At 40.5% G+C, this 50251-nt stretch carries 55 protein-coding genes and 1 pseudogene (1 of these 56 only partly in view); 33 read left to right on the forward strand and 23 right to left on the reverse strand.

Annotated features, from left to right (window positions below):
- The 10 genes from ACE1B6_RS24300 to ACE1B6_RS24345 form a co-directional block, all read right to left on the reverse strand.
- On the reverse strand, nt 1-901 hold the 5' portion of the coding sequence (locus tag ACE1B6_RS24300; RefSeq protein ID WP_413259858.1) for a DNA polymerase. The gene continues 1685 nt to the left of window position 1, outside the view; 901 of the gene's 2586 nt are visible here — the first part of the coding sequence; it begins with the start codon at nt 899-901; its stop codon lies beyond the left edge, outside the window.
- An 88-nt stretch (nt 902-989) separates the two neighbouring features.
- Nucleotides 990-1610, reverse strand: a complete 621-nt coding sequence (locus tag ACE1B6_RS24305; RefSeq protein WP_413259859.1) for a hypothetical protein — start codon at nt 1608-1610, stop codon at nt 990-992.
- A 138-nt stretch (nt 1611-1748) separates the two neighbouring features.
- Complete coding sequence (locus ACE1B6_RS24310) at nt 1749-3455, reverse strand: primase-helicase family protein (RefSeq protein WP_413259860.1); 1707 nt, start codon at nt 3453-3455, stop codon at nt 1749-1751.
- Between the two features lie 213 nt (nt 3456-3668).
- Nucleotides 3669-4508, reverse strand: a complete 840-nt coding sequence (locus ACE1B6_RS24315; RefSeq protein WP_413259861.1) for a hypothetical protein — start codon at nt 4506-4508, stop codon at nt 3669-3671.
- A gap of 70 nt (nt 4509-4578) precedes the next feature.
- A complete protein-coding gene (locus tag ACE1B6_RS24320; RefSeq protein ID WP_413259862.1) occupies nt 4579-5205 on the reverse strand; it encodes a deoxynucleoside kinase in 627 nt (208 codons plus the stop codon).
- Nucleotides 5199-5423, reverse strand: coding sequence for a hypothetical protein (locus ACE1B6_RS24325; protein ID WP_413259863.1), 225 nt, complete (start codon nt 5421-5423; stop codon nt 5199-5201). The genes ACE1B6_RS24320 and ACE1B6_RS24325 overlap by 7 nt, the downstream gene beginning before the upstream one ends.
- A 44-nt stretch (nt 5424-5467) precedes the next feature.
- Entirely contained in the window at nt 5468-6142 is a 675-nt protein-coding gene (locus ACE1B6_RS24330; protein WP_413259864.1) for a DNA cytosine methyltransferase, read from the reverse strand.
- A 117-nt stretch (nt 6143-6259) separates the two neighbouring features.
- The gene (locus tag ACE1B6_RS24335; protein WP_413259865.1) at nt 6260-7222 is read right to left on the reverse strand and encodes a PIN domain-containing protein; all 963 of its coding nucleotides are present in this window, start codon (nt 7220-7222) and stop codon (nt 6260-6262) included.
- A gap of 86 nt (nt 7223-7308) precedes the next feature.
- The gene (locus ACE1B6_RS24340) at nt 7309-7530 is read right to left on the reverse strand and encodes a hypothetical protein (RefSeq protein ID WP_413259866.1); all 222 of its coding nucleotides are present in this window, start codon (nt 7528-7530) and stop codon (nt 7309-7311) included.
- Between the two features lie 125 nt (nt 7531-7655).
- The gene (locus ACE1B6_RS24345; protein ID WP_413259867.1) at nt 7656-8156 is read right to left on the reverse strand and encodes a hypothetical protein; all 501 of its coding nucleotides are present in this window, start codon (nt 8154-8156) and stop codon (nt 7656-7658) included.
- Between the two features lie 710 nt (nt 8157-8866).
- On the opposite strand from ACE1B6_RS24345, the gene ACE1B6_RS24350 reads away from it, so the two are divergent.
- Nucleotides 8867-9544 carry a hypothetical protein gene (locus ACE1B6_RS24350; RefSeq protein ID WP_413259868.1) on the forward strand — a complete coding sequence of 226 codons (678 nt, stop codon included), beginning with the start codon at nt 8867-8869 and terminating at the stop codon, nt 9542-9544.
- A 6-nt stretch (nt 9545-9550) separates the two neighbouring features.
- Here the strand turns inward: ACE1B6_RS24350 and ACE1B6_RS24355 are convergent, their stop codons facing one another.
- The 4 genes from ACE1B6_RS24355 to ACE1B6_RS24370 all read right to left on the reverse strand — a co-directional run bounded on the left by ACE1B6_RS24355 (nt 9551) and on the right by ACE1B6_RS24370 (nt 11383).
- Complete coding sequence (locus ACE1B6_RS24355; RefSeq protein WP_413259869.1) at nt 9551-9886, reverse strand: hypothetical protein; 336 nt, start codon at nt 9884-9886, stop codon at nt 9551-9553.
- Nucleotides 9886-10113: a hypothetical protein gene (locus ACE1B6_RS24360; RefSeq protein WP_413259870.1), complete on the reverse strand. Its 228-nt coding sequence runs from the start codon at nt 10111-10113 to the stop codon at nt 9886-9888. Before ACE1B6_RS24360 ends, ACE1B6_RS24355 begins: the two co-directional genes overlap by 1 nt.
- Nucleotides 10114-10246: 133 nt before the next feature.
- The gene (locus ACE1B6_RS24365; protein ID WP_413259871.1) at nt 10247-10849 is read right to left on the reverse strand and encodes a hypothetical protein; all 603 of its coding nucleotides are present in this window, start codon (nt 10847-10849) and stop codon (nt 10247-10249) included.
- Nucleotides 10850-11065: 216 nt separating this feature from the next.
- A complete protein-coding gene (locus ACE1B6_RS24370) occupies nt 11066-11383 on the reverse strand; it encodes a hypothetical protein (protein ID WP_413259872.1) in 318 nt (105 codons plus the stop codon).
- 99 nt (nt 11384-11482) lie between these two features.
- Here ACE1B6_RS24370 and ACE1B6_RS24375 point away from each other — a divergent pair, with 99 nt between their 5' ends.
- The 23 genes and pseudogenes from ACE1B6_RS24375 to ACE1B6_RS24485 all read left to right on the forward strand — a co-directional run bounded on the left by ACE1B6_RS24375 (nt 11483) and on the right by ACE1B6_RS24485 (nt 28918).
- Complete coding sequence (locus ACE1B6_RS24375; RefSeq protein WP_413259873.1) at nt 11483-12079, forward strand: hypothetical protein; 597 nt, start codon at nt 11483-11485, stop codon at nt 12077-12079.
- A 476-nt stretch (nt 12080-12555) separates the two neighbouring features.
- Nucleotides 12556-12966, forward strand: a pseudogene (locus ACE1B6_RS24380) (response regulator); the annotation flags it as partial.
- A gap of 519 nt (nt 12967-13485) precedes the next feature.
- Nucleotides 13486-13794 carry an ATP-binding protein gene (locus ACE1B6_RS24385; RefSeq protein ID WP_413259916.1) on the forward strand — a complete coding sequence of 103 codons (309 nt, stop codon included), beginning with the start codon at nt 13486-13488 and terminating at the stop codon, nt 13792-13794.
- 14 nt (nt 13795-13808) lie between these two features.
- Nucleotides 13809-15431: a response regulator gene (locus tag ACE1B6_RS24390; protein WP_413259874.1), complete on the forward strand. Its 1623-nt coding sequence runs from the start codon at nt 13809-13811 to the stop codon at nt 15429-15431.
- A gap of 221 nt (nt 15432-15652) precedes the next feature.
- Nucleotides 15653-16195: a hypothetical protein gene (locus ACE1B6_RS24395; RefSeq protein WP_413259875.1), complete on the forward strand. Its 543-nt coding sequence runs from the start codon at nt 15653-15655 to the stop codon at nt 16193-16195.
- 52 nt (nt 16196-16247) lie between these two features.
- Nucleotides 16248-16631 (forward strand): hypothetical protein, encoded by a 384-nt coding sequence (locus tag ACE1B6_RS24400; RefSeq protein WP_413259876.1) that lies wholly within the window; start codon nt 16248-16250, stop codon nt 16629-16631.
- Nucleotides 16631-16963 carry a hypothetical protein gene (locus tag ACE1B6_RS24405; RefSeq protein WP_413259877.1) on the forward strand — a complete coding sequence of 111 codons (333 nt, stop codon included), beginning with the start codon at nt 16631-16633 and terminating at the stop codon, nt 16961-16963. Before ACE1B6_RS24400 ends, ACE1B6_RS24405 begins: the two co-directional genes overlap by 1 nt.
- A gap of 62 nt (nt 16964-17025) precedes the next feature.
- Nucleotides 17026-17334 (forward strand): hypothetical protein, encoded by a 309-nt coding sequence (locus ACE1B6_RS24410; protein ID WP_413259878.1) that lies wholly within the window; start codon nt 17026-17028, stop codon nt 17332-17334.
- Nucleotides 17335-17402: 68 nt separating this feature from the next.
- Complete coding sequence (locus tag ACE1B6_RS24415; protein ID WP_413259879.1) at nt 17403-17615, forward strand: hypothetical protein; 213 nt, start codon at nt 17403-17405, stop codon at nt 17613-17615.
- 13 nt (nt 17616-17628) lie between these two features.
- Entirely contained in the window at nt 17629-18102 is a 474-nt protein-coding gene (locus tag ACE1B6_RS24420; RefSeq protein ID WP_413259880.1) for a hypothetical protein, read from the forward strand.
- Between the two features lie 98 nt (nt 18103-18200).
- Complete coding sequence (locus ACE1B6_RS24425) at nt 18201-19442, forward strand: terminase large subunit domain-containing protein (protein WP_413259881.1); 1242 nt, start codon at nt 18201-18203, stop codon at nt 19440-19442.
- A gap of 176 nt (nt 19443-19618) precedes the next feature.
- Nucleotides 19619-19810, forward strand: coding sequence for a hypothetical protein (locus ACE1B6_RS24430; protein ID WP_413259882.1), 192 nt, complete (start codon nt 19619-19621; stop codon nt 19808-19810).
- Nucleotides 19811-19864: 54 nt separating this feature from the next.
- Nucleotides 19865-20245, forward strand: coding sequence for a hypothetical protein (locus ACE1B6_RS24435; RefSeq protein WP_413259883.1), 381 nt, complete (start codon nt 19865-19867; stop codon nt 20243-20245).
- Between the two features lie 140 nt (nt 20246-20385).
- The gene (locus tag ACE1B6_RS24440) at nt 20386-21384 is read left to right on the forward strand and encodes a ParM/StbA family protein (RefSeq protein WP_413259884.1); all 999 of its coding nucleotides are present in this window, start codon (nt 20386-20388) and stop codon (nt 21382-21384) included.
- Nucleotides 21385-22072: 688 nt separating this feature from the next.
- Nucleotides 22073-22660: a hypothetical protein gene (locus ACE1B6_RS24445; protein ID WP_413259885.1), complete on the forward strand. Its 588-nt coding sequence runs from the start codon at nt 22073-22075 to the stop codon at nt 22658-22660.
- Complete coding sequence (locus ACE1B6_RS24450) at nt 22644-23096, forward strand: hypothetical protein (RefSeq protein ID WP_413259886.1); 453 nt, start codon at nt 22644-22646, stop codon at nt 23094-23096. The genes ACE1B6_RS24445 and ACE1B6_RS24450 overlap by 17 nt, the downstream gene beginning before the upstream one ends.
- Before the next feature lie 28 nt (nt 23097-23124).
- Nucleotides 23125-25017, forward strand: a complete 1893-nt coding sequence (locus ACE1B6_RS24455; RefSeq protein WP_413259887.1) for a P-loop NTPase family protein — start codon at nt 23125-23127, stop codon at nt 25015-25017.
- A gap of 20 nt (nt 25018-25037) precedes the next feature.
- Nucleotides 25038-25208: a hypothetical protein gene (locus ACE1B6_RS24460; RefSeq protein ID WP_413259888.1), complete on the forward strand. Its 171-nt coding sequence runs from the start codon at nt 25038-25040 to the stop codon at nt 25206-25208.
- 309 nt (nt 25209-25517) lie between these two features.
- Entirely contained in the window at nt 25518-26195 is a 678-nt protein-coding gene (locus ACE1B6_RS24465) for a hypothetical protein (RefSeq protein WP_413259889.1), read from the forward strand.
- A gap of 194 nt (nt 26196-26389) precedes the next feature.
- Nucleotides 26390-26917 (forward strand): hypothetical protein, encoded by a 528-nt coding sequence (locus ACE1B6_RS24470; protein WP_413259890.1) that lies wholly within the window; start codon nt 26390-26392, stop codon nt 26915-26917.
- Between the two features lie 176 nt (nt 26918-27093).
- The gene (locus ACE1B6_RS24475; protein WP_413259891.1) at nt 27094-27645 is read left to right on the forward strand and encodes a hypothetical protein; all 552 of its coding nucleotides are present in this window, start codon (nt 27094-27096) and stop codon (nt 27643-27645) included.
- A gap of 371 nt (nt 27646-28016) precedes the next feature.
- Nucleotides 28017-28427: a hypothetical protein gene (locus ACE1B6_RS24480; protein ID WP_413259892.1), complete on the forward strand. Its 411-nt coding sequence runs from the start codon at nt 28017-28019 to the stop codon at nt 28425-28427.
- Between the two features lie 83 nt (nt 28428-28510).
- A complete protein-coding gene (locus tag ACE1B6_RS24485; RefSeq protein ID WP_413259893.1) occupies nt 28511-28918 on the forward strand; it encodes a hypothetical protein in 408 nt (135 codons plus the stop codon).
- Nucleotides 28919-30536: 1618 nt separating this feature from the next.
- On the opposite strand, the gene ACE1B6_RS24490 is transcribed toward ACE1B6_RS24485, so the two are convergent.
- From ACE1B6_RS24490 to ACE1B6_RS24515, 6 genes are all read right to left on the reverse strand, one after another.
- Entirely contained in the window at nt 30537-31727 is a 1191-nt protein-coding gene (locus tag ACE1B6_RS24490) for a tyrosine-type recombinase/integrase (RefSeq protein ID WP_413259894.1), read from the reverse strand.
- Nucleotides 31728-31860: 133 nt separating this feature from the next.
- The gene (locus ACE1B6_RS24495; protein ID WP_413259895.1) at nt 31861-32325 is read right to left on the reverse strand and encodes a DUF29 domain-containing protein; all 465 of its coding nucleotides are present in this window, start codon (nt 32323-32325) and stop codon (nt 31861-31863) included.
- A 16-nt stretch (nt 32326-32341) separates the two neighbouring features.
- A complete protein-coding gene (locus ACE1B6_RS24500; RefSeq protein ID WP_413259896.1) occupies nt 32342-32803 on the reverse strand; it encodes a DUF29 domain-containing protein in 462 nt (153 codons plus the stop codon).
- 59 nt (nt 32804-32862) lie between these two features.
- Nucleotides 32863-33579, reverse strand: coding sequence for an ABC transporter ATP-binding protein (locus ACE1B6_RS24505; RefSeq protein ID WP_413259897.1), 717 nt, complete (start codon nt 33577-33579; stop codon nt 32863-32865).
- Between the two features lie 216 nt (nt 33580-33795).
- Nucleotides 33796-35010, reverse strand: a complete 1215-nt coding sequence (locus ACE1B6_RS24510) for an ABC transporter permease (RefSeq protein ID WP_413259898.1) — start codon at nt 35008-35010, stop codon at nt 33796-33798.
- 113 nt (nt 35011-35123) lie between these two features.
- Nucleotides 35124-36716, reverse strand: a complete 1593-nt coding sequence (locus ACE1B6_RS24515) for an efflux RND transporter periplasmic adaptor subunit (RefSeq protein ID WP_413259899.1) — start codon at nt 36714-36716, stop codon at nt 35124-35126.
- 441 nt (nt 36717-37157) lie between these two features.
- Here ACE1B6_RS24515 and ACE1B6_RS24520 point away from each other — a divergent pair, with 441 nt between their 5' ends.
- Nucleotides 37158-38042 (forward strand): tetratricopeptide repeat protein, encoded by an 885-nt coding sequence (locus ACE1B6_RS24520; protein ID WP_413259900.1) that lies wholly within the window; start codon nt 37158-37160, stop codon nt 38040-38042.
- A gap of 372 nt (nt 38043-38414) precedes the next feature.
- Here ACE1B6_RS24520 and ACE1B6_RS24525 read toward each other — a convergent pair whose 3' ends face one another.
- Nucleotides 38415-38813 (reverse strand): response regulator, encoded by a 399-nt coding sequence (locus ACE1B6_RS24525; protein WP_413259901.1) that lies wholly within the window; start codon nt 38811-38813, stop codon nt 38415-38417.
- Between the two features lie 125 nt (nt 38814-38938).
- On the opposite strand from ACE1B6_RS24525, the gene ACE1B6_RS24530 reads away from it, so the two are divergent.
- The 8 genes from ACE1B6_RS24530 to ACE1B6_RS24565 all read left to right on the forward strand — a co-directional run bounded on the left by ACE1B6_RS24530 (nt 38939) and on the right by ACE1B6_RS24565 (nt 49203).
- Nucleotides 38939-41497 (forward strand): DNA gyrase/topoisomerase IV subunit A, encoded by a 2559-nt coding sequence (locus ACE1B6_RS24530; RefSeq protein WP_413259902.1) that lies wholly within the window; start codon nt 38939-38941, stop codon nt 41495-41497.
- A gap of 11 nt (nt 41498-41508) precedes the next feature.
- A complete protein-coding gene (locus ACE1B6_RS24535; protein WP_413259903.1) occupies nt 41509-42774 on the forward strand; it encodes an ABC transporter ATP-binding protein in 1266 nt (421 codons plus the stop codon).
- A gap of 235 nt (nt 42775-43009) precedes the next feature.
- The gene (locus tag ACE1B6_RS24540; RefSeq protein WP_413259904.1) at nt 43010-43258 is read left to right on the forward strand and encodes a FeoA family protein; all 249 of its coding nucleotides are present in this window, start codon (nt 43010-43012) and stop codon (nt 43256-43258) included.
- A gap of 57 nt (nt 43259-43315) precedes the next feature.
- Nucleotides 43316-45151, forward strand: a complete 1836-nt coding sequence (gene feoB / locus ACE1B6_RS24545; RefSeq protein WP_413259905.1) for a ferrous iron transport protein B — start codon at nt 43316-43318, stop codon at nt 45149-45151.
- 101 nt (nt 45152-45252) lie between these two features.
- Entirely contained in the window at nt 45253-46236 is a 984-nt protein-coding gene (locus ACE1B6_RS24550) for an HMA2 domain-containing protein (RefSeq protein WP_413259906.1), read from the forward strand.
- Nucleotides 46237-46256: 20 nt separating this feature from the next.
- A complete protein-coding gene (locus tag ACE1B6_RS24555; protein WP_413259907.1) occupies nt 46257-48545 on the forward strand; it encodes a heavy metal translocating P-type ATPase in 2289 nt (762 codons plus the stop codon).
- A gap of 54 nt (nt 48546-48599) precedes the next feature.
- The gene (locus ACE1B6_RS24560; RefSeq protein ID WP_413259908.1) at nt 48600-48881 is read left to right on the forward strand and encodes a DUF5132 domain-containing protein; all 282 of its coding nucleotides are present in this window, start codon (nt 48600-48602) and stop codon (nt 48879-48881) included.
- 145 nt (nt 48882-49026) lie between these two features.
- Complete coding sequence (locus ACE1B6_RS24565; protein WP_413259909.1) at nt 49027-49203, forward strand: hypothetical protein; 177 nt, start codon at nt 49027-49029, stop codon at nt 49201-49203.
- Nucleotides 49204-49206: 3 nt separating this feature from the next.
- On the opposite strand, the gene ACE1B6_RS24570 is transcribed toward ACE1B6_RS24565, so the two are convergent.
- Both ACE1B6_RS24570 and ACE1B6_RS24575 read right to left on the reverse strand, forming a co-directional pair.
- Complete coding sequence (locus ACE1B6_RS24570; protein ID WP_413259910.1) at nt 49207-49839, reverse strand: Uma2 family endonuclease; 633 nt, start codon at nt 49837-49839, stop codon at nt 49207-49209.
- A 147-nt stretch (nt 49840-49986) separates the two neighbouring features.
- Nucleotides 49987-50251, reverse strand: a 265-nt coding sequence (locus ACE1B6_RS24575; protein ID WP_413259911.1) for a zinc ribbon domain-containing protein, incomplete at its 5' end; no start/stop codon positions are given.

The following is a 50251-nucleotide window of genomic DNA, read 5'->3' on the forward strand; positions in this document are numbered from 1 at the left end:
GCTTATTTTCCGGGTAAACCGCCTGAAATACCTTAATAGTTGCTTGTACATCCTTAAGGCAGTATTTCACTACATCAGAGAGGTTTTTACGGACAAACGGTAAACCTTCAGCGACTAAGGCATCTCTAACACCTTTGTCGAGATCGTCACCAAAATAGAACTGATAAACAGCATCTAAACCATTTGTAGCGGTTTCATCGCACCAGTCAGGGCGGTAGGTTTCCTCAGTCTTCAGTAACACAGGACGTTGCTGGTTTGAAATACCCCGGCAAGCGATCCAAGCTGCCATCGTGTCAAAGAAGCGGTTGCCTGAGTCCTTGTAATAGTATTCACTTCTTAAAAACTGGCGATCGTACTGTACGTTATGGTTAATAACTGTACAACCTTTGGGAAAGTCAATGGTAGTTGTCAGGTTATCCAGATCTGCCAACCATAAAAACCAGCCACCATCTAAGGTGTAGGCTACTGCACAGACGGGACACCAAACATCTTTGTAGTCGTCAGTAGGTACATTAACCGTTTCAAAGTCTATAACCAGAGTGCTGTCATCGGCTATTTTTCCCGGTTTCCAACTGTTGCCCGTCCACTTGTACCAGCCAGAAACTTTAGAATATGGCGCTATTTCCGGTATCTCTGGGATGTCTATTTGTGCAAAAGCGTCTAAGCGTACAATATGAGGTATGCCATACTTAAAAACCGCTTTACTGAGCATATCCTGATATTTACCAAACCACTCAGGTAAAGGAAGTTCTACCACTTCGGTCAAGTCTTCTGCATCCAATAAGCCTGCTTTACGCCAGTTGTCTTCTGCTGTCTTCAATACTTTGGCTGTCCAAGGTGCGGGACTGTAGCCTAAAACTCTTTGGTGTAGCGAGTCCGAGAGTTTTTTAACTTTAGTCATGGTATTAATGTCTTGGTGATGGTCTAATACTAACACTAGTTAACCTACTATGTCAACTAGTGTTAGCGTAATAAAAAGATGTTAGTTTTTACGCAATAGCTCTTAATGGCTTAGGTCTAGCTGTTGGGTTGGGTAGCTGCCATTGCGCCACTTTCTCGACTTCTGAGATATTAAAGAAGGCGCAAATAGTATCTTTATTGCCTTGTTGTAGCAGCGTTTTAGCCGATAAACCTAAAACCCTTGCTATCTGTCCTTTTTCCAACATTTCGGCAATAGTAGACTTTCTGATCAGGTATAAAATCTCACCCTGTAGAATAAGGTACTGTTCGGCTTTACCTTTAAACCACCAAGACGGGCGGTAGGCTTTATCGTTTCGTTTCTTTATAAAATACTGTTTCAATAACTTACTCATCATTTCACTTTCTGACTCTTCCCAGCCAAAAGGCTGAAAGCGTTGTGTAGCCAGTTCCACATATATATGCCCATAACGGGTTCCGGCGTGTTCAGTCTTGATACTTGTTGGGACTCCATTGAGATAGCAGTCAATATCATTAAACTGGTCGTGTATCTCTTCTGTAGCTAATACTGCCATTCCAGGCAACCTATTTAAGAAACACAAGATCCGCGTTTCCTCATCTAGTCCCTCATTGTAAGCTTTAGCAAAATCTGTATCCCCTTTTTTGTATCCTCTGTTCTCTGTAGTCTTCATTCTGGTTAGTTGTTGATATTGTCTTGGTAACATGGTTAGGTAAACTGGTTAACTAGTGTTGATATTCAAAAGCTAACACTGGCTTACTAACCATGTCAACCAGTGCAATATATGTTTACACACAGGTTAACCAGTAGGCTATTCAGTCATTTCGGTTAACAACGATCTCATGCTATCCATTGCGTTACGCACGGCTTTAGGCAGTTTAAAGCCATTTTCTAGCAGTTTCTCGTATTCCGTAACGAGTTCTACTACTTGTCGCTTTTCAGCTTGCCATAGGTTCTGATAGTGGGATGATGCGACCGGATAACCAAAACCTTTGGTACTCTTGAAATGCTTGATGATGATAGCAAAAGCTTCTTCAAAAGTCTTAGTTATTGCCAGTTGTCTAAGGTCACTGATCTGAGCTTTGAGGTACTTCCGAACAGCTAGGCTCATCTGTGAAAGTGCTAGTCCCTTTAACTCATCTGGCATTTTAGCCTGATCGATGAACAACTCAGCAACAGTCAATAATAGCTCTGGACAATATTCCAAAGCTTTTAGACCTTGCTCTAACTCTGTGCGATCGCTCTGACGGCTATCAGCAATAACTAACGCCGCTAAATGTGCCGCTACCCTTGTCAGTTCCTCAGCATGACTAATGTTGATATCGATCCGAAACTGCTTTCTAAGCTCATTATTGACCTCTTCCAGCCTGTCTTTAGACCTATCCTTGACTAACATTGCTGATGTGACATCATAGCCAGTTACCTCAAGAAATAAGTCAAGCGATCGTCTGAGCAAGTACATCGCCAAAACTGACTCACTGACTCTCATCTCTTCTGCTTTAGCTTCCCAGAATGGCTTGATCCGGGCATCTGGCACATGAGGATATTTAGCGGCTAAGTCGGTCTTACTCAAGGTGTCAAGCTGGTTTAAGCGCGATATGCTACCGCTATCCATACCGATGTAGTGGGAGTAGTTAGAGAGGTTAGTACACCCCAAAACTACCGATGTTGCTCTTACTGATACTGCTGCGATCCCTTTCTCTTCTACTTTTAGGTAGTTGTTGGAAACTATGGACTTAATACGCACATCTCGGATCAGGCGTTTTTGTACCTCTTCTGTCAAGTCGTCTACAATAGCCAAGTCTGTAGTCGCTACCTCTCCCCAACCAAACCGCGTGTCATTGGTATTTATCCAGTTGGTAGCATAACCAAGCTGAACTAAAGCAGAACTGATGTAACCCAGAAAAGTACTCTTACCCATTCCGGCTGTGTTCCCAACGATGAGCGCCATAGACCGGAAAGTATGCTCTATCACGCCTTCTACAGCCTCAGTGCCATTAGCACCAGCCATTAAGCGACCTAAGAGCAACATTAACTGTTTTGCCTCAGCATCGGGTAAAAGCGTCAGCAAGTCCCTAGCATCATAGTTTTGTAGTTGAACTGGGAACCATTCAACTTTAGGAACGAACTTAAACCCGCCGCTAGTCCCCAATAGCGCCGATCTCTTGTTTCGATAGTAAGTAGATGCTTCAGTCCGACTGTGTATAAAGACTTTGCTGTTAACATCGGCTGGTTTATCTGCGAAACATGACCACACTTCTTTCCAGTATCGTGCTTCCTCTTTGCTTGCCTCTTCTAAATGCCCCTCGATCGCACTACGAACAGCAGCAATGAACTTTAAACGCTCTCCAGTATTGGTAGGGTCTACCCGCTTCCAGTACCAGAAGTTATCGTCTGGTTTTATACCAGGTATTGATAGTTTACTTTTTGTGTAGACTTCATAACCGCAGAACTCGCCTAAAGGTGATGCGATAAGCTGAAAGCCTTTATAATCAAGGTCTGCGATCAATATTCCCATCACCTCAGCGTAGGAATGAAGAGAAATACTTACTGTTTCTTCTTCATGCGTAGCGTTGTAGTCTTGGTTACTCATGTTGCTATACCCAGTCTTACCTTTGTCTTGTCCTGGTGATGTTTTCTTAGGCATAGTGTTGTTGACTTTGGTTAGTGTCTTGGTGAATAAAAAAGGCTCTAAGTTAACCCTAGAGCCTTCATATACTAGTCAACTAGCTTAGAAAGCGATGTTATCCACTAGGTTTTCATCTTCAGCAAAGTTATCTGTTACAAGTCCATCGCAGAAGTCAAAAACCGGGATCTCTAAGTCTTTAGCAGTGGTTAACTGGGTAGGGATAATAGGATGACCTTGGTTAGTTGTCTTGGTTGACGGAGAAATAACTAAAGTTGCTGGTTTTGTTGGGGTGATCTCAGGCTCAAAGCTCAAGCGGTTATTTAACGCTGTGTTAGCTGAGACAGCCCCGACACCTTCTAGAAATAGCGTGTATTTTACATCGCCCTCATAAATACGGGAGTCGTAACCAGTGACAGTGTAAGTACCAGGTTGAACGTCCTTGAGTTTCAGAGGTTTAACGAATGACTGAGAAAGGTACTCACCTAAGCGACCTTGCTTTAAGGCTTTACGTAACTCTGCTTTCTCAAACTTGACATCATTGCCGTCTTTGTCCTTGCGGCGTACCATCATAGTTAACTCAAGCGCGTTGCCCTCTTCATCAGCAACCTCAAGTAAAAACCGCTTGTTATCTTCAATAATGTCTAGGTCTGCTTTAATGTCGCTAATGGGGAACTTCTCATCACCCCAACACAGAACAGCCACACCGTCTTTACTGCCTACGTATGGAGCATAAATGTTTACTTCACCATCTTTATAGATGACTGTGTAAGTGAAGCGAGTACGGGATAGGAAAACATCTGTAAGACCTAAAATGCTCAAAGCGTCATTGATAACATTCTGAACTCTTGCGATCGCAGGATGGTTATTAGGGATCTCAGTTCTTTCTTTGGAAAACTTAGCGCGGTTGAACAAGCTTTTTACTTCTTCTGTTACGAACTGCATACTTATGTTCCTTAAGTGTTGTAAGTCTTTTTATGTCTTGGTTTCAGCGTTTATCAGGCTTCTCTTTGCCTCACACTCTTATCATAGCAGGTTGACCTGTGTTTGCCAACCATTTTAGAGAACTTTCTAAAACTTCCTCAGCTTCTAGTTCATCAGTATTTATTACTAGAGTATCCGTAGCCATTTTATAGGCTGCGTACTCAACCCAATGATCGTAAGCTGTTTTCAAAGCGTGCAGGTACTCAGTTGATACCTCACTCTCAAAACTTCTACCCCGGCAAGCTATTCTATATAGCATGGTGCTAACAGCAGCTTTCAAGCAAATAAGGACATCTAACCGCACTTTTGGCAAGTTATCCGCCATAAGCAGTAAACTTTCGTATTGTGCATCGTTTAACTGTCCTAACTGGTACATCGTAGGCGTAAAAACAGACTCACCCATAAAAGGCGCGTCAACGATACCACCCAAGCGCGATACTTTATAAACGTTCTGCCATCCTAAAGTTATCGCTACAGCTTGGCAGTCAAAGTTAGACTCTGATGGCTCTGGAGTGGTTAAGCTGTGGACTATCCAAGGGTTTAACTCGAAGGGTTCTACATGGTAGGTTAACCCTAACTCTCTGCTTAACTTCATTCCCAAGGTACTTTTACCAGTACCCATAACGCCAGTAATGCCGATACTTAAGGGTTTTACCAAGGGCTTAACCTCTGTACTTTGTTTGTATTAGGCATCGTGCAACAATGTGCAACGAGTACATCAGACTCTTTGAAAAATGGAACCATCACATTTTCAACGATGCGATCGGTTTCTATGCGAGTGGGATAAACTAAGACCTCGTTAGGTACTTTGCTATCCTCGATCAGCAGGTTGTAAGCAACCTCTAACTCAAGTTTGGGCTTTTCTGTGTTATTCATTTATCAAGGTTCATCGCTGTTTCATGGTTTAATATTACTCTTAGTTAACTAGCCATGTCAACTAGTGTAACTAGTTTTTTCTTAAGTTGTTCTCCGATGTATTGAGTAAACTTCGGAGGTATCGCCTGACTCAGTTCTGTTGCTGACATCCAGTTAATACCCATAGCAGTCTCTACATATTCCTTAGTAACGCCTTTTGCTGGCTGTATCCCGGCTCTATGCCCTACCACACAAACAAAACCTTTAGGCGATAGCCCTTTATTAGCCCCCGGCGATCGGTCATTGTGGGGAAAGTGTAAGGGCGCTTCGATGTCTGGGTACACCTCAAAAAGCCGATGGCGATAGACTTTTAACCCAAACATAGAACCACAAAGTAGTATCGGACTCTGTAATAGTGGTCTAGCTCCTGTGACGTTTTCCACTACATAAGGCGTGCCTAACTTTCTTAATATCTCCAAAGTCGGTGTCAGTAAGTCTGGGTGTTTTTCTTTGTGCTTACCCGATGCACTACTAAACCTCTGACAAGGCGGTGAAGCGTGAATAATGTCATATTGATGCCCGTACCGCTTTAGAAACTCGATCGCGTCGTATTGGTAAAACCTGAATGGGTATCTTGGCTGTGGCACGATATCAACGCCATGTATTTCTGAAACTAGACCAGAGCGATCGTAACCAACAGCAGCCCCACCAGCGCCGCAAAACAGATCCAAAAGTTTCATTTAGTTATCAATGTTCTGTTGTTTCCATTATTATATATGTTTACTAACTATGTCAACTAGCTAGTTGCATTCAGTTACAAATGGCTCAACCCCAGACAAAACCAGGGTTAACCGCGCTTAAGCTGTCAGTAGTTCCAACTCTGGGTAATAGCCTAACTGACTTTGTAACGCTGGTAGGCAGTCTTTACCAACGTCTAAAGGTCTGATAGCCTTTGGCATTCCAAGCTGCATTAGATAACGACTAGCTGAGTCAGTAAAGTATTTCTCACTGTGATCAGCCGGATACTGTAAAAACTGCATAGCTTTATTTCTCGTTGCAGAGAGTTCCCAAGAGCAAAACTCAGCAGGCGGTTCACACAAGTCGATCACCTCCAAGGGACTATTAGGCGGTAAGTTATCGGACTTATCCCCGAATACCGCTTTATGTCCCCATAACTTAGTAGGCATATCAAAATAAGTTCCTAGTCGTTTGTGTGACCAATGGTTTAGATCGTCCAGAGTCATCCTAACTCTGGGAAACCAGCCCTTCATACAAAACCATTCGGTGTTATTGTCCAACAGACCTAACCAGTCAGTATCGACTGTAACTAATATCAACCTGTGCTGTTTTTCTGGCGGTAACATCCTGTTACACATAACTATACAAGCTGCCATATCATCAGCTTCAAAACCTTGACCAGCCATCACTGACCATCCTTGGTTTTGAATAACCTCTAGCATCTTGTTTTTTAACTTAGTAAAAGTGTATTCAGGAAACTTTCTACCAGCTTTGTAATGTATCGGTTGAGGTTCTAACATTTTACCCTTTTTTCCATACCTCTCTACCTTTTCCCACACTTCAGGTCTTAATAAATATTCTGTTCTCCAATAAGGTTTTGAGTCTACACAAAATACTGTCTGAAACTTTTCGTTAGGCTTTAAAACACCTAAATATTCTTGCGATAAAACCTGCACTAACTGAGCTTTAATAACGCCTAAATAATGCTTTTTTGGGATATCTGCATTACCTACGATCGCGTGTAGTTGATGACAGAAAACTGAGTAGTCGAAAACTACTGTTGTATGCCTGGTTTTTTGCATAGTAAAACTGGTTAATGTCTTGGTGTTGTACCCTAACATTAACTTGTTTAACATACCATGTCAACCAGTATAATAGTTCTCCCATATCAGTTTTGTAGGCTGACAACTTCGGCTGTAATAGTTTCTACATTCGCTTCTTTTGTTAAAAAGACATGATCGGCTGACTCTGCCCAGTTTAACCTCTCACAAGCAAGTAGTAGCATCTCATCAATATCATCAGCCTCTTTCAACTTTTTATCAATACTCGCTATTTTGCCAAAAGCTCTTTTTAACCCCAGAGTAAACCAGTGGGATATAGTAGTTTGCATTTTAGTTAGCACTCGTAATATATAACGTTTGTTTCATAATAACACGGGTTAACCTGTATGTGTGACAGTTCTAACCCGTGCCACTTATAAAAATGTGACATCATAATACTACTCTGCTTTTCAAGCTATTTTTGGCTGGTAGTTGTTGCTTTTGTCGTCTTACTTTTGGTGTTTTTTCTGGAAGGAGTAGCAAGAGTCGATCGACTTTTCCAGTCTGGTATGACCTCGTTTAAAGCTTCTTGCAAAATAGGTGTTTCTTCCTGAGTAAAACCATTAGCTTTCTTGAGCCATTTACCCCGGCTATCTGGACGGGTGATCACTCTGGGAGTGCTACCAGTTTTTTCTTTGTATAGTCTGGATAGTAACAAAGCTAACTTGTGCTTTTCTGAGCGTTCCAGTTCTAAACCCTTGCTTTCTAGCCATTCAGATAGAGTTATCATATCTTTTGCGGGTGTATTTTCTTCTACAGGGCTTAAGTCGTCCGCTAAGGCTAAGGCATATTGTGCGGGTTGAGCTAAAGCCGCAACTAAAAGCTTAAGTATTTGTTTTTTAGGTATTAACTCTAAATAATGAACCTCATTACTGCTGTCCTTGCTTCGGTTTAACTGGTTTAAGACTACTTGCATTTAAAAATGTTCCCTCTCTATGAAAGTTTTAATATATTTAGATATTATTCTACTTTTATAAAACCTGTTATGTCAACCTGTACACCATACAAGGCATGAGTAAACTTTGTATCATAGAGATACGATACTAAAAATATCTTTATACAGGTTGACAAGGTAGGTCATCCCGTATAACATGGTAAATGTAAGGCAACAGAGGGACTGGTACTCCCTAGCACAGACCACCGTCGAATGAAACGCATTGGATCTGCCAACGGTAACTGACGACTAAAGCCACTGTTGCAAGAGAGCTAGGCATAAACGCGGTTTGTAACTCCTAAACCATCAACTAGCTACTACGGCATGAGTGAAAGGTGATGAGCCTGAAACTACATGAGAGCTTTCAAGCTAAAAGTCGAGTGAGACTATAAACCACACAGAACCTTGACAAAACCTGAAAGTAGCTGAGGTAAGGTCGGAAACGATGACCACGCCTCAAAGTAGACGGCTGATAACTCAGCAATGATAAGGTTTCATAGCCCAATAGGGCATCTAATAAAGTCCAAGCATGGTTAAGGCGTGGTTAGCCAAGCTGAAGACTGAACAAGATGCCCTAAGAAGGCTTAAACTTTTTGGCTTTAGAGATACCTGATAGTTGTTAAGTTGGTCTAGTAACTATCAGGAATATTTCTTTATTTTAGAACAATATTTAAGCAAATAAGAGGGATACTATGACATCAAATATTAACTGGTGGTGGAAAGGTTGCCCTAGAGAGGTTGTACAAGCAAGGAAAAACCCGGAAAAACTAGCATTTTTTGCGAAAAAGTATCAAAAACTAGCAGAAAGGTTTATACATAAAGCAGAAGTTTTCAATAGCATTGTTAGCACCATTGAAACTTTTTTAAACAGTTATAGAAATATTCAAAAAGAAATCGAGCCTGCAACAGCAAAACCTCAAAAGTCCCCTAGTGGTAGACCTTTCTACAGTAGAGGTAGTATCCGGTCATCATTCAAAGACGCTAAGGATGCTGTCAAACAACTTAAAGGGATGGCATACCGCAACAAGTCAGGTGAACTAATGTTTTATAAGGACTTAGCCAAACCAGCTAAGACAGCCAAAGAAATGTTACAGGACGCGAAAAACCGCGTACACGGGCGGGTTAAATACTGGCAACAGTATATCGAAAAGTTTAATGAATGGGCTTCTAGTTATGGTTTACCCGATATTAAAAGAAGTTTTTTAAAGTGGGCAGATCCGATCAGAGAGTTAACCCCTTGGTACGAAATGAGGCAAGCAAAAATAGGCGGCGCTATTCGCAACAATGAAGATAACGACTTTTACAAGCGTAACAGCCTCATGAGTACAGTTCCTTGTAGCATTTTGCCCCATTTTCCGGGTAAATGGTAAGTTACCTCAGAGTAACCAGTCTATCTGGCTTAAAATGCCTTCGACACCGCCTAACTTACCCAATAGATCGCCCTCAACTTTACCAAGAGCGTCTAGTATAGGTCGTCTAACACCTTTTAAAACCATGTCTATTTTGCCTTGTGCCAGCCCGATCAGGTCGTCTGGGGTAGGTACTTTGATCCCCACTTGGTTTAACAGTTGAATACCCATGTCAACCTGTGGAGGAAACTTAAAAGGCGATATCTGGGGGTTAAGGTCTAAAACCTTTCGGATACCTGATACAGATCCGGTTACTTGTTTAGCGATACCTGAAATACTGCCAAAACCAAAACCAATAAACACTAACGATCACCTCGTTGTTGTGCTAGTCCGAAGTACCCACCAGTAACAGCCGATAAAGTAACTGAGACAGCCTGTGCGTAGTGTTCAGGGTAGCGGATACCCAGAAAGATAGCCCCGGCGATCGCAATACCCACCAAAGCGGCTCTAATAGCTTCAATACGTACTAAGCCGTAGTTTGGTTGTGCTTCAGTATGCTTGACTGCTACCTGCTCATTAGTTGCTGGCATTTCTGCAATAAAGGTCTGCTCTGGCTGTTCGTTGTTGCAGTTAATATTTTCTTCTGTCATGATCGAAACAACTCAATATATAACGTTTATGTATGCCCTTGGATAGATGAAACTATCACAAGGGCTTTACTCGTTAGCCTGCAAACTTGGCAAAGTCTGAGGCATCGATAATGGTAGAGGTAAACCGTTTTTTACCAGTTTTTCGCTGTATTTCACGGCACAACTCGATAAAGTTCAAGTGGCTAGAGTAAAACTTGCCAACTAAGCAGCCTGCTGACCACTTACCAACTGAGTTATTACTAAAACTTGGACTTGTAGAATGCTGGTTAATGCCGTAACCATCACCAGTGAAAATAGGATCGCCAATGCGTAGCCCGTCCTGGTTAAGGTCACGATGGATCTTTAAGTTGCCAACTTGGACTAAAGCGGGTTGACCTTTATGATCGCCTAACGCCCAAGCGTCCTTATGCTGCATTAAAGCGATACGTGCAGCACCATTCGGGTTAAGCGGTCGGTTTGTATAAAACGCCCCCGGCTCTGAGGTTGCAATATTGCTAAAAAGTACAATACCCTCATTAGTAACTACCGATCGGGCATCATCCCATTTATCAAGTCTGCCTGCTATAGGTTGCCAAGTATCAGGATCGCAGTCTTCAATATATACAATGTTCCAAGGTTCGATCTCGTACCCCTTGAATGCCATGTATTTTAGTAGGCGTTTTCCGTCAAGCGCCATTATTTAACCTCACTTGGAGAAGACATAAATACGCTGTCTTTCACCAGTTCTTTAGGCAGTGAAAAAATGCGTCCTGACTGCATTTCAAAAAACTGTAAACCTTCCCTAGATCCGATGTATTTAACCTTGTGGATCTCAGGCACAAAATAGCACTCAGTAGGGATGTATTTAAACTCCATTGCTGTTACCTATGACATCCCTACTAAGGTGTTTTTGTTACTCAGAAACTACATTTTTAGACACTCTGGGTTGCTTCTTAACGACTGATGGCGCTTGTACTTCAGTTTGTACGGTTTCCTCTTGAGCATCTAGCTTTTCGGCTTGTTCGTCTGGAGTAGCAACTAACTGATCGGGCATCGGCTGAGTATCAAGATCCATAGGCGTTAGTTGCTCGTTTAAAAGCTCAGGATCGATCCTAATGTCCATACCGTTATCCAAGCGTCTGAAGGCTGGTAAACCTAAGATAGTCCCCAGATACCGCACCTCTACACCTTCAGCCTTTAAGCGATAGCTTCTACCGAAAACTAAGTCCATATTTTCTGCTATGAGACATCAATATTAACCTGTAGTTATACTAGTTGACATGGCTGGTTAGCATTGTTAGCATGGGATAAATCACTAAGAGGGTTTTAAATGGTCTTACAGGCAGTGAATAAAAGGAAAGCTACAGATGTCATGAAAAGCTGGCGTTTAGTAGCTAACATTGACTACCAAAACTTAGACCGCGATACTTTGAAAAATAAGCTAAGAGATATCAGAGAAAGAGTAGAAATCAAAGTTAACTTATCTGCTTCTACAGAACACTTAAAACTGCAATGGAAGCGAATAGTCGATGATATTCAATACATGGCAAGTCGTGTAGAGTGGCACAAAGTTTTTTACTCAAACTTTCACGATAGCTATCTCTATTACAAAAGTATTTTGTCGGAGGAAGATAAAGCGAATAACATCAATAGCCCCCGGTTTCCTGCACTCGCTCAACTGGAAGAAATAGGGCAATATTTCTACTTGAGACAGTTAACTAGTTATGTGGAAGAAAAGAACTTACAACATAGCATCTTAGTTAATATAATGGATGTCGCAACATTGAGAGAGCATTTAACCTTTTTCATCAACAAAGGCGTAACAGTTCACCCAAAACTTAACCAGTCACCCTCTACATTACAAATAGAACTTTTAAAGATCGTGAGTGACTTAACAGCCGCAACAGCAGAAAAATCAACTATTTAACTAGTTAACATAGTAAGTTGACATAAAGCAGACAGTGAATTGCTGACTATCTGTAGAGAAATAGAACAGTTAAGCCTAGAAACTGGAGTTTAGATTATCGCGCCGCAGGTTCGACAGTCTAAACTCCAGTTTCTTTTGGTCGTCGATCTTTAAGTTTCTGGTTTCTTGCCCTAATGTGTTAGTTTGGCTATTCCATTTCTTCGTAGTAGTTGGTGGCGTTTAGCCAAGTTTTTCAAATATAGCGATGGTTTCGAGTTCTAGGACTTCTTCTCAGTCAGGGTAGGGTTATAGATGGCTCAACAGATATCTGGAGGTTCTTTTGCTAATTTGGTAGAGGATAATAAAATTGTGCCTATATTTTTTAAATCAGCATGAGTACCCAAGTTACTCTTACTCTACCCGATCAGGTCTATCATCGCGCTAAACATTTGGCTAAATTAACTAGTCGGGATGTAACTGATGTCTTAGTTGAGGCAATTTTTCTACCACCTGTAGGGACTGCCTCTGGTAAAAGTGTCTTAATAGTTGAGGACGATCCTATAAACCTTCGTGTTTTCTCGAAGCTTCTTACTAAGCGGGGTGGTTTAGAAGTTAAGGGGACTGAAAATGTAGAAGAAGTAATGCAAATTGCCCAGTCTGGTGAGGCAGACTTAATTTTGATGGATGTTTCCCTACCAAATAGTTTTTACCAAGGCCAGAGCGCTGACGGCATTAGAATCACGCAAATGCTGAAGCTTGATCCCAGAACTGCCGACATACCTGTGATTCTAGTTACAGCTCACACGATGCCGGGAGATCGGGAAAATTTCCTCAAACTAAGCAGTGCTGATGGCTATATTTCTAAACCTGTAGTCGATCATCAAGAATTTATTGATGACATCCAAGCTTCTTTTAGAGAACGCAGTTTTCAATTAGGAGTAGAGATTAGTAGAAAAGTTTCCCTTAATTTACTAAATTTCTATTATAACGAATTAAAGAATAAACGAAGGGATGCTCAAGAATCCGAAGAACTGGAGGATGCTCAAGAATCCGAAGAACTGAGAGAAGTTATAAATATTGGAAAATATAAAGCTATTTGTGGTTCTGTTAGTCATGGTCTGAAAGGTGAATTTATGAACATAAGTTCATCAATACAAAATATTCGAGAATTCGGTAATAGTTTGTCTGAGATTCAAGAAGAATGTGATTTGATCGAGCGGAGTATCGGATACAGCCAACTAATTTTACGACAGCTCCTAGATTACCTTAATCTAGGTAAGACCTCAATAGAACAAATAGATATTATAGAACTAATAAGAAAAACTGAATCGCTAGTTAGACCACGTTTACCATCAAATGTTGAGTTAGAAGTTGCAATTGACTATTGCTTGCAAAAGCCGATGGTGTTAGGAAACTTTGAACAACTAATGAGCGTTCTGCTTGAATTAACTAAAAATGCTACAAAAGCGTTAGCTCTACACGGCGGGAAAATTGTGTTTCACATTGAAAGAAACGACAAATATATTGCAGTATCTGTAAAAGATAATGGTACTGGTATATCAGACGAAGTAAAAGATAAGTTATTTAAAGAAGCTGTTTCAAGCAAGAGAGGTTTGGGTTTAGGTTTATTTCTTTCTCATAAAGTAATTAATGATATGGGAGGAAAATTAGAATTGAATACGTCTTCCGAATACGGAACTAAATTTACAATTTTAATCCCTATAGCTAACAAATAAAAGGAAGCGTTAAAATGCCTGTAAGAATTCTCATAGTAGATGATAATCGTGATACTCTTAGAACATACAGCAAGGCTTTTCTACGTAGAATTAGGCACAAGGAATGGGAATGTAATTTACCTGAAAGTTTGAATCCAAAGTCAATACTTGAAGTTGAGAGTGCAGATACGGTTCAGCTTGCCCTAGAAAAATTAGAGGCACAGCCTTTTGAAATACTAGTAGTTGATTTGAAAATTCCAGGTTTTTCTGGAGAGGAAATGGGAGGCTTGGAACTAATCTCAGAATCTCTCCGACTCGATCCACTGCGTCCAATCATTGCTATTACTGGGTACGGAAGTATAGCTTTAGCAAGAAAAACGCTAACTCAGGGCGTATTTGATTTTATAGAGAAGTCTGATAAAGCTGTAGATGATCTCATAGATGCCGTACAAAGAGCCATTGATTGCCGTGACGAAAAGATAAGACGTGCTGGTAATCCGTTCACTCCAATGACAGGTGTAGAACCCACAATTTTTGGTGGTAGGACTGAGGAATTAGAGTTCTTTGAACAGAAGCTAAATAGGGCTATCTATACAAAAAACTGTGAACATTTTATTGTTCTTGGTAACTGGGGGATTGGTAAGTCAACTTTACTCAGAGAGTATAAGAAACTTTGTCAGAGTCGTGGATATATTGCATCTATCGTTCCACTTGAACCCTGGCCGCCTGGTACTAGTTTAACAGAAGCAGCACGTTCCATTGTAGAAGGAGTTCTACGTGATCTTCCATATCCTGTTGACCGATTTAAAAGAGTTATTCAATTTTTTGAATCGGTTGGAATTAACATTTTAGGAAGTGGCTTAGAGTTTAAGCGAGATACCTCTAGAAAAGCACTATCTCCACAGGCATTTCTTCACGACACTCTGCTCAGATTATGGCAAGACCTTGAGGATAAAACTGAAGTCTTTGTGATACTCCTTGATGATCTCGAAAACTTTATGGCAGTTTCTGAGATTGTAATGACCCTTAAATCAACACTTTCAATGGATTCGCTCAGGAATACTAAACTCCTGTTAGGACTAGCATCAACACCAGCAAGCTGGCTTGAACTTACGTCAGTCCAAAAGCATCATCCTCTTTCTCGTTACTTTTTATCGCGAGTTGAACTTACTCCACTTAATGAAACAGAAGTTCAAGATACTATCTATAAATCACTATCTGGAACAGGTGTCTCCTTCAGTTCAGAGGTAATAAAATTAATATTTGAATATACAGAAGGTCATCCTTTTCAAATGCAATTATTGTGCTATCACCTTTTCAGTAATCAATTATCTAGACGAGTCGAAGTAGACACTTGGGATAAGGCATTGCAAGCTACACTAAAGGATATAGGTATTGCAATATTTGAACGATGGCTGGATCAACTAAGTTTTGAAGAAGCTCAGGTTATTAGTATTATTGCAAAAGCCGATAATCCTATCCAAGCTCAGGAAATTAAGAAACTCATAGAATCGCGGGGTTTGAGTATTTGTTCGGAAAATACCGAGGAGTATTTACGTTTTCTTATAGAGAAACAGATTATCAGAAAGAGTAACTATAGCCGCTACACTGTACCAGACCCAATGTTTCGTACCTACATACGTACCTACTTAAATTGAGTAAAAATCTCCTCAACATTTAACATGACAGGCATATATCATTGTTTACTTCGTACCAACTATAGATTTAGCCTGTAAGTTACTTGAAGGACTTACATATAGTCTAATGTCCAGTTATAGTAAGTCACGGTGCTAACTAACTATAACTAACACACATAACAGGTTGACCTGTGTTAGTATTTAGGAAAAAGTAAAGTTCCTAATGCTACACAGGTTTTGTCATGAAAACGAAAGCAGAAATACAAGAGCAGTACCTAGAATGGCTCAAGGGTAAGTCTTTGAGAGCGATCGCTCGTAAAGTTGGCATCTCTCATAGTGCAGTACAAGCAAAGTTTCAAATGCTCTATGGTCGTCAGGCTACCGATCCGGTTGCTACCTCATTGGTGAGATCTCTTTTAGATGACTATGGCTGTACTGAAGAAGTGTTAAGTTTATTACCTAAACTGATAGGTGTTTACGAAAATACCCAACATCGATCGCGTCATTCCATCAACCAACTTACCCGCTATCAGACCGCAACTGACGATCTGATGATGGACTATTTGACAGAGGTTGCTTCTGTGTCGGATGACAACGGCGTAACAGCCTTGTTTTACAGCCCGGATGACCAAAGAGAAGCTGAGGATAAACCAGAGCCTTTAAAGCTACCTTTATTTCTGTTGTTATCCGTTACACTGGTTAACCTGCTAGGTGTGTTAATGCCTAAAAAGTCCTCTGTAGCAAACTTCAAAAATAAACAGGAAAAAACTCTTTTAGCAAGTTGACATTACTGGTTTACCAGTGTTAACTTTAAAGAAGTTGAAAGAAGGTTAACCAATGGCTAGACGTACTCGACACATCAAAGAAAGTTGGGAAACTTGGGATGATAGTAGTAATAGCGGGTTTATCTCATCTGGTAGCAGTTCATCTTATAGCCGTTCGTCAGACTCAAATATTAACGATGATAGTACACCTTACGAGTCTGGTTATTATGTTTCAGATAGTTCTGACAGTAACTACTCAGATGATAGCTCTTACTCTTCATCTTCTTCTATCAATGTAGGGGACAAAAAGACAGCCCTAGTCTATATTTTGATGGTTGTTGGTATTGGATCGTTACTGGTTTCAATGGGAAACATGAATAAGCACAACAATACAACAAATATTCACATTGATGAGATAAACGGTGATGGCAACAAAATAGAGTTTTACCAGAAATAATGAAAGAAGAAAAAACCATTTACTCTGTTTCTGTAGGCGCTCTAGCTGGTTTATTTATTGGGTTCCCCGCTTGGTTAGCTTCTGAGGACTTCGGACATTTAGCGGTAGCTTTACTATCAGGAAGCGTGAGCGGTTACTTAGTAGAAACTGTTAGACCTGAAGACAAGAAAACTAGAAAGAAAAAGGGCTTAAGTAACGCTGAAGTAGTTAGAAAACTCTCAAAGGTAGCTGAAGACTACGGTAAACTACCCTCTAGCTCTGGGTATTCTTTAGAATCTCACAGCAGCATTTTACAACTATTAGAACATTACAAAGAACAAGATAAAAACTAGTTAACTAGGAAAATATTAATAACGTCTTAGGTTTACTAATACAAAACCTAAGACTTTTTGCTATGGATATTAACTTTAAAGACATATTAAAAGAACTATCAGAACTAGGTGTTAACCATGTAGGTTTAGCTGCCAAACTGGAGCAAATACGCCTACAGTCGATCGCAGGTTGGGAACAGGAAAAAGTAGCCACGCGATCGGAGACTGGCAAGGTCGATCTATTGGAGAAGTACCCCGAAATAGCAGCCCGTTGTATCGCGCTTCAGTTCCAAATATTCCAAGATGCGATGAACAGAGCCAACGATACCCAAACTGAGACAGATGTTAGTTTTACCGTGAATGTTCTGCCACTTGAGGAAGAAAACCGTTAAACTGGTTGACATAGTAGGTTATCATAAATAAAATAGTGGTATATAGAAAAAATAGGACTAGTAAGAAAATGTACGAAAAACAGATTGCTACTTTGAGACAAGTAGTAAGTTTATTAACCTCGTTGCAGACTGAAATGATCCAAGATCAGGAAGCGGCGATCTTAGAAGGTGAGGACTATTCAGGCAAAAAGGTTTTAAAAGAAGTCGATACAGCCCGGATCAAGTGCTGCAACATCGTCTTAGGACTTCAGGCATTGACCACTACAGATCCCATGAAATAAGGAGTTTAGCTTAATGGCATTAACTTATCGGTTGAAAGAACAGGTCATTAACTCAGTTTTTACCGCTATCCGCACCGCTATCAATACCTTAGATACTCCAGACTTTTTCCTAGTCCGTCATCACCTCAGAGTTGCTTATATTGCAGCTTGTGACGCTCTAGCAGCCAACACAGAGCCAGTTAATCCAAATAAGTCTTCTGAGGTCTACCAGAGTTATGCAAGACGTTTAGACAGTATTGCCTTAGAGTTGCAGGCTATCAACTCAGAGTTACCAGGCTATCATCAAGCCATTTCGGAACGGCTCAACAAGATGACCAGGACTCTAAGACTAACATCAGATGAACTCAAGACAATAAAGCCGATCATGCCTGATGCTGACATCTCTCAGTTAAAAAGAGCTTTAGGCGTTTTGGACAGACTAAATGCTGATGAAGAAGTAACGGAGTTAAAAACTAAGATCAACTTGCTATTATCTAAAGCAGCTTAAAAAGTTAAAAAGTTAAAAAATCCCTCTCAATAAACACCTTAGAGATGATAAGTTTCTAGGGTGTTTTTGATGTGGAAATAAGGCTGCATTCGGGACAAATGAGGGTATTTAACGATCCTCATAGAATCAGGACTTTAGTAGCAGGACGTAGGTTTGGCAAGACTAGGTTGGCTACCTATGAGTTATTAGTAAGAACTTTATCATTTCAAGGTAAGACTAGTTTAGAGTCCCCAGAAGTCGTATTAGGAGTTTTACCCACATTACAACAGGCTAAAAAAGTGCTTTGGCAACCTTTGGTTAACTTAGCTGAAACTGAGTTATTCCATGTAGTTAAAAACATTAATAAAAGCGAATATCGAATCGACTTTAAAGGCAGTAAACCGAGTATTATTGTTAGCGGCGCTAATGACCAAAATGGCGATCGCCTAAGAGGTTTAAGAGTATATTTTATATTATGCGATGAGTACCAAGATTGGAAACCAGGAATTTTTGAGACTGTTGTTTTACCTGCAATGTCAGACACAAAAGGTAGTAGGGCATTAATCACAGGTACACCAAAAGGTAAGAAAAATACCTTATATGAAATGTTTCAAATGTGTGAGAAGTTGCCTTATGAGTACGCCTCTTTTAATATGCCTACATCTACTAATCCAACAATACCAAGGGCAGAAATACAAGCGGCTAGACTCAGACTACCTCCCAAACTATTTAGGCAAGAGTACGAAGCCTCATTTTTATCATTTGATAACCAGTTTTACACCGAACTTTCAGAAGAAAATCTAGTTAACTATGTTCCTAATAGTTTTGACTTGGTGGTTATGGGTTGCGATTGGGGAGATATTAACCCCGCAGTAGTCGTAATAGGGCGCAATAACGGTGTCTGGTACTACTTAGAAGGTTGGCAAAACAACACAGGTCAAGTAGTACCAGAGCCTACTTTTGACAGTCAAGCTCTACGTTTAGCAAGTCGTTGGAATGTCCATATAACCTACTGTGACCCCTCAAGACCAGCATCTATATTAAGAATGCGTACTATGGGCGCTCAAAATAGCGTAAGAGGACTACAGCAGACGGTAGCAGGCTTTAACGCGATCGCTGAAGGTATAAACCAAGTACACAGTCTTATTTATCAGCGTAAGCTACTGTTTACGACTGCAATAACGAGTAATGCTAAGGGTTATGTATCTGGTAAAGATGCGTATGAGCTAATGATGAGCTATCACCGGAAAACGGCTAAAGACGGGACTATTCTAGATATTCCGGCTGAAGGACAGAACGATCACATTATTGATGCGATACGCTACGCGCTTGCTGTTCCTACAGGTACAAATACTCAATAAAAATATCTATCGAACTGACTCATCGGTTAAGCTCCGCTGCCTGCAAGGGTTCCAAAAAAGGTTAAAAATACTGACCATTTTGGTCACAAAAACGTGGTAAAACTGACCAAAAAGTAGTTATATTAAAGGAGTGAGCCACAGAGAAAGATAAAACCACATAAAGGTTTTTAAAAACAATGCAACAGATAAATAAGCAACAGCAAGGGCAAGCGCCTAGAAAAGATGGCGTTTATTATGCCGATGGTTTCTATACCAAAGATGAGATAGCTAGAGATAACTTAAACCTTGTTATTGCCATTGTCTTAGCGCCGTTTACTTTAGGTCTTTCTCTCTTCCTTCACGCTTGGTTATGTTTTTTCAGACTTTAAGCCATGTACCAGCACGGACAACCCCAACAACAAAAACAGTACGGAGGATATTGAATGACACGACCTCAAGACATGGGACAAATGGGTAACGGTTATGGTCAGTACCGGATCAATAGCCAAACGGGAGAACGCGAATGGCATCATTTGGATGGCTGGTACTCTGACAGCCAACTAAGACAAGATGACTGGAACTTCGGTGTTTCTTTAGCCTTAACTCCTTTTACCTGTGGTGCTTCGCTTGTGGGCTATGGTCTGATGTCCCTGTCAGACTATGAAGAACCAAGCGGCGGTTACGGTGGTGGCTACGGTGGTCAAGGTGGTCAAGGCGGCGGCTTCAATAGAGGCGGCAATGGTGGTCAAAGTGGCGGTTTTAATAAAGGTGGTGGCTACGGAAACCGTCAAGGCGGCTATGGCGGCGGTAAAGGTCGTTATTAACATCCTCTTTAACTAGTTAACTAGGCTTGTTAACTACAAAGGTAAACCCCTGGTAAAGTTCACCATAAACTAGGGCAATGTCAATAAGTCCCTAGAAATATTTATCAACCTATTAAACGACGCTAACAACAACGAGAACCATGATCAATGTACAACAACAGCAAAACCATAGACTTATTTTTGACTTTGGCAACTACGATATCAAACACAGCCTTAATGGATCTCAACCTACTAGTATTCGCTCTTTACGCTTTCAGCTTCCTTGGGGTACTGTAGCTCACAAGTCTAGCCCTTCTTCACCGCTTATTGAGTACCAGGGCATTCGATACCACTACGGCGCTAAGGCTAACGAATATCGCAGTAACGAGCCTACCGTATTAGCAAATAAGCAAGATCGCATCATTCCCGCTTTATTTGCTTGCTTACCCCCATTAATGGGACGGAACGAATATGGCGTATTTCTCACTACGTTTCACCCTATCCCAGAAATGGTTACTCAAGGTTATCGCGCTTCCTTGGTTGGTAAGCATGAGTTTAAATACAACGGCGAACCAATGGAAGTCAGAGTCCTAGACGTTAAAGTATTGCCTGAAGGTCTGGGAAGCTACCTACACGCTAAGAAGTTGGGCATGGTTCCAGACAAGGGTTATACAGTCCTGATCGACATTGGTGGCGGTACTTGGATCAGTAGGCTTTTCAATGAAGATGGGGACATTATCGGCTCAACAGTAAATGAAAAGGGCGGTGCTTTTGCCTTAGCTCAGAACATTGCTTTTGATGGAAGACTGAGAGCAGCTTTACCCAGTAGACCACTGCCATCTATGATCATGGACGGTCTTGCCAACGGTACTCTACATTACGGCAGCTTACCAGTTACCTGGAAAGACTATTACATGGAATATCTAAAGCCTTGGTTTTCTAGCATTTTGGCAGAAGTTCAAGCCGAATATGCCCCGTATTTTGGCTACATTACTCGCTTTATTCTGACGGGCGGATCAAGCCTATTAGTTAAAGACTTGGTTGCTGATACTCCAATGTTTCTGTCTATGCCAGATCCTCGCTATGCTAACCTTTTGGGCATCTTAGAAAATAATGAGGACATCGTAAATGCCCAAACAGAACAAGCGATACAGGTTTGATCTAGGAGAGCAGGAATATAACTTATTAGACAGGTATAGACAGATCTTAGGACTGCGATCGCATACTGAAGCGTTAAGAGTCCTGATAAACAGTTATGTACCAATAGCGATAAATAACCATCAGAGAGCTATTGGCTTCACTCCAGACCTTCTAAGCAACCCTAGTTTACCTAACCAACCTACAGAGCAGGTTAATCCCCCTGAGATAACGCCAGAAAGTTCTCAACCTCCTGAGACACCCCCGGAAAACTCTTCAGAGCCTCCAAAAATGTTTCTAGGGCTACCAGAACCTACAACTAAACCATCTGTACAGCCCTCACAGATGCCTTTACAAGCCGATCAGATATTTGGGGATCTGATGAGAAGACTAAGCTAAACCTAAATAGCCCAGATGTCTTAGCCCGTCTGGGTTCTACCTTCCCAAAACAATGAAACTGAACATTAACCTAATACGCCACAGGAAGAACAAACCGCTTAACTTAGTTAATGACTTTTCAAAAATAGCCCTATTCTCTGCATTACTTCTCGCTTTAAGTGTCACCTCAATAGTAATAAGTAATGGGCAGAGTTATCAGCCATCAACTACAGAAAATAACTCTCAATAGTCTACTAGAAGCTATTACCTTAAACCTCACAGTTGCCAGTTGATCGGCAATGTTTAAAGCCTGTCAAATAATGAGGCGTTTATATGGCAAATAAACAGAAAAATAATGAAGTTTTAGAAAACCAACAAGACCAAAACAGTAAGACTAGCAATGGAAAACTTAACAAACAAGGCAAAGGTAAAAAGAAAGGTCTGACTGATGAACAACTGCAAGAAATAGATCTAGGTCAGAAGTTAGCATGGGGTTCATTAACTTTTATCTGCCTAGCAATATTTCTAGCTGTTGGCTGGAAAGTTTATCAAAGCTATCGAGGTAGTCAACCTAGTTTACCTCAGCCTACTCAACAGACAGATCAGCCGGAACAAACTAAACCTAAGCGCGATAAGCCAGTATTAAACCCAAAAGCTAAAGCCACACCAAAACCTAAACCAGATGTGGAATATTACCAAGTTGAGCCATTTATCCCATACATCGGCTATACGGACACCTGCAAAAAGATCATCAAGTTTAAGGCTCCATCCGGGCGTTTGGCTACTATCTGCGTATTTCAGCCCCCGAATGACTGGGTTTTAGGTGGTGGGTTGCCTGAAGAGGAGTACACAGCAGAGCCGGGAACAGCACTGTACAAAGCTTTTAAGATAATGGAAGAAAAATATGGTAAACCCCAATAAGAAAAACCAAGACGGGACAAATGTAGATCAGGTAGTCCAGATCCGCTACAAAGATGAATACTCAGGCACAGAGGTATCTAGACAGCTACACCTACCTGGTGAAATACCAGAAGAGGAAGAAGAGGAAGATCCGCAAGAACTACTACAACAGGCTTTTAGATCAGATCTAAATGTACCGCCTACAGTTTTTGACTATGTACAAGACGCGGTTGTATGGACTTGTACCAGTGCCTTTATCAGTCGTTGTGCTTATTTAGCGATCGCCTACATACCAGCCGTTTCGGGAAAGCTTTTAATACCTATTTTGTTTATCGGTGGTTTTGCTATTTTGGTCATTTTGTATCTGGTTTTAATAGCTGGTGAACAGGTCGGATCTACACTCTACGCTTATCGACTTTGCTTAATAGCCACTGGTATTTTATTCGCCATTTTGTAACCATTTAGTAAATAGGAAATAGCCCCAGATGAACTTAGTAGAACTAGGTATTAGATCAGTCCTAAATAAACATTTTGCAGGTCTAAGCCTAGTTGTTTCTCTAGGTTTTCTTGGCTTGTCAGTGAATGAAAAAGAACCATTTAAAACTACTTATACTTCCTTAGCTGGCATCTCAGCGGCTTCTGGCTACGTACAGAGAAAAAGACAGCAAAAACTCAGAGAACAGCTTGAGGGTTACGGTTTAGACAACAATACTATTGATGCTTATATTGTCGCATCACAGCGTAAAAACCCATTTGGCATAAACCCCAGTAGACCTTTAACGGCTGGACAACTACCGACAAAAATAAAACTAAATGACAGACAAAAAGCACTTTTAGAAGCTAATAAACATTTTGCATCTTTACAACTTCCACCACCAAGGGTTAAGCCTACCCCAATGGAAATGCAGATGATGATGCAGCAGCAAGCACCACAGCCTGTTTACAGAGATGCTTTTAACTTTGATGTATTCAGACAAGATCCTGACCAGTTTCCACATATTTTAATAGTCGGTGCTACTGGGGATGGTAAAAGTACACTGGCTGAATATTTAGGCTTATTAATGTCAGGAAATGGCGGTAAACGTTACGCTATTGCTCCTCACACTAAGCCGGATGACTGGCAAGGTTTTGATGGTGTTTTTGGTGGTGGTAGGTATTACGGAGATGAGAAAGATCCAGAGGTTAGCTATGAAGATATTGTCAACTATCGGTTAGATAAACCGCCTACTGTTTCACAAGTCTTAAAAGCCATTTATGCAGAAATGGATCGGCGCTATAAACTACGCGATCAAGGCATAGAAGACTATGAGCAGCATGAATGGTTCATTGACGAAATACCCGCTATTTCTTCTGCCTTGAAAAAGCTTTTAGCTCACGTAATGGAAAAGCTTATTTTAGAGGCAAGAAAAGTAAAAATAAGACTTTGGCTATTAGCTCAAGGTCAGACGGTTAAGCTTTTAGGTATCGAAGGTAAGGGAGAGATCAGAGAGTCTTTAACATATATTCGTTTAGGTTCATTTGCTAAACAATATGCTAAAGAGTTGATGAAAAGTAATGACATTAACCCTGAGTTTTACCAACGTCTACTAGAGGAAAGATGGGCGTGTATGGTGGAAGAAAACTATGCTCAAAGACCACCTTATCAACTAATGAAAGAGGCTATTACACAGTTTTCTAAGACTCGCTTAGACTGGAGATCTAAAGCTCAAAATAGCCTAGTAAGTGGTACAGCTAAGAGCCTACAAAGCATTAGAAATAGCACCCAAAAAGTAGCCAGATTAAAAACACAAAAAGAGCCTGTTAGTTCCGAGTCTTTGGGAGCCTCGTCCGATAATACTATAGTATTACAGAATAACTTAAACTCTGAAACCATTACCAATACTACGTTACAGGAGTTACCATCCTCAGTTATTGCAGACAGACTAAGCAATGTGATGAATAACTCAGTAACTAATAACAGTAACGCTGATAACTCAAGGCTTGTAGCTGTTGAGTCTGATAACGATGATGGCTCTGAGAATGATTCTTATATTTCCGATCGCTCAGTTATTTCTGATAATCCTGACAATATTGCGTTGACAAATAATAAAAATGACGGAGTTGGATCTAGCATTTCGGATGTTAACAAAGTTCACTTTACAAATATTCCTGCTGAGTCTGATAGTAGAACTGTTAATGATAGTGTTTTAGGTTCTGAAGAGACTATAGAGGCTTTCGGGAAAAGTTGGACTAAGACAGAACTTAAACAAGTAGCCTTAGATGCGATCGCTAAAGGTGAGAAACGAGGCGAGATAATAAAAAATATCTGGAAAATGGGAGGCAAGAAATATAAAGAAGGTTGCAACATTTGGAATATGTTAGAACTACCTGAAACTTAATAACAGGGAGTAACAAAATAATGGAAAAAGAAAAAGACAAGTCTACCTGTTCATTTAGGATAGATAAAGATCTCAATGACTGGTTACTGGACTATCAAGAGGTAACTGGAAAAAGTAAAACAGATGTCATCATAGAGGCTCTAGTAACTTACCGCCTGTTAACTGTAAACGGCTTTAAAGTTCAAACCTGATAGATAGTAATAACACTGACCAAAAGCTGTGTAATACTGACCATTACAATAAATGACCAAATACCACGATATTTTGACCAAATATTGACCAATGACGTTATAATGGTGATGGATAGCGGCACGATGACCTTTTATTGCCGAGAATACAACAGTCAGACTGAGCAAAGGCTTTCAGACTTTCTGATGTATTCGATGACGCTTAAAAGCGAGTGCTGCTTTAAAAATGCAGATATCACTAGTTAACCTGTGATATTAACCCAAGCTCAGAAATACTAGGTAATAGTAGCAATAACCTAAAAACTATTATCTATGGACACTGAAAACCAAAATATTGAAAGTACACAAACTGAAGAGGCGATCGAGAATAGCCAACAGACTCAGCCTGATAGCCAAGAAAATAAGCCTGCTGAGAAACAAACCCAAGATCTAACTGAGATACTATCTACCAAGCTGACAGAACTAATAATACCTTTGGCAGCTAGACTGGAAACTTTAGAGAAAAACAACTCAGCACCTAAGCAACCTGAGAAGAAACCAGAGCAGTCGAAAGAAGACAAACAGGACACTAAAGAAGCTTTGGTTAAGACTTTAGAGAACCGCTTGAGAAACTTAGAAACTGAGCTAAATAAAGCCAAAGAAGAGCAGAAACGTAGAGATGCTGAGGCTGTATCAATGAGGTTTGACAATACCCTGCTGACTGCCTTAGACAAGCAACCTGTACTGCATAAACCAGTAGTTATCGAGTTACTAAGCAACAGGTTTAAAAATAATGCTTTGGAGAAAGACGGAAGTTTCTATACTGCTGACGGGCAAACTCTACAAGAAGCGGTAGATGCTTTTTTAACTACCGAAGCTGGTAAACATTTCCTACCTGCTCAGTCTTTACCTAATGGCACTGGTACGCCTGCACCCAACAAAAATAAACCAGGTCAGCAGAAGATAACCACTGCTGAGGCTTTACGTCAAGCATTTTTAAGCAACTTCTAAACCTATACCCAGTAACATTTGAGTCTAGTTAACTGCCTTAAAATAGGGCAGTTTTTTATTTTACTTGTATACATAACTGGTCAACCAGTACAAAATAATGTATAGTACAAAGACAGCCTTAGACAAGGCTAGTTAACTATCTAAGATAACTAGTGTAAATATAGTGGAAACTAAGCCATCAAAGGACTTAAACCATGAGATATGATGCAATGGTCTTTACTCAACTAAACCATGTCATCTCAAACAACAGTTTTAAAACTAGTTACCTCTGTCTCCAAAAAGCATTAAAAGACTATAAACAAGCTGGTTACACGCTTTTTATCGGGAAACTTACCACAACTAAAGCGGCGCTGTATCAAGAGGTTATCAGAGTACTTGCTGACTATTCTGCCCACAGAAAAATAATAAAAACTCTGTTGGATGTTTTACCCGATGTTACAGAGGAGACTTACACCGAATGGCAAGAAAGAATAAATAAGGTAGAGCAGTCATATTTAGACAGAGAAAGAAAAGAGGCTGAACTAAGACAGGGTAGGCGCTACACTTGGGAAGATAGGATAACTTACGAATGGCGCGACCTCAGAAATAAAGGTATTAGTCAAGAGCAGACATATAATATTCTGAAAGAAAAATATTACCCAGAGTTGTTGGGTGATGACGACAACCCACTAAACGCGCTCAAGTGTATTTCTTACCTTTATATGGGAAATCAGGTAGCATAAGCGATCGCAGGTTCACTAGTTGACTAGCTAGTAAGACATACTAAGCAAATATACTCAACTTTTTGAAACCATGTTTAACTGGTTGACATAACTAGTCAACTAGTGCATAATAAGAAGTATAGAGAACAGGGCAGCGCCACACAGCCCACCAAGACATTAACCAAGGAACTACAGCAATGACTACTCAAGAACTACTTGTTAACGAACTCGGATCAGCAGCTAATAGCCACAACTACAGAAGACTTCAAAAGGCTTTAAAAGCTTACAGACAAGCGGGTTACAGAGTATCAGTCAAACTCAACAGCAAAAAGTTCATCCTAGAAGAAGAAGCTATCCGCCTGTATAACGACTTTTGGTATTTCGGAGATAGACAGCAAAAACAAGAAACCTCATCTGATGACCAGTACACCCAATGGTATGAAGAGTTAAAACGTCAGCAGGCAGAACAGCAAGCGAGATACCAAGCTGAACAAGCAAGAAAGGAAGCTGAACAGCAAGCGGCACAAGCTAAGGCAAGTAAGTCTGCTCAGGAATACGATCGCTACTTCGGCATTATTACATCAGAATGGGGCATCTTATCGATCGCTGGTATGACCTGGAAAGAGATTTATAGAAAGCTTTCTAAAAAGTATCACCCCGATGTTACCAACCATCCTACAGAAGCCATGCAAGCTTTAAACAACATAGCAGAAGCGCGTAAAGTCAACTACCAAGTTTACTGCTATTAATCCCAGTAAAGGCTACTAAATACTAGTTAACCAGTAGCCTTAACTAGTTCTCAGTCCATAAGTACAAGTACTCAAAGGTAATAAGATGGATGAACTGATCAGACAGTTTCTAGCCGCAATACAGCCTAAGCCTATTTACACTAACGATCTTCACGTCACCTACAAAACCTTACTGCATCGAAAGGACTTCGGCATAACTGATGACTTCCCCATTTACCTAACCCTGGAACGAGTACCCAGAGATGATCTTCGGTTTGTAGAGATCAAGCGAATAGGCGAAAAGTACAAAGTTTTCCTTAGATAACTAGTTGACATAGTAGGTTAACTATTACGAGCATTGAACCATAACCAAGACATAGGACACAGCCAAAATGCACATCATATCTTGGATAGACAACAGACCAGTTAAAGAGCAGTTACGTCAGAATATTTGGGTAACAGGTCAGACAGGAAGCGGTAAAACTCTGCTATTAACCACACTTAAGGCGCTCAAAGTGGAGTTAGAACCTGAGACAGCGTTCACAGGCACTATAGATGTAGCTTACGATATCTTACGCGATCGCATGATTCACGGCGTTAGGAACGGTAGATCATTCCTATTGATGCTAGACGACTTTAACAGTCACTTCATCAGTAAAGATGACCTGAGACATCTGAAAACCATTCTTAATGTTGGCTACCAATACAATATTTTTGTCTGGGGAGCCTCCCAGTGTAGCTCAGTAAATACTTTAGGCATAGCCAGTTACGCAGATAGTCATTTTCACCACGTTAAGCTATAGCATCTGTTACGCAGGTTGACCTACTTTGTTAAGTATAAAGTAACCAAGACTTACCAAGACATTAACCAAGGACTAGAACCATAATGGATCAAGTAAACGTACTGACTCAACAGGGTATTACTTACTTTCAGCACTCCCAGAGTCAAGCTGTAGGGGTTGACGTAAAAGGCTTAAGCATCCTTGCTGGTGTACCCCTAGCGGTTATCGTTAGGCTGTTAGATAGTCTCTTAGGTATCTCTGATACCCCAGTGCCAGCGACATTAAAGCGACTAGAAGGCAAAGTTTTTAACAAGTCTGTGGCAGTTATACCCCGAACAGCCGTAGTGGACAGTACAGCTGCGATCGATATACTAGAATACTTTGCTTTTGAGAACAGGCAATACAGAAACCAACAGGCATTAAGTGCGTATTGTGACTTTAAGACTATCGGACTACGCGATCGCATCACCTACATGATCCGGCGCTTAAAGGCTGAGGCTAAAGGCGGTTAGGCGATCACCTGTTCTATTCTGGTGTTGACCTAATAATGACCAAATAGCATCTGATAAGTATCTATGCTTGCCAGGTGTTTCTTTTGGCTATTGCTAGACTAAACAGTTTAGTTTTCAGGTTTTAATTGCTGACGATGATGCGATCACTCTTAAATATTTTGGTAGTCCCTTGTTTTTGCCTCATTATACTACGTCCATAAAAGCTTGGGCTTTGCTTTACCTCCTGTGGACTACAGCTTGGTATGGTGAAACGTCCAACCAAGTATTTCTCCTTACTAGATACTTACTAAGGCAAGGACGGTGCGAAATCGATCCATTTACTATGGGTATATAGTATTCTTGGAAATGAGGAAAATGACTGAATTACAAGTTTGGTACACTCACCCAGTCATTTGCTCAACTTATTAAATTATTGCCTATCTAAGGCAGGAGTCTATTTAATGAAAACAATGGCGTTACCCCCCGGTATGACCTTTCTCGTAGACTGGCTTAAGGCAGACTACTCAGATCTACTGGCAGATTTGTCACCGAAGGATGTAAACGTAATAACCCAACAAATGCGTTGGGATTACTTTCAACTCCGGTGGCGATGCCCCAGAAAAGTAAACGGAATAAATATCTACCATAAGGTAGAAGACAAACCCCTTCTAGAAAGGGTGTTACTTCCCTACAAACAATAAGGAGAACGGAAAATAGGTAAATAGGTTCCACTCACCTGTTTTAGAGATAGCTTGATAGCCGCAACTATCAGGCTTTCCTTATATCAGGTAGTAGGATTAGCTTGACTGGTTTTACTAAGTTTCTTCTTAGAGTTTCAGTCCCCTACCGGGGATAGGGGCTAATATCAAGCCAAACACCACCTATTAACTACGATGTCTAATGACATAAATGTAGTTACTAGGGTTTAAACCCGCCTGTTTAGGTTTTCAAGGTGGTAACTGGTGTAGAGTTATTCAGTGCAAAAAACCAAGAAGTCTTATCTGCAACAGAATAACTGGTATGCAGTTATTTCTTTATTATGTTACCCCAAGTAAGGTATTTTGTCACAAAAATATGGGGGTATTTTGTCACAAAAACCCTAAGCGCATCAATACCTTATTTATAGACGCATTCCATTGTTAAGTCTGTTTGGTGAGAGTGATTGTAGGCGATCGCCTGATGCGATACGAGGCGACTTCATGAAGTTATGTTAAAACTAATTGACTTATTGGGTAGCCTTATGTAATTGTTGAATGTCTAAGGAATACCTATCAGGTATTGAAAGATTCTGTTCCAAATAAGTCGTCTACATGACTTAACGAAATACCCCTGTAAGGGCTGAATTGGATATTTTATTGCAAATAGGTCTACACGATCTGATCGCTTTCCCTGTATAGGGCTAGATATTAAACTTTACTAAACCACCAAGTATACAAAGGTGGTTTTAGTTTTCTCTGTTTCTGCTACGTACATCAAAAGTACGGACACTAAGTATATAGTATAAAGTTTTTAGGCTATCGCCTGTCTTATCCTGACATTTGACCAAATACTGACCAAAGTTACCCAAATACTGACCCAATAAAACCAGGGGACGGACTCAGCCCTTACTAGGCAAGCTTAGGTAAATATTTATTAAGTTTTAGATTTCTGGTAGCTTCACCTGTCTGTCAGGACTCCAGTAGTATTCCCTCAACATTTGGGTTGAAGTGCCACAAAGCATAGCTATAGTTTGCATATCCACTCCCTTCCTTAACATCAGTGTGATGAAGGTATGTCTGACATTGTAGAGAGGTAAATATTGGCTAACCTTGCCTTCTGTTACTAGTTGTTTAACTACTTTTCTCCAGCACCTATTAGTGAAGTTATGCAGGTTAATGTAAGTGCCTGTAGGACTGGGGAATATAAGGGAGTTAGGGAAATAAGTATGATTAGTTTTTCTCCTTTCCAAAAACTCTTCTAGCTGACTGTTTATCGGAAAGTTTCTAATAACATCTGTTTTACTTCCCTTTAGTACTCCATTACTATAGGCTTTACTAAAGGTTATTTTGTCTTGTTTAATGTCATTCCAAGTTAAAGCGATCGCATCTTCAGGTCTACATCCCGTAAGAAATAGGAACTCAATAAAGTCAGCATAATGACTATGTTTAAACCTTGATTCTTTTGGGGTATAGGTATCACTTCTGAAGGCTTTTATTATTATTGGTATTTCTTCAGCAGTAAAACACTCTGGTTTCTTATTTTTATTCTTTTGTCTTGGTAATTGCTCTAATAAGTCTGTGAATGGGTTATTAGTTAAAGTCTTACTTTTAACTGCCCAATTACCACAAGCTTTTAAGTGAGTAAAGACCTTTTGAAGTGTTCCGGCACTATAATGATTTAAAAGGATATCCCCTAAGAGGTGAACGTTATCAAGCTTTAACTGTTCTGTAGTGAGTTTACTTAAAGCATTCCTTACTCTTGAGTAATCCTGTTTAATAGTAGTTTCTTCTACCCTGCCCTTTTGCCTTTCTTCAAATTGGTTCCATAACTCTAATAGGTTGGGAACTTTTTTTGAAGTAACGATAGAGGGTACTTCTTTCTTAATACAGTACTTAGATAGTTTGGTATCCGAATAATCAAATAACCCAGCAGCTATATCATGTTTAATCTGTGCTGCTATACTTTCAGCTTTAGCTAGATGTGCTGGATTGTTATAGTTGCCTCGATAAATAGGGTTAGCTCTGTACTTAACCCCGTTAATAACGAACTGAATTCTAATACACCCTTCGCTATCAACAGGTTTTATTTGTGGTGGCTTTGACTGGTACATTTTACCCTGTTTCTTACCCAAATCAGTTGATTTGGGAAGAGGGCATCATTGAAAACCCTTGTCATATCTACGTTTTATGTGATAAAATACGGGACTCATAAGCCTGGGGTCGTTGGTTCAAATCCGACCTGAGCCATTTTAAAAAATAGATATATTAGGGGTTTGGTAAAAAATCTTCGTCAAGAGTTTGTTCGGGAGTAAAAGGTGACTCGCTAGGAAAGATATGGAGAGGTAATTCAGTTTCGTCTGCGGCTTCCTTTCTGGCATTTTGATAGCACTTATCGAATACCTCTGCCAAATAATTACGCAAACTTGGGCTATCTTCAAATGCTTCTATCAAGCGTCGTCGGTGTTCTCTAATGGTATATTTCCAACTTCCCGATCGCTTTTCTGGTTGATATTTGTACTTCAAAAGGTGCATTAAAAGCACGATTAAATTACTGCGAACAGCCTGTTTTTGGCTTTTGCCCATATCCTCAATTTCTTCGATTAAGTTGGCTATATCTATCTCGGCTAACTTGCCTTCCCGCAGTAGCCTAAGAGTTTCTTCAATCCATAAGTAAAAATCGCGATCGTAAAGACTTGGTGTATTACTTGCTATTGTTTGGGCTGATTCCATTTTTTTTAATTGCTAACTACTGTTCGGGTAAGAAATCTTCGTTAAGAGTTTGTTCGGGAGTAAAAGGTGATTCGCTAGGAAAGATATTGAGAGGTAATTCAGTTTCCTGTGCTGCTTGTTTTCTAGCTTTCTGATACGCTCGATCAAAAATTTCTTTAAAATATTCTTTCAGACTAGGGCTTTCCTCAAAAGCTTCTTGCAAACGAATCCGATGTTCAATAATCGTACTTCGCCAACTTTTAGAACGTTTCTCTGGCTGATATTTGTACTTCAAAAGGTGCATTAAAAGAACTCGAAGATTACTGAGTAATGCCCGCTTTTGACTCCCACTCATATCTTCAACTTCTTCTATTAGGTGTTGTAGGTCAATTTCTGCCAACTTTCCCTCTCGTAAAAGTTTGGCTGTTTCTTGTGCCCATAAACAAAAATCGCGATCGTAAAGATTGAAAGTTTGAGAGTCTGATTGAGATATCGTCATACAAATGTTTTTTAATTTTGCCAAAGCTTGCAGGTGTTTGGGCTTTCCATTAAAAAGTGTCAAACGGCGACTGTGGCAATTTCTTCGGGGGTGAGGTGAGAGTGTAATACTTCACCGTCGCGGAACCAAACTATGCGCTTGGTTTGTTTTGCTACTTCTGGTTCATGAGTTACCATGACGACTGTAATCCCACTTTCATTTAATTCTGTAAAAATATCCATTACTTCTTGGGTAGTTTTAGAATCTAATGCGCCTGTGGGTTCGTCTGCTAATAATAATACTGGGCGGTTGACTATGGCGCGTGCGATCGCCACCCGCTGTTGTTGCCCCCCAGAAAGTTGATTTGGTTTATTATTTAATCTTTGGGCTAATCCCACTTTGGTAAGTGCTTCCACCGCCCGTTCTTTTCTTTCTCCCCCTGGAACACCTGCATAAACCATTGGTAACATGACATTTTCCATTGCAGTTAATTGGGGTAAAAGATGGAATTGTTGAAAGACAAATCCCAATTTTTGATTGCGAATTTTGGCTAATTCTGCATCTGGTAATTGGGAAACATCGACTCGATCTAAATAATAGTTACCGGAGGAAGGGCGATCGAGACAACCGATAATATTCATTGCTGTAGATTTACCCGATCCAGAAGCACCCATAATTGAGCAATATTCACCTTCTTCAACTACTAAATTAACTTCTTGTAGTGCTTTTACTTCTGTATCACCACTACCGTAAACTTTGCTAATGTCTTCTAATCTAATAATTATTGATTTGAGCATATTTGATTTTTCCTAATTTACCGAATTAAATCTTTGAGTTTGTAGGGGCGGGTTTAGCAGATGAATCTGTACTCACAACAGAAGAATTAACCACAAAACCCGCCCTTACAGAATTTGTCGGGGGCGGGTTTTGTTGAGATATTGTCTGTGGGTGACAAAGATTATCTGCTAAACCCGCCCCTACATAATTACATTATTGTTTTCCCAGTTCCCAATCTATGCGCTTCTCAAAGCTACAATTGGATCTAATTTGGCGGCGCGTTGTGCGGGAACTACTCCGAAGAATAAACCGATACCACCGGAAATTCCTACAGCTAGGACGATCGCAACTGGTGAAATTCCTGCTTTTAAAGGAGTTAAAGCACCAACTAAAGCGACTCCACCAACTCCAATTACAGTTCCGACAATCCCACCAGCAGCAGAGAGAATTATTGCTTCAATCATGAATTGAATTAAGATATCTTGCTGCGTTGCACCGATCGCTTTTCTCAAGCCAATTTCCTGAGTTCTTTCTGTCACTGACACTAACATAATATTCATTACGCCAATTCCGCCGACGAATAGAGAAATTCCGGCGATCGCAGCTAACATTAAAGTCAAAGCGCCTGTAATTGTTCCGACAATTTGCAAAACATCTCTTTGAGTTCTGACCGTAAAATCATCTTCTGTGGTAATTTTATGGCGCAATCTTAACAAATTACTGATTTGAAATTGAGCCGCACCAATACTATTAGCATCTCGCGCCGAAACCGCAATAAAATCTATTTCAGTCCCGTAAGGAGAAGTTCTTCCTCTGAGGCGATTAGCCATTGTAGTGATCGGAATAAAAATTGTATCATCCTGGTTACTTCCCAAGAAAGAACCCTTTGATTCCATCACCCCAATTACTAAAAAGCTGAGATTTCTAATTCTCACTTTTTCACCAATGGGGTTTTGATTACCAAAAAGTTTACCAACTACATCAGATCCCAGGATCGCTACTTGGTTGTTACTCTTCAAATCTTGATCGCTGAAAAATCTACCTCTAGCTAAATCAAAACTGCGAACTGGTAAAAATTCTGGGGTAACACCGATAATTTGAGTGTTGGTATTTCTATTACTATAAACTACTGGTTGACGGCTTTGAATTTGTGGCGCTACGTCTGTCACCGAGGGTACTTGACGTGCGATCGCTTTCGCATCATCTAAGATCAAAGTTTTGGGAATATCCCGGTTTCTTTGAGCATTTTGATTACCAGGGATGATAAACAAAACATTTGGACCCAGGGATTCAAACTGTTCTGATGCTAACCTTTGCGCCCCTTGCCCAATTCCCACCATAGCAATTACCGACGCATTACCAATGATGATACCCAACATCGTTAAAGTGCTACGCAATTTGTTTGCAACTAAAGTAGTAGTTGCCATTTTTACGCTTTCAACAATATCCATTTTTCCAGTTAATTACTAACAAAGCTTATTCCAAAAATGTTTTCCCGAATTAGGTAGGGACAGAGCATAATTAATCTTTGGATTGGGATGAGTATCTCTCATCTCTTGTGTCCCTACGGTTGAATTTTTTTCCGATCTTTGGGCAAATCAATATAGATTTGTTCGCCTTCTTTCAAACCTTCTAAAACTTGAGTTTGGTCTTCTATTGTGGAACCAATAGTTACCGGACGAAATACTGATTTGTTCCTTTCACCTGGTAATAAAACCCCGGTTTGTCCGTTTTCGGTAACGATCGCCACCGTCGGCACCATTAAAGCACCGCTAACCTGTTTTCCTAGAAAAGTTAAATCCACATTCATTCCCGATTTTAACTCTTCCAACCCAGTAACTAATTCCACTCTTACTTGGAAAGAAGTAACATTTTGATCGACAATTGCTTCGGGAGCAATTAAGCGCACTTTCCCCTTAAATACTCGATCGGGATAAGCATCGGCGACAATTTCTACATCTTGTCCTTGTTTAATATTCCCAATATCAACTTCAGGAACTTTGGCGAGAATTTCTAAACCACGAGCGATCGCTACCACCGAAGTAGAAGTTGCTGAAGCACTAGTAGAAGCCGTAGTTGTTGGCGTAACAAAAGCCCCAATAGTTGCGTATCTTTGAGTAACAATTCCTTCAAAAGGAGCGCGAATAATCGTATCACTTAATTGCACTTGCATTTGTTTAACTCTCGCTTCCGCTTCTTTGACTCCGGCTTCAGCTTGAGCAATATCTTCGGGGCGAGAACCTGCTATTAACAAATCTAAGGCTTTTTGTGCTTCTCTCACCGCTGCTTGTCTTTGAGCAATTACTTCCGGGCGAGTACCTTTTTGCAACAAATCTAAAGCTTCTTCTGCTTCTTGAACCGCTGCTTGTTTTTGAGCAATTTCTGCGGGAGAAATCCCATTTTTTAATTGTATTAATCGGCGTTTTGCTTCTTCTAAATTCGCTGTTGCACTGCGATATTCAGAAGTAACTTCTTGCAAGCGATCGTTAGAAATAGCCCCTTGACTAGCTAAACTTTGATTAGCTTTTAAACGTTGTCTGGCTAAATCTAACCTAGCTTGGGCGGCTTGAACTTGCGCTTGAGTTTGAGCAATTTGTTGAGGATTACCAGTTTGCACTGCGGTTAACTGGGCTTTAGCTTGATCTAAACGAAATCTTGCTTGGGCAATTTCTTCTGGGCGACTTCCGGCTCTAGCTTCGGCTAACTGGGCTTGGGCTTGTGATAATCTGGCTCTAGCTTGGGAAATCTCTTCCGGGCGATTTCCGGCGCGAATTTCGGCTAACTGGGCTTGGGCTTTGGCTAATGCTGCTTTCGCTTGCGCTAGTTGCGCTTGAATGTCCGCATTATCCATTTTGGCAATGATATCGCCTGCTTTTACTTCGTCGCCTTGTTCAACCATTAACTCAGAAATTCTTCCCGCAGTTTTTGGGCTGAGGTTAACTGTTTGAATTGGCACTACTGTACCGCTGGCTGTAATTCGCAGGGTAATTGTCTTGGCTTCAACAGGGACAGTTACTTGCGCCACATCAGTTCGCGGCGTTACTCGGTTGACTACGACGTAAGTACCAGCTGAAACACTTAATAGTCCAGCAGCGATTAACCCGGCAATCCAAGGGGTGCGTTGGTCAGATTTTTTACCAATAAAAGGAAGTTGCATGATTGGGAAATTATGTAATCGGAACGGTGAGGGATAGGGGAATTACTCAGACAATAAATATAAGCTCAGAACAGTACAGAGATTTGAGTGTAGGTTTTATCAATGGTTTGATTTTCATCTTTAACCTTAATCCCGATCTCAGGTAAGTATATCGGTTGGTTTGACTGAAAAATATACATAAGTGGTCAGTTTAGTTTACTCTTCTTAATGGTAACGAGTTTTCGCGATCGAGCAGGATCGGTTAATTGGGTATTGCTTGGCAGAGAAATGCGATTCTGACTCTACATAAGTTAAAGACACCAGCAACTTAATTCCGGTTCACAATCAATAAATCCGCTTAGAGATCGAGAAAGTTAACTGGCTAGCCGAACTTGTCCGAAATAATGAGGTAGAGTATCGTTAAACTAAACTGACGACATCTTCTGACTTCGAGGCTGTACTGTGCCAACCAAACGTAAACCTTGGTTTCATCTTTTGTTCATCTTCGGGATTTGGAGCGTGGCTGCACCAGCTTTTGGACAGGCGCTTGTTCCCCATGCACTCCAACTCAACACATCGCAGTTGGAGCAGCAAGGGTTAAGCCTAGCACAAGAAGCTGCTCAGTTGGCGCAATTCCAACAGTATGAATTAGCTTTAACCCGTGCCCAATTAGCAACACAGCTTTCCCCAAAAAGTTACCAAGCTTGGTTTCTCCTGGGTGGATTGTATGTGCAGAATAATCAATTAGACAAAGCTATTGCGGCGCTTAAAAAAGCTCAGGCTTTAAAACCTGACGAAGCTGCTATTTTCTTTGCGATGGGTTCGGCATACTTTCAACAGGAAAAGTATGATGCGGCGCTGGCGGCTTTAAAAGGTGGCTTGAAGCTTAAACCCAATTCTCCCGAAGCTTTGTTTGATTTGGGAAATACTTATTACAAGTTAAATCAATTTCCCCAAGCTTTAGACAGCTACGAAAAAGCTGTGAAAGCTGATGCTAAATTCTGGCCTGCAATTAACAACATTGGTCTGATTAAATATGAACAGGGTAATGTCGATGCGGCGATTACGCAATGGCAAAAAGCTCTAACTATTGAAAAGGATGGCGTAGAACCTAAGTTAGCGATCGCAGTCGCTCTCTACACCAAAGGCGATCGAGAAAAGGCTTTAACCTTGGGAGAAGCTGCGATTAAAAGTGACGATCGCTATGCTGATATCGACTTTTTAAAGCAAAATCTTTGGGGTACTCGCTTAATTAGCGACACACAAAAATTCCTCGCTACCCCCAGAATGCAAGCCACGATCGCCCAAGGTTCTCAACCTTCTCAACCTCAAGCAGCACCGCGTTAGGGGCAGGGGTGCAGGGGGGGCAGGGGTGCAGGGGGGGAATTAGATTTTATCTATACCCTTTACCCTTTCTTCCCTACTCCCTACTCCCTAATCCCGTTCAAATGCCAAAAAAGCTTAACTTTACATTATAATTTATTCGCTCAGTTTCAGTAAACTTATTGCTGAAAAGACCATAAAGTAGTACATAAGTACTTGTAAGACCTAAATTAGAATCGCGTTAAAGATGAATCAACCCCGAAAAAATAGCTCTAATTCTCTGCTTGCTCCCCTACCGCTCTGCCTACCTACCCCCTGCCTGCTGCCTGCCTGTGCAAGGAATAGCTCAGGTAGGCTAGTGTGAGAGTGTCTGCGGTATTGAATTAAGTTATGTTTTTAGTCTTTAGGCAGCAGAGCCATGATTTGATCTACGAATTGTTGATGATCGACTACAGGTTTAGAGATATAGCCATCGGCACCGCTTTGTTTGAGGAAGTTTTCCCGATCGCCCTCCATCGCATGAGCCGTTACCAAAATCACAGGCAAATTGGCAGTTTGCGGATCGGCTTTCAACATTTGGGTAATTTTAATCCCATCCACAGATTTACCTTGGTAACTACTGTGTTGTAGAGAAACATCCATCAAAATTAAGTCAGCTTGACCAGTCTGGGCAATTTTCATTACTTCTTCTACATCTTCAGTACCCTTAACTTCTAAACCACCCCGCTTAGTAAGAATCTTCGAGAAAACACGAAGGTTAATTGGATCATCTTCAACTATTAGAACAGTTTTCATTTTAGTTTCCCTTTCCCTAAATTCAGAATAAGACAGTATTGGCTATGCCGATTGATACTACTGTAAAAATTGCTGGTTTCGCGCCCATAGATTATTTTTTCGTCAACATTAAGGAACATTAACTCATGGCAAAACAGTTAAACATACTCTCTTCAGGACAGATTATCACTACTGCTCTGCATACAGAGATGCAACGGTCTTATCTTGAATATGCCATGAGTGTGATTGTCGGGCGAGCTTTACCAGATGTCCGCGATGGGTTGAAACCCGTACATCGACGCATTTTGTATGCGATGCACGAATTGGGATTAACACCCGATCGACCTTATCGGAAGTGTGCCCGTGTGGTTGGAGATGTTTTAGGTAAATACCACCCTCACGGCGACCAAGCAGTTTATGATGCTTTGGTGCGAATGGTGCAGGATTTTTCCTGTCGTTATCCGTTATTGTCAGGTCATGGCAATTTTGGTTCAGTAGATAATGATCCTCCAGCGGCGATGCGTTATACAGAAACACGCCTCGCACCAATTAGTCATGAGGCGATGTTGAGCGAAATTGGCGAAGCTACAGTTGATTTTATCGCTAATTTTGACAATTCCCAGCAAGAGCCTGTAGTTCTACCTGCCCAATTACCCATTTTATTACTTAATGGCTGCGCTGGAATTGCGGTAGGAATGGCGACTAATGTTCCTCCACATAATTTGGGTGAGTTGGTAGATGGGTTAATTGCTTTAATCGACGATTCTAATCTCTCTGATGATAAATTGTTGGAGTTAATTCCGGGCCCGGATTTTCCCACTGGGGGCGAAATTGTGGGAACTGAAGGAACTCGTGAGGCTTACACTACTGGAAAGGGTACGATTACGGTGCGGGGAATTGCCAAGATTGAAGAAATTCAGATTGGCAGAGGTCGTCAGCGGCAAAGGGGAACTACGCGCAGTGCGATCGTAGTTACAGAATTACCTTTCCAAGTGAATAAGGCGGCTTGGATTGAAAAGATTGCTGAGTTAGTTAATCAAGGTAAAATTGAGGGGATTGCGGATATTCGGGATGAAAGCGATCGGGAAGGAATGCGTGTAGTTATTGAACTAAAACGCGATGCTAGTCCGCCAGAACTTCTGGAACATTTATACAAACAAACGGCACTAGCGACTAATTTTGGTGCGATCTTGTTAGCTTTAGTAGATGGACAACCTAAACAATTAAGTTTGCGGGAAATTTTACAAGAATTTCTCCGATTCCGGGAACAAACTCTGACTCGACAATATAGCCATGAATTAGAACAAACTGAAAGACGTTTGCATTTAGTTGAAGGTTTAATTGCTGCTTTAGAAAATTTAGATGCAATTATTGAAATTCTCCGCAATGCGCCTGATGGTTCGACGGCAAAAGCTACTTTTCAACGTCAATTTAATTTTAGCGATCGCCAATCTGATGCCATTTTAGCCATGCCTTTGCGTCGGTTAACTGGATTAGAACGTCAGCAATTACAACAGGAATTAACCGAACTTAGGGAACGAATTCAAATTTTACAAAGATTATTGAGCGATCGACATGAATTACTCAAAGCTTTGAAAAAAGATTTGCGTTCTTTGAAAAAGAAATACAACGATCCTCGACGCACGCGCATTTACAAAGACGTTGTAGTTGTCGCAAGCCAAGCCAAAAACAGCCCCGAAAAGAAAATTAGAGTTCCTAAAGAACGTCGCCGAAATAAATCAAAAACCGAAGATTCCGAAGGGCAACTTTCCTTATTTACTCCTTTAACCTCTACTCCTGAAGAAGCAAACTTAGAAATTACTAACAAAGGTTATATCAGGAGATTGGCAAAAAATGCCAGTAAATCAAATTTTAAATCTGCTGATGATTGTGTAGTGAAAACTTTTTCCACCACTACGGAAGCTGATTTAGTAGTAGTAACTGGTAGCGGTAAAGCTTTCCCGGTGAAAGTTGGGGAAATTCCCCCGACTTCGGGACAAGCAAAAGGTACACCATTAGTTAGTTTGTTACCTCAAGTTAAGGAAATTCCCGAAATTTTGGCGGGATATTTTATCGCGCCGTCAGCAGAGGATTCTAATACTGTGGTTGTGGTGAGTGAAGAAGGACGAATTAAGCGGTTAGCAATTTCGGAATTCGCTAATTTAACTCGGCGCGGTTTAACAGTTTTAAAAGTAAAAGATGACGATCGATTATTGTATGCTTTCCCCGCTAACGATCGCGGAGAGATGGCTTTAGCTACTACTAATGGACGCATTTTGCGCTTCTTACTCAACGAACAACAATTACCTGTGATGAGTCGTGGTGCTGGAGGTTTACCAGCATTAAGATTAGGTCGTCACGAAAAGTTAATTGGTGCGGTTAGTATCAATCAAGATGATAATTTGTTGTTAGTTACTCAGTTAGGTTATGCCAAGCGATTACCAATTAGTGCAATTCGTTTAGCTAATTTGGGTGATATTGGAACTCAAGCTTTGCAATATACCAGCAAATCAGATGCTTTAGTTAGCATGGTAGAAGCAATTCCTGAAACTAAAGTTATGCTGTTAACTGATACACCTAGAACGATCGCTTTATCTGTGGAACGGATTCCTTTTTGGGGTAAGGATGGGACTGGCGATCGGATTAACAAGCTCAAGGAAGAGGAAAAAGTTGTCAATTTAGTAAGCGTTGATAGTGAATCGTAAGGGGTTGCAGCGTGGCAAAAGTTGTTCTGGAAAATGTTTATAAAAGCTTTTCCGATCGCTCGGAAAATTCGGAATCGGAAGCTAAAAAGGGAGAAAATTCTTCATCGCCTACTCCCGTCTTACGCCGGATTAATCTGACGGTGGAAGATGGCGAATTTATGGTATTAGTCGGCCCTTCTGGTTGTGGTAAAAGTACGTTATTGCGGTTAATTGCGGGATTGGAAGAGTTAACAGGCGGGAATATTTGGGTAGGCGATCGTTTGGTAAATGATTTACCACCAAAAGAACGCGATATTGCAATGGTATTTCAAAATTACGCTCTCTATCCCCATTTAACTGTTTATGATAACATCGCCTTTGGTTTGCGCCGAATGAACCGTAGCACAGGCATCTTGCCTGTCAATCCAAAACAGAACTTTTCCCACTTTAAAGAAGATTTCTTAGTCAGAGTAACTAAGCCTTTTCCGAAAAGTTTGCGTTACCTTTCGGAACGGGAAAAAGCTGTGCAGAAGCAAGTAAAAACTGTGGCGCAATTATTACAAATTGAGTCGCTTTTGTCACGTTTACCAAAGCAGCTTTCTGGGGGACAAAAACAACGGGTAGCTTTAGGACGTGCTATTGCTCGAAATCCCCAAGTTTTTTTGATGGATGAACCTTTATCTAATTTAGATGCTAAATTAAGAGCGGAAACTCGTACTCAAATTGTGAAATTACAGCGTCAGTTGGGCACTACTACTATTTATGTGACTCACGATCAAACTGAAGCGATGACAATGGGCGATCGCATCGCCGTAATGAATCAAGGTCAATTGCAACAATTAGCTAAACCTTTAGAATTATACAACCATCCCGCTAATATGTTTGTCGCTCAATTTATTGGTTCCCCACCAATGAATTTTATCCCGGTACATTTCCAAGCGCCGCTATTAATTAATCATCCACAATTTCGCTTCACTTTACCAGAAATTTGGGCTGATGCTTTGCGAAAGTTCGATCGGCAATCCCTAATTCTAGGCATTCGTCCCGAACATTTTAGCCTCAGCGTTCCCGCGCCAGAAAATTTACAAGTAGAAGTAGATTTAGTGGAAGCGTTAGGAAATGAAACTCATTTATCAGTTCACTTGCTGGGTGAAACTAACCCGGATTTTAGTTTACAAGTGCGAATTCCACCGGAAAAACAAGTAACTATTGGTGATAAAATATCCTTAGCGTTGTTAAGTAAAAAAATTCATTTATTTGACCCGGAAACTAACTTAGCCATATTTCCCAAATATTAATATTTTTTTAATTTTCTTATTTAAAAATTAAGATATACGTTGATTGCATAAGTTTTCTTAATGATAAGAGACAATTAACTTTTGACGATGTACCTAAAAGCTGCTTACCGTCAGCATCAGAGGTTTTTGTCTCATCGGAAAAGCCAAGTAAATTCGCTATCAAGACTAATTGAAAATATTTCCCAAATACTGTACTTTATAATCAGAAACAATAAAAATAAACCTAACTCAAACAATGACCTTATCAGAACTCAAACCGGGTAGTTTGGCGATTGTCAAAAGTGTACAACTAAGCCGTCATGGTCAAGGATTGGCGAAACGCTTAGAAGCAATGGGAATTGTTCCTAACAGACCAATTAGAGTTTTGCGCCAAGCTTGGTTTGGTGGCCCGTTGCACATTCGAGTCGGTTCTACTACGGAAATCGCCATTAGAAGAACCGAAGCCCAAATGGTATTAATTCAGACAATGGAAGCAACAAATTAAGCTGACAATTATTAAACCCAGCTATTAATAAATTATTAACTTTGTGCAGGTGAAATTATGAACTGTCACTCAGGTGCTACTGCTGTAAACACCGCTAAAGCAGTAAAAAGAGTTGCGCTAATTGGAATGCCCAACACCGGAAAATCAACTTTGTTTAATCGGTTGACAGGTGCGACAGCATTCGTCGGAAATTGGCCGGGAGTGACAGTAGATTTATTACAAGCTCATATTAATATTAATAACGAAACGGTAGAGTTTGTAGATTTACCAGGAATTTACGATCTCAACGGTTTTTCTGAGGATGAAAAAGTAGTTAACCAATTTTTAGAGAACTTTGGCGTTAACTTAGTTGTGGTAGTTTTAAATGCTGCCCAAATTGACAGGCAAATTCGCTTAGCTTTGCAAATTAAAGCTTTAGGTTTGCCAGCAATTATCATCTTGAATATGGCAGATGAGGCGAAACATTACGGAGTAGAAATTCAAGTAAATGAGTTAGGGAAACGCTTAGAATTACCAGTGTTTCTGATGACTGCTAAATATGGCAGAGGCTACGAAAGGGCTTATCGAGCAATCAGCCAATTATTAGCAGAAAGCGTTACTACTGAGAAAATCGATAATTTGAATACTTCCTTAGCGGAAAAGATGGATATTTCGGTTGCAGAAATCGAAAATGTTCTCACAGGTGCGGTACAAATGCCTTCGCAGATGGCAGTTAATATTACTCAGCAGATCGATCGCTTTTTACTCCACCCAATCTTAGGTTTACCTTTATTCTTTGCGGGAATGTTCGTGGTGTTTTGGGTAGTTTGGAATGTGGGATTACCCTCCCAAGACATCATGGATCAAATCACAACTTGGTTACAAAGTAATCTGATTGAACCATTAGTTAGTCCCTTACCTAAATTAGCCCAAGACTTTCTGGTTAATGGACTTTGGGGCGGATTAGCAACTGTGGCTTCTTTTGTGCCATTAATTGTGTTGTTTTTCATGATTATGGCAGTTTTAGAAGATAGCGGTTATTTATCTCGTTCTGCTTATTTAATGGATGCTTTCATGGCAAAATTAGGGCTGGATGGGCGCAGTTTTGTCATGCAAATGATGGGATTTGGCTGCAATGTTCCGGCTTTAATGGGAACAAGAGTCATGCGTTCTCAATCCCTGCGACTATTAACAATGTTAATCATTCCCTTTTCGTTATGTGCAGCGAGATTGCAAGTTTTCGTATTTATTATTGCGGCAGTTGTTCCCAAGGGTAACGGTGCTTTAGTATTATTTTCTTTGTATATCCTCAGTTTTGTAGCTGCCATAGTTACCGCTGCACTTTTCCAAGGGTTATTTAAAAATGAAGAACCTTTTGTATTAGAATTACCTCCTTACCGAGTCCCAACTTTAAAGCACGTTTTATTCAGAGGTTGGGGAGAAGTAAAAGAGTTTTTGACTAGGGCTTCAGGTTTCATTACTTTGGGTTGTGTCGCCGTTTGGGTAGTAACAAATTTGCCTCCAGGTGCAACAGGATTAGATACAATTGGTGGACAAATTGGGCAATTTTTAAGTCCAATTATGGAACCAATTGGCATTAATCCCTATTTAACTTTAGCTTTATTGTTTGGCGTGATTGCTAAAGAAGTTGTAGTGGGTTCTTTGGCGGTAATTTATGCTTTGGGTGAAGATGCGGTAACTAGCCAAATTGCCGGATCAGTTACCTTTATTCAAGCCTATAGTTTCTGTATTTTCTGTTTGCTTTACACTCCCTGCTTAGTCACAACAGCGACGTTATTTAATGAAGCTAAAACTTGGAAATTTACTTTATTTGCTTTAGCTTATTCCTTGGGTTTTGCTTGGCTGGCTAGCTTCATTTTCTACCAAAGTGCTTTAGCTTTAGGTTGGAGATAATCAGATTCTAGATTTTGGTTTTTGAATTTTCGATTTTAAAGATTTACAATTTTGAAATCGAAAGTTTTTTGCTGTGAATTTAAAGGAGACTTTTCGTAAAAATGGGTAAGAAAGAAACAACTCAAACTAGTAGTATTGAATTAGTGCAAGCGATCGCAGGTTGCATCCAATTAAAAGCAAACGATCCTGCTAGTAACCTGTGGTTAAATATGTTAGGACAACAATTACAACAGCAAAAAGGTGTTTGTGCTATTCAAACTGAGGAAGCAACGGGGAACTTAGTTATTATTTTCGATCCGCGAGTTCTCACCTTACCTTCAATGTTGGATCTTCTGCAACAGTGGGGTGTCAGTGGGATAACTCCGCCGCAAATGTCGCCGGATAAACAAGTGGGTAATTTTTTATATCAACATCCGAATGTAGACGCTTTATTACCGATGATTACTGGCATGATTGTTACAGAAACATTGCGTCTTCAAGGTGGTTGGGCGATGTTTGTAAATTTGATGACGGCGAGTTTCACTCGACAGTTATTAAATCAAATCGAAGCAAGTTCTAATTCGGTGTTCGCTACAGCAGAAAATAACACAGATTCTAAGTTAGTTGAACTAGAAGCGATCGCAATTCCCCCCCAAACAATCTCTTCTGAAAATGACTCAATTGAAATAGTTCATGCAATTCCCGGTAGAATTCGTTTGCGAGTACCAAAATTGTTAAAAAATCCTGAATATGTGCAACAATTGCAAGAACTTCTCAGCACAGATTCGTCAGTAACTAATCTTCGCATTAGCGATCGCGTTGGTTCAGTGGCAATCAGTTATTATACAAATGGGATGCCGGATAGTGCAGTGCGCGATCGTTTAATCGCTGTAGTAAAATCGACGATTTCCCCCGCAGAAGAACCAGAAAATTTAACTGATTCTCCTGCAATATCGGTTCCCAAACTAGAGAGTAATAGCAATTCAGCTTTCGCAACTAAAGAAATTCAATCATCGGGAATGAATACTAGTTGGCAAGATTTAAAACCTGGAATAGCGTTAGAGTTGCTGAATTCATTTTTAACAAAATTTACATTAGCGGCTTAAGTTGCAAAGGAAATGTAGAGATGGCAAATTCAGTAATTGAATTAGACAGGGTGAATTTAGAAATTAACCAAATAGAAAGTAGCCCAATAATTCAACCTTCTACATCTGTTTGTAGTTTAGTTCATGCAGTTCCCGGTAGAGTCAGGTTTCGCGTACCTAGACTCAGTAAAGATCCGCGATATGCTAAACGTTTGCAAAAATCAATGGAAGCATTAAAGGGCGTAATTCAAGTGCGAGTTAGCCCTGATGCTGCCTCAGTTGCGATTAAGTATACAACTAAAATCCACTCAGAAGTTGAAATGCGATCGCTCTTAGCGAGTCACATTCAAAACATTGATTTGCGGGTAACAAACGTCGAATTACCCAAAGTAATTAAACCAAAAATTGAGAAATCTGAACCAGAAGAATCCTTTGATTTCTCTGATTTAGCATTACCAGCCTTAGCGACAACTTTAGCATTATTAAAAGCTACTTTTCGGGTTCCGATTCCCCAAATTGTAGTAGCAGGTTCCGTAATTGCTGCCGGATTACCTGTAGCCAAAAGAGCCGCAGAAAGCTTAGTTCAAGAAAAGAAATTAAACATAGATTGTTTAGATGTTTTAGCGTTAGGCGCTTCCTCTTTACAGGGAGATTGGTTAACCCCAGCGTTATTATTATTGTTGCATGAAACTGGGGATGCAATACGCGATCGCACCGCCCGTTCTTCTGCTTGTGAAACCGCCGATCTTTTGGATAGTTTAAGTCACTTTGCTTGGGTAGAAGAAAACGGAGAAATTCGCCAAGTCACCGCTACAGAAGTCAAAGTTGGTGATATCGTCGTCGTTTATCCAGGGGAACAAATTCCGGTTGATGGGAAAGTAATTAAAGGGGAAGCAGCGATCGATCAACAAAGACTAACTGGTGAAGCAATGCCAGTAGTGAGAAAATTAGGAGAAAGCGTTTTTGCTTCTACTTTAGTGCGATCGGGTAAAATTTATATTGAAACCCAACGAGTCGGAAATCAAACTCGCGCAGGCGCAAGTATCGAATTAGTAAAACAAGCGCCAGTTCACGATACTCGAATGGAAAATTACGCTTCAAATGTAGCCGATAAAGCCATTTTACCAGCCTTAGCTTTAGCAGGTGCAACTTGGGCAATTACTCGTGATTCTGCCAGAGTTGCTTCCATTTTAAGCTTAGATTTTGTCACAGGAATTCGCCTCGCAATTCCCACTACATTTTTAGCCGCAATCAACCATGCAGCGAAACACGGAATTTTAATTCGTAGCGGCAGAACTTTAGAACAATTAGCGAAAGTCGATACAATTGTTTTTGATAAAACCGGAACTTTAACTCAAGGAGACTTGCAAATTGTTGAAGTTGATACTGTTAGCGATCGCACCACTCCAAAACGACTTTTACAATTAGCAGCATCCGCCGAACAAAGGTTAACTCACCCCTTAGCAGAAGCAGTAATTCACTATGCAGAATCGCAAAATGTTGAGATTTTGCCAAGGGAACAATTGCAATTTGATGTAGGTTTAGGAGTTAGTGCAGAAATTGACGGCGAGAAAGTTTTGGTAGGAAGCGATCGCTTTTTACGCAAACAAGGAATTAGCATCGACTGTTTCTATGAAAAGCATCCTTGTATTTGGGGAAATTGCGGTTCTCCGCATACTGATTGTCCAATTTCTGCCAATTCCTCAGTGATGTATATCGCCAGCAACGGGGAATTTAAAGGAGTATTAAAATATGCTGATCCTTTGCGAAATGAAACCAAAACCGTGTTAGAAAAATTACGATCGCGCTATGGTTTAGAGATACATCTCTTAACAGGTGATAATCAAGCCAGAGCCAATGCAGTAGGGCGAGAATTAGAAATGTCAAACGAACAAATTCACGCCGAAGCTTTCCCCGAAGTCAAAGCCGAAATAGTCCGTGAATTGCACGAATCAGGTAAAACAGTCGCCTTCGTGGGAGATGGTTTAAATGATTCAGTGGCGCTTGCTTATGCAGATGTTTCAATATCCTTTGCAGGAGGTTCGGAAGTCGCCAGAGAAACCGCCGATGTAGTATTAATGAATGACGAATTGTGGAGTTTGCTAGATGCGATCGCGATCGCCAAAGAAACCATGCAAATCACCCACCAAAATATCGGTCTTTCAGTAGTACCAAATCTCGCCGCGATCGGAATAGCATCCACAATTGGATTAAACCCATTATTAGCCGCAGTCGTGCATAATGGATCTGCGATCGCCGCCGGAGTCAACGGTTTAAGACCTTTATTAGTTCATCGTTATACTTCCACTATTAATAATAGCGAACAGTGAGAAATAAAATTGTTTTTAAACCACAGATGAACATAGATGAAAGAGGGGGAAATTATGCCTTTTGATTGGAAACAATTACAAATTCAAAATAAAGGACGAGCGATCGCGATCGGAATTGGCGTGGTAGCATTAGCACCAATAGTACTTCCCGTAGTTGCTAAAGCTGGAAAAGCGATCGCCAAAACCACAATTAAAACCAGTTTTGAACTTTACGAAAAAAGCAAAGATACCGCAGCAGAAGCCGTAGAAGTTTGGCAAGATTTAGTAGCAGAAGTACAAGCCGAATTAGCCGCCGAAAAACAGATCGATTCGAGCGAGCAAACTAACAAATCTTGAACTTCTTAGTAATACCAAATCCCGGTTAACTCTCTCTTTAACTTCTTCCTCTTCTTCCTTCGCGCTCTTTGCGTCCTTCGCGGTTTAAAAAATATCCCCAGGAAGAAGCTACAATCCAAGAAATCAAAAGGGATTTGAACTTGCCATGAATAACCAAACAAAACAGCCAGATCCAGAAATGATCAAACGCCATGTTTTGAATATATTGCTGGATAAAGCGATCGCACAAGCAGAAGAAGATATTCGTAACAGTCCCCTGACAGCTTATCGGTTAAGAAAAGCTAAATCTGTAACAACAAAAGAAAATATTTCCGACTCATAATGTTTATATTTTCTCCCTCACCCAAGCGCGAAACGATCGCACCAAACTAATTTCATCAATAGTTTTGCTTTGTTCGATAAACTTAGCCATTTCAGTTACTAACAAAACAGGGAAAACTAAAGATCGATCGCACTCAGTATATCCCGTTTTTCCTAACTGATAAAACCGCAAAACTCGCCCGTTATATCTCCAAAGTTCAGGTACTCTCAAAGCTGCATAAATCTGCAACTTATCAACAGAACTGCTAGTAATATCTACCTCGATCGCTAAATCTGGTGGCGGATCTTTAGCCAGATCTATTTCTCGCTTACCTCTGACTGCTAATTCATTTTGAATATAGTAACAATTATCTGGTTCTATTCCCCTTCCAACATCTTCTCGTTTTAAAGTCATCGATCGCGCACTTTTAATTATGACATTCAACTCTTCTGCTAAAGCGAAAATAAAGCGATCGAACTGAATATTATAACTTTCATGTTCGTAGAGTGGAGTCATAATTTCCAGCCTGTAGCCATCATAAGCAAATCTCGAACCTCGGTTTTCGCCAGTTTCGCGCAGCAAAGTGGTAAAAGTTGACCAACTAATACTTTCTAACCAAGTTCTTTGTTCGGCAAGTGTTGAAGTAGCGATCGTCATAATTTATATCCATAAATCTGCACAAATCAACTAAGTAGCTTTGGGGTAATCATCATTTTAATTTTAGCCAAAATTGGCATCCCAGAAATTATAATTTTTTGTCGCCAAAAAGCGAAGACTTGAACGAAAACCCTTGACACTCTCCCGTCAAGCTGGCGCTGTGACGGGAGATTCTTGTTTCTCAGAAACACGCTTTTTGGTACAAGTACCACCGAGTCTTACTGCTTCTCCACAAGCTTGAAATTCCGTTTGCCCAACGGTATTTGCTGACAGAATTTTAATACCCTCTTCCCGTAAGTTTTTCGCGGCATTTTCATCACGGTCATGATGAATTTTACATACTGGACAAGTCCATTCTCTGTCTTTCAAAGTGAGGGAATCGTTCTTGTGTTTGCAGCAATTGCAAAGCTTG

The sequence above is a fragment of the Floridaenema fluviatile BLCC-F154 genome (assembly GCF_041929135.1).
Taxonomy (GTDB): domain Bacteria; phylum Cyanobacteriota; class Cyanobacteriia; order Cyanobacteriales; family Aerosakkonemataceae; genus Floridanema; species Floridanema fluviatile.

Excerpts from the sequence above, each read along its gene's own strand:
- ACE1B6_RS24515 (WP_413259899.1), bottom strand. The coding sequence starts at position 36,716 with ATGCAACTTCCTTTTATTGGTAAAAAATCTGACCAACGCACCCCTTGG.
- ACE1B6_RS24365 (WP_413259871.1), bottom strand. The coding sequence starts at position 10,849 with ATGGCGCTTGACGGAAAACGCCTACTAAAATACATGGCATTCAAGGGG.
- ACE1B6_RS24340 (WP_413259866.1), bottom strand. The coding sequence starts at position 7,530 with ATGCAAACTACTATATCCCACTGGTTTACTCTGGGGTTAAAAAGAGCT.
- ACE1B6_RS24415 (WP_413259879.1), top strand. The coding sequence starts at position 17,403 with ATGTACGAAAAACAGATTGCTACTTTGAGACAAGTAGTAAGTTTATTA.
- ACE1B6_RS24390 (WP_413259874.1), top strand. The coding sequence starts at position 13,809 with ATGCCTGTAAGAATTCTCATAGTAGATGATAATCGTGATACTCTTAGA.
- ACE1B6_RS24345 (WP_413259867.1), bottom strand. The coding sequence starts at position 8,156 with ATGCAAGTAGTCTTAAACCAGTTAAACCGAAGCAAGGACAGCAGTAAT.
- ACE1B6_RS24470 (WP_413259890.1), top strand. The coding sequence starts at position 26,390 with ATGAGATATGATGCAATGGTCTTTACTCAACTAAACCATGTCATCTCA.
- ACE1B6_RS24525 (WP_413259901.1), bottom strand. The coding sequence starts at position 38,813 with ATGAAAACTGTTCTAATAGTTGAAGATGATCCAATTAACCTTCGTGTT.
- ACE1B6_RS24410 (WP_413259878.1), top strand. The coding sequence starts at position 17,026 with ATGGATATTAACTTTAAAGACATATTAAAAGAACTATCAGAACTAGGT.
- ACE1B6_RS24460 (WP_413259888.1), top strand. The coding sequence starts at position 25,038 with ATGGAAAAAGAAAAAGACAAGTCTACCTGTTCATTTAGGATAGATAAA.
- ACE1B6_RS24305 (WP_413259859.1), bottom strand. The coding sequence starts at position 1,610 with ATGAAGACTACAGAGAACAGAGGATACAAAAAAGGGGATACAGATTTT.
- ACE1B6_RS24565 (WP_413259909.1), top strand. The coding sequence starts at position 49,027 with ATGAATAACCAAACAAAACAGCCAGATCCAGAAATGATCAAACGCCAT.
- ACE1B6_RS24330 (WP_413259864.1), bottom strand. The coding sequence starts at position 6,142 with ATGAAACTTTTGGATCTGTTTTGCGGCGCTGGTGGGGCTGCTGTTGGT.
- ACE1B6_RS24325 (WP_413259863.1), bottom strand. The coding sequence starts at position 5,423 with ATGAATAACACAGAAAAGCCCAAACTTGAGTTAGAGGTTGCTTACAAC.
- ACE1B6_RS24500 (WP_413259896.1), bottom strand. The coding sequence starts at position 32,803 with ATGACGATATCTCAATCAGACTCTCAAACTTTCAATCTTTACGATCGC.
- ACE1B6_RS24440 (WP_413259884.1), top strand. The coding sequence starts at position 20,386 with ATGATCAATGTACAACAACAGCAAAACCATAGACTTATTTTTGACTTT.
- ACE1B6_RS24315 (WP_413259861.1), bottom strand. The coding sequence starts at position 4,508 with ATGCAGTTCGTAACAGAAGAAGTAAAAAGCTTGTTCAACCGCGCTAAG.
- ACE1B6_RS24485 (WP_413259893.1), top strand. The coding sequence starts at position 28,511 with ATGGATCAAGTAAACGTACTGACTCAACAGGGTATTACTTACTTTCAG.
- ACE1B6_RS24425 (WP_413259881.1), top strand. The coding sequence starts at position 18,201 with ATGAGGGTATTTAACGATCCTCATAGAATCAGGACTTTAGTAGCAGGA.
- ACE1B6_RS24310 (WP_413259860.1), bottom strand. The coding sequence starts at position 3,455 with ATGGGAATATTGATCGCAGACCTTGATTATAAAGGCTTTCAGCTTATC.
- ACE1B6_RS24445 (WP_413259885.1), top strand. The coding sequence starts at position 22,073 with ATGGCAAATAAACAGAAAAATAATGAAGTTTTAGAAAACCAACAAGAC.
- ACE1B6_RS24450 (WP_413259886.1), top strand. The coding sequence starts at position 22,644 with ATGGTAAACCCCAATAAGAAAAACCAAGACGGGACAAATGTAGATCAG.
- feoB (WP_413259905.1), top strand. The coding sequence starts at position 43,316 with ATGAACTGTCACTCAGGTGCTACTGCTGTAAACACCGCTAAAGCAGTA.
- ACE1B6_RS24555 (WP_413259907.1), top strand. The coding sequence starts at position 46,257 with ATGGCAAATTCAGTAATTGAATTAGACAGGGTGAATTTAGAAATTAAC.
- ACE1B6_RS24335 (WP_413259865.1), bottom strand. The coding sequence starts at position 7,222 with ATGCAAAAAACCAGGCATACAACAGTAGTTTTCGACTACTCAGTTTTC.
- ACE1B6_RS24360 (WP_413259870.1), bottom strand. The coding sequence starts at position 10,113 with ATGCCAGCAACTAATGAGCAGGTAGCAGTCAAGCATACTGAAGCACAA.
- ACE1B6_RS24495 (WP_413259895.1), bottom strand. The coding sequence starts at position 32,325 with ATGGAATCAGCCCAAACAATAGCAAGTAATACACCAAGTCTTTACGAT.
- ACE1B6_RS24510 (WP_413259898.1), bottom strand. The coding sequence starts at position 35,010 with ATGGATATTGTTGAAAGCGTAAAAATGGCAACTACTACTTTAGTTGCA.
- ACE1B6_RS24420 (WP_413259880.1), top strand. The coding sequence starts at position 17,629 with ATGGCATTAACTTATCGGTTGAAAGAACAGGTCATTAACTCAGTTTTT.
- ACE1B6_RS24570 (WP_413259910.1), bottom strand. The coding sequence starts at position 49,839 with ATGACGATCGCTACTTCAACACTTGCCGAACAAAGAACTTGGTTAGAA.
- ACE1B6_RS24505 (WP_413259897.1), bottom strand. The coding sequence starts at position 33,579 with ATGCTCAAATCAATAATTATTAGATTAGAAGACATTAGCAAAGTTTAC.
- ACE1B6_RS24540 (WP_413259904.1), top strand. The coding sequence starts at position 43,010 with ATGACCTTATCAGAACTCAAACCGGGTAGTTTGGCGATTGTCAAAAGT.
- ACE1B6_RS24435 (WP_413259883.1), top strand. The coding sequence starts at position 19,865 with ATGACACGACCTCAAGACATGGGACAAATGGGTAACGGTTATGGTCAG.
- ACE1B6_RS24350 (WP_413259868.1), top strand. The coding sequence starts at position 8,867 with ATGACATCAAATATTAACTGGTGGTGGAAAGGTTGCCCTAGAGAGGTT.
- ACE1B6_RS24385 (WP_413259916.1), top strand. The coding sequence starts at position 13,486 with ATGAGCGTTCTGCTTGAATTAACTAAAAATGCTACAAAAGCGTTAGCT.
- ACE1B6_RS24530 (WP_413259902.1), top strand. The coding sequence starts at position 38,939 with ATGGCAAAACAGTTAAACATACTCTCTTCAGGACAGATTATCACTACT.
- ACE1B6_RS24465 (WP_413259889.1), top strand. The coding sequence starts at position 25,518 with ATGGACACTGAAAACCAAAATATTGAAAGTACACAAACTGAAGAGGCG.
- ACE1B6_RS24375 (WP_413259873.1), top strand. The coding sequence starts at position 11,483 with ATGGTCTTACAGGCAGTGAATAAAAGGAAAGCTACAGATGTCATGAAA.
- ACE1B6_RS24475 (WP_413259891.1), top strand. The coding sequence starts at position 27,094 with ATGACTACTCAAGAACTACTTGTTAACGAACTCGGATCAGCAGCTAAT.
- ACE1B6_RS24430 (WP_413259882.1), top strand. The coding sequence starts at position 19,619 with ATGCAACAGATAAATAAGCAACAGCAAGGGCAAGCGCCTAGAAAAGAT.
- ACE1B6_RS24370 (WP_413259872.1), bottom strand. The coding sequence starts at position 11,383 with ATGGACTTAGTTTTCGGTAGAAGCTATCGCTTAAAGGCTGAAGGTGTA.
- ACE1B6_RS24480 (WP_413259892.1), top strand. The coding sequence starts at position 28,017 with ATGCACATCATATCTTGGATAGACAACAGACCAGTTAAAGAGCAGTTA.
- ACE1B6_RS24405 (WP_413259877.1), top strand. The coding sequence starts at position 16,631 with ATGAAAGAAGAAAAAACCATTTACTCTGTTTCTGTAGGCGCTCTAGCT.
- ACE1B6_RS24395 (WP_413259875.1), top strand. The coding sequence starts at position 15,653 with ATGAAAACGAAAGCAGAAATACAAGAGCAGTACCTAGAATGGCTCAAG.
- ACE1B6_RS24455 (WP_413259887.1), top strand. The coding sequence starts at position 23,125 with ATGAACTTAGTAGAACTAGGTATTAGATCAGTCCTAAATAAACATTTT.
- ACE1B6_RS24560 (WP_413259908.1), top strand. The coding sequence starts at position 48,600 with ATGCCTTTTGATTGGAAACAATTACAAATTCAAAATAAAGGACGAGCG.
- ACE1B6_RS24400 (WP_413259876.1), top strand. The coding sequence starts at position 16,248 with ATGGCTAGACGTACTCGACACATCAAAGAAAGTTGGGAAACTTGGGAT.
- ACE1B6_RS24550 (WP_413259906.1), top strand. The coding sequence starts at position 45,253 with ATGGGTAAGAAAGAAACAACTCAAACTAGTAGTATTGAATTAGTGCAA.